At 63.7% G+C, this 56,486-nt stretch carries 52 protein-coding genes and 1 pseudogene (1 of these 53 only partly in view); 26 read left to right on the forward strand and 27 right to left on the reverse strand.

Annotated features, from left to right (window positions below; translation table 11 throughout):
* The 3 genes from ACVWZA_RS12430 to ACVWZA_RS12440 form a co-directional block, all read right to left on the reverse strand.
* A protein-coding gene (locus tag ACVWZA_RS12430; protein ID WP_457311535.1) for a class I SAM-dependent methyltransferase crosses the window boundary here: on the reverse strand, nt 1-415 show its 5' portion. Its footprint begins 194 nt before the window's first position; the window shows 415 of its 609 coding nt (coding positions 1-415); the start codon lies at nt 413-415; its stop codon lies off the left edge, out of view.
* A 100-nt stretch (nt 416-515) separates the two neighbouring features.
* The gene (locus ACVWZA_RS12435) at nt 516-776 is read right to left on the reverse strand and encodes a hypothetical protein (protein WP_457311536.1); all 261 of its coding nucleotides are present in this window, start codon (nt 774-776) and stop codon (nt 516-518) included.
* 128 nt (nt 777-904) lie between these two features.
* On the reverse strand, nt 905-1,048 hold the full coding sequence (locus ACVWZA_RS12440) for a hypothetical protein (protein WP_457311537.1): 144 nt from the start codon (nt 1,046-1,048) through the stop codon (nt 905-907).
* Between the two features lie 382 nt (nt 1,049-1,430).
* On the opposite strand from ACVWZA_RS12440, the gene ACVWZA_RS12445 reads away from it, so the two are divergent.
* Complete coding sequence (locus ACVWZA_RS12445; RefSeq protein ID WP_457311538.1) at nt 1,431-1,994, forward strand: hypothetical protein; 564 nt, start codon at nt 1,431-1,433, stop codon at nt 1,992-1,994.
* A gap of 114 nt (nt 1,995-2,108) precedes the next feature.
* Here the strand turns inward: ACVWZA_RS12445 and ACVWZA_RS12450 are convergent, their stop codons facing one another.
* On the reverse strand, nt 2,109-2,792 hold the full coding sequence (locus tag ACVWZA_RS12450; RefSeq protein WP_457311539.1) for a PilZ domain-containing protein: 684 nt from the start codon (nt 2,790-2,792) through the stop codon (nt 2,109-2,111).
* A 240-nt stretch (nt 2,793-3,032) separates the two neighbouring features.
* Between ACVWZA_RS12450 and ACVWZA_RS12455 the strand changes: the two genes are divergently transcribed.
* The 5 genes and pseudogenes from ACVWZA_RS12455 (at nt 3,033) to ACVWZA_RS12475 (ending at nt 10,484) form a co-directional block, all read left to right on the forward strand.
* Complete coding sequence (locus ACVWZA_RS12455) at nt 3,033-3,932, forward strand: HNH endonuclease (RefSeq protein WP_457311540.1); 900 nt, start codon at nt 3,033-3,035, stop codon at nt 3,930-3,932.
* Nucleotides 3,933-4,045: 113 nt separating this feature from the next.
* Nucleotides 4,046-4,453: pseudogene (locus ACVWZA_RS12460) on the forward strand (ATPase domain-containing protein); the annotation flags it as partial.
* Nucleotides 4,454-4,495: 42 nt separating this feature from the next.
* On the forward strand, nt 4,496-5,236 hold the full coding sequence (locus tag ACVWZA_RS12465) for a PAS domain-containing protein (RefSeq protein ID WP_457311541.1): 741 nt from the start codon (nt 4,496-4,498) through the stop codon (nt 5,234-5,236).
* Nucleotides 5,233-7,233, forward strand: a complete 2,001-nt coding sequence (locus tag ACVWZA_RS12470; RefSeq protein ID WP_457311542.1) for an ATP-binding protein — start codon at nt 5,233-5,235, stop codon at nt 7,231-7,233. The genes ACVWZA_RS12465 and ACVWZA_RS12470 overlap by 4 nt, the downstream gene beginning before the upstream one ends.
* Nucleotides 7,234-7,454: 221 nt before the next feature.
* Nucleotides 7,455-10,484: a TonB-dependent receptor domain-containing protein gene (locus ACVWZA_RS12475; protein WP_457311543.1), complete on the forward strand. Its 3,030-nt coding sequence runs from the start codon at nt 7,455-7,457 to the stop codon at nt 10,482-10,484.
* Between the two features lie 122 nt (nt 10,485-10,606).
* On the opposite strand, the gene ACVWZA_RS12480 is transcribed toward ACVWZA_RS12475, so the two are convergent.
* The 4 genes from ACVWZA_RS12480 to ACVWZA_RS12495 all read right to left on the reverse strand — a co-directional run bounded on the left by ACVWZA_RS12480 (nt 10,607) and on the right by ACVWZA_RS12495 (nt 13,676).
* Nucleotides 10,607-11,422, reverse strand: coding sequence for a LytR/AlgR family response regulator transcription factor (locus ACVWZA_RS12480; RefSeq protein ID WP_457311544.1), 816 nt, complete (start codon nt 11,420-11,422; stop codon nt 10,607-10,609).
* Complete coding sequence (locus ACVWZA_RS12485) at nt 11,419-12,594, reverse strand: sensor histidine kinase (RefSeq protein ID WP_457311546.1); 1,176 nt, start codon at nt 12,592-12,594, stop codon at nt 11,419-11,421. Before ACVWZA_RS12485 ends, ACVWZA_RS12480 begins: the two co-directional genes overlap by 4 nt.
* Before the next feature lie 150 nt (nt 12,595-12,744).
* Nucleotides 12,745-13,212, reverse strand: coding sequence for a hypothetical protein (locus tag ACVWZA_RS12490; protein ID WP_457311547.1), 468 nt, complete (start codon nt 13,210-13,212; stop codon nt 12,745-12,747).
* Entirely contained in the window at nt 13,209-13,676 is a 468-nt protein-coding gene (locus tag ACVWZA_RS12495; protein ID WP_457311548.1) for a helix-turn-helix domain-containing protein, read from the reverse strand. Before ACVWZA_RS12495 ends, ACVWZA_RS12490 begins: the two co-directional genes overlap by 4 nt.
* A 340-nt stretch (nt 13,677-14,016) precedes the next feature.
* Here ACVWZA_RS12495 and ACVWZA_RS12500 point away from each other — a divergent pair, with 340 nt between their 5' ends.
* From ACVWZA_RS12500 to ACVWZA_RS12515, 4 genes are all read left to right on the forward strand, one after another.
* Entirely contained in the window at nt 14,017-14,631 is a 615-nt protein-coding gene (locus ACVWZA_RS12500) for an Ig-like domain-containing protein (protein ID WP_457311549.1), read from the forward strand.
* 330 nt (nt 14,632-14,961) lie between these two features.
* Nucleotides 14,962-16,473, forward strand: a complete 1,512-nt coding sequence (locus tag ACVWZA_RS12505) for a hypothetical protein (protein WP_457311550.1) — start codon at nt 14,962-14,964, stop codon at nt 16,471-16,473.
* On the forward strand, nt 16,470-19,070 hold the full coding sequence (locus tag ACVWZA_RS12510; protein ID WP_457311551.1) for an RHS repeat-associated core domain-containing protein: 2,601 nt from the start codon (nt 16,470-16,472) through the stop codon (nt 19,068-19,070). The genes ACVWZA_RS12505 and ACVWZA_RS12510 overlap by 4 nt, the downstream gene beginning before the upstream one ends.
* Nucleotides 19,067-19,648 carry a hypothetical protein gene (locus tag ACVWZA_RS12515; protein ID WP_457311553.1) on the forward strand — a complete coding sequence of 194 codons (582 nt, stop codon included), beginning with the start codon at nt 19,067-19,069 and terminating at the stop codon, nt 19,646-19,648. The genes ACVWZA_RS12510 and ACVWZA_RS12515 overlap by 4 nt, the downstream gene beginning before the upstream one ends.
* A 339-nt stretch (nt 19,649-19,987) precedes the next feature.
* Here ACVWZA_RS12515 and ACVWZA_RS12520 read toward each other — a convergent pair whose 3' ends face one another.
* Together ACVWZA_RS12520 and ACVWZA_RS12525 are read right to left on the reverse strand one after the other, a co-directional pair.
* On the reverse strand, nt 19,988-20,710 hold the full coding sequence (locus tag ACVWZA_RS12520) for a carbonic anhydrase (RefSeq protein WP_457311554.1): 723 nt from the start codon (nt 20,708-20,710) through the stop codon (nt 19,988-19,990).
* A 205-nt stretch (nt 20,711-20,915) separates the two neighbouring features.
* Entirely contained in the window at nt 20,916-21,188 is a 273-nt protein-coding gene (locus ACVWZA_RS12525; protein ID WP_457311555.1) for a hypothetical protein, read from the reverse strand.
* A 229-nt stretch (nt 21,189-21,417) separates the two neighbouring features.
* Between ACVWZA_RS12525 and ACVWZA_RS12530 the strand changes: the two genes are divergently transcribed.
* The 3 genes from ACVWZA_RS12530 (at nt 21,418) to ACVWZA_RS12540 (ending at nt 24,722) form a co-directional block, all read left to right on the forward strand.
* Complete coding sequence (locus ACVWZA_RS12530) at nt 21,418-21,699, forward strand: hypothetical protein (protein ID WP_457311556.1); 282 nt, start codon at nt 21,418-21,420, stop codon at nt 21,697-21,699.
* Nucleotides 21,700-21,781: 82 nt separating this feature from the next.
* Entirely contained in the window at nt 21,782-24,043 is a 2,262-nt protein-coding gene (locus ACVWZA_RS12535; RefSeq protein ID WP_457311558.1) for an NADP-dependent malic enzyme, read from the forward strand.
* A 61-nt stretch (nt 24,044-24,104) separates the two neighbouring features.
* Nucleotides 24,105-24,722, forward strand: coding sequence for a retropepsin-like aspartic protease family protein (locus ACVWZA_RS12540; protein ID WP_457311559.1), 618 nt, complete (start codon nt 24,105-24,107; stop codon nt 24,720-24,722).
* A 33-nt stretch (nt 24,723-24,755) separates the two neighbouring features.
* Here the strand turns inward: ACVWZA_RS12540 and ACVWZA_RS12545 are convergent, their stop codons facing one another.
* Nucleotides 24,756-25,544, reverse strand: a complete 789-nt coding sequence (locus ACVWZA_RS12545) for an SDR family oxidoreductase (protein WP_457311560.1) — start codon at nt 25,542-25,544, stop codon at nt 24,756-24,758.
* A 110-nt stretch (nt 25,545-25,654) separates the two neighbouring features.
* Nucleotides 25,655-26,800 carry an acyl-CoA dehydrogenase family protein gene (locus ACVWZA_RS12550; RefSeq protein WP_457311658.1) on the reverse strand — a complete coding sequence of 382 codons (1,146 nt, stop codon included), beginning with the start codon at nt 26,798-26,800 and terminating at the stop codon, nt 25,655-25,657.
* Nucleotides 26,801-27,033: 233 nt separating this feature from the next.
* Between ACVWZA_RS12550 and ACVWZA_RS12555 the strand changes: the two genes are divergently transcribed.
* Together ACVWZA_RS12555 and ACVWZA_RS12560 are read left to right on the forward strand one after the other, a co-directional pair.
* The gene (locus tag ACVWZA_RS12555) at nt 27,034-27,864 is read left to right on the forward strand and encodes an SDR family NAD(P)-dependent oxidoreductase (RefSeq protein ID WP_457311561.1); all 831 of its coding nucleotides are present in this window, start codon (nt 27,034-27,036) and stop codon (nt 27,862-27,864) included.
* Nucleotides 27,861-29,336 carry an MFS transporter gene (locus ACVWZA_RS12560; protein WP_457311562.1) on the forward strand — a complete coding sequence of 492 codons (1,476 nt, stop codon included), beginning with the start codon at nt 27,861-27,863 and terminating at the stop codon, nt 29,334-29,336. Before ACVWZA_RS12555 ends, ACVWZA_RS12560 begins: the two co-directional genes overlap by 4 nt.
* A 43-nt stretch (nt 29,337-29,379) precedes the next feature.
* On the opposite strand, the gene ACVWZA_RS12565 is transcribed toward ACVWZA_RS12560, so the two are convergent.
* The 4 genes from ACVWZA_RS12565 to ACVWZA_RS12580 all read right to left on the reverse strand — a co-directional run bounded on the left by ACVWZA_RS12565 (nt 29,380) and on the right by ACVWZA_RS12580 (nt 33,855).
* On the reverse strand, nt 29,380-29,826 hold the full coding sequence (locus ACVWZA_RS12565; protein WP_457311563.1) for a hypothetical protein: 447 nt from the start codon (nt 29,824-29,826) through the stop codon (nt 29,380-29,382).
* A gap of 144 nt (nt 29,827-29,970) precedes the next feature.
* Nucleotides 29,971-31,164: a tetratricopeptide repeat protein gene (locus ACVWZA_RS12570; protein WP_457311564.1), complete on the reverse strand. Its 1,194-nt coding sequence runs from the start codon at nt 31,162-31,164 to the stop codon at nt 29,971-29,973.
* Nucleotides 31,165-31,387: 223 nt separating this feature from the next.
* Nucleotides 31,388-33,166, reverse strand: a complete 1,779-nt coding sequence (locus ACVWZA_RS12575; protein ID WP_457311565.1) for a vWA domain-containing protein — start codon at nt 33,164-33,166, stop codon at nt 31,388-31,390.
* A 149-nt stretch (nt 33,167-33,315) separates the two neighbouring features.
* A complete protein-coding gene (locus tag ACVWZA_RS12580; protein ID WP_457311566.1) occupies nt 33,316-33,855 on the reverse strand; it encodes an RNA polymerase sigma factor in 540 nt (179 codons plus the stop codon).
* Nucleotides 33,856-34,265: 410 nt separating this feature from the next.
* On the opposite strand from ACVWZA_RS12580, the gene rpiA reads away from it, so the two are divergent.
* The 6 genes from rpiA to ACVWZA_RS12610 all read left to right on the forward strand — a co-directional run bounded on the left by rpiA (nt 34,266) and on the right by ACVWZA_RS12610 (nt 40,919).
* Nucleotides 34,266-34,940, forward strand: a complete 675-nt coding sequence (gene rpiA, locus ACVWZA_RS12585; RefSeq protein WP_457311567.1) for a ribose-5-phosphate isomerase RpiA — start codon at nt 34,266-34,268, stop codon at nt 34,938-34,940.
* 82 nt (nt 34,941-35,022) lie between these two features.
* Entirely contained in the window at nt 35,023-37,122 is a 2,100-nt protein-coding gene (gene tkt / locus ACVWZA_RS12590) for a transketolase (protein ID WP_457311568.1), read from the forward strand.
* Nucleotides 37,122-38,237: a transaldolase gene (gene tal, locus ACVWZA_RS12595; RefSeq protein ID WP_457311569.1), complete on the forward strand. Its 1,116-nt coding sequence runs from the start codon at nt 37,122-37,124 to the stop codon at nt 38,235-38,237. Before tkt ends, tal begins: the two co-directional genes overlap by 1 nt.
* A gap of 83 nt (nt 38,238-38,320) precedes the next feature.
* Complete coding sequence (gene gnd, locus ACVWZA_RS12600) at nt 38,321-39,307, forward strand: phosphogluconate dehydrogenase (NAD(+)-dependent, decarboxylating) (RefSeq protein WP_457311570.1); 987 nt, start codon at nt 38,321-38,323, stop codon at nt 39,305-39,307.
* Between the two features lie 74 nt (nt 39,308-39,381).
* Complete coding sequence (locus ACVWZA_RS12605) at nt 39,382-40,179, forward strand: Cof-type HAD-IIB family hydrolase (RefSeq protein WP_457311572.1); 798 nt, start codon at nt 39,382-39,384, stop codon at nt 40,177-40,179.
* Nucleotides 40,176-40,919 carry an HAD-IIB family hydrolase gene (locus tag ACVWZA_RS12610; protein WP_457311573.1) on the forward strand — a complete coding sequence of 248 codons (744 nt, stop codon included), beginning with the start codon at nt 40,176-40,178 and terminating at the stop codon, nt 40,917-40,919. The genes ACVWZA_RS12605 and ACVWZA_RS12610 overlap by 4 nt, the downstream gene beginning before the upstream one ends.
* Nucleotides 40,920-41,073: 154 nt before the next feature.
* On the opposite strand, the gene ACVWZA_RS12615 is transcribed toward ACVWZA_RS12610, so the two are convergent.
* The 3 genes from ACVWZA_RS12615 to ACVWZA_RS12625 form a co-directional block, all read right to left on the reverse strand.
* Nucleotides 41,074-42,381 (reverse strand): PQQ-dependent sugar dehydrogenase, encoded by a 1,308-nt coding sequence (locus tag ACVWZA_RS12615; protein WP_457311574.1) that lies wholly within the window; start codon nt 42,379-42,381, stop codon nt 41,074-41,076.
* Nucleotides 42,381-42,839, reverse strand: coding sequence for a DUF2231 domain-containing protein (locus tag ACVWZA_RS12620; RefSeq protein WP_457311575.1), 459 nt, complete (start codon nt 42,837-42,839; stop codon nt 42,381-42,383). The genes ACVWZA_RS12615 and ACVWZA_RS12620 overlap by 1 nt, the downstream gene beginning before the upstream one ends.
* Nucleotides 42,840-42,924: 85 nt before the next feature.
* Nucleotides 42,925-43,404, reverse strand: a complete 480-nt coding sequence (locus ACVWZA_RS12625; RefSeq protein ID WP_457311576.1) for a hypothetical protein — start codon at nt 43,402-43,404, stop codon at nt 42,925-42,927.
* A 142-nt stretch (nt 43,405-43,546) separates the two neighbouring features.
* On the opposite strand from ACVWZA_RS12625, the gene ACVWZA_RS12630 reads away from it, so the two are divergent.
* Nucleotides 43,547-45,475 carry a M1 family metallopeptidase gene (locus ACVWZA_RS12630; RefSeq protein ID WP_457311577.1) on the forward strand — a complete coding sequence of 643 codons (1,929 nt, stop codon included), beginning with the start codon at nt 43,547-43,549 and terminating at the stop codon, nt 45,473-45,475.
* A gap of 138 nt (nt 45,476-45,613) precedes the next feature.
* Nucleotides 45,614-46,186: a CHAP domain-containing protein gene (locus ACVWZA_RS12635; RefSeq protein ID WP_457311578.1), complete on the forward strand. Its 573-nt coding sequence runs from the start codon at nt 45,614-45,616 to the stop codon at nt 46,184-46,186.
* Between the two features lie 114 nt (nt 46,187-46,300).
* On the opposite strand, the gene msrB is transcribed toward ACVWZA_RS12635, so the two are convergent.
* Nucleotides 46,301-46,795 (reverse strand): peptide-methionine (R)-S-oxide reductase MsrB, encoded by a 495-nt coding sequence (gene msrB, locus ACVWZA_RS12640; protein ID WP_457311579.1) that lies wholly within the window; start codon nt 46,793-46,795, stop codon nt 46,301-46,303.
* A 119-nt stretch (nt 46,796-46,914) separates the two neighbouring features.
* On the opposite strand from msrB, the gene ACVWZA_RS12645 reads away from it, so the two are divergent.
* Nucleotides 46,915-47,196, forward strand: a complete 282-nt coding sequence (locus tag ACVWZA_RS12645; RefSeq protein WP_457311580.1) for a hypothetical protein — start codon at nt 46,915-46,917, stop codon at nt 47,194-47,196.
* Nucleotides 47,197-47,363: 167 nt separating this feature from the next.
* On the opposite strand, the gene ACVWZA_RS12650 is transcribed toward ACVWZA_RS12645, so the two are convergent.
* The 3 genes from ACVWZA_RS12650 to ACVWZA_RS12660 form a co-directional block, all read right to left on the reverse strand.
* On the reverse strand, nt 47,364-48,605 hold the full coding sequence (locus ACVWZA_RS12650) for a cytochrome P450 (RefSeq protein ID WP_457311581.1): 1,242 nt from the start codon (nt 48,603-48,605) through the stop codon (nt 47,364-47,366).
* Between the two features lie 244 nt (nt 48,606-48,849).
* Entirely contained in the window at nt 48,850-50,094 is a 1,245-nt protein-coding gene (locus ACVWZA_RS12655) for an ABC transporter permease (RefSeq protein WP_457311582.1), read from the reverse strand.
* Nucleotides 50,091-51,041, reverse strand: a complete 951-nt coding sequence (locus ACVWZA_RS12660) for an ABC transporter ATP-binding protein (RefSeq protein WP_457311583.1) — start codon at nt 51,039-51,041, stop codon at nt 50,091-50,093. The genes ACVWZA_RS12655 and ACVWZA_RS12660 overlap by 4 nt, the downstream gene beginning before the upstream one ends.
* A 219-nt stretch (nt 51,042-51,260) precedes the next feature.
* Between ACVWZA_RS12660 and queG the strand changes: the two genes are divergently transcribed.
* A complete protein-coding gene (queG, locus tag ACVWZA_RS12665; protein WP_457311584.1) occupies nt 51,261-52,409 on the forward strand; it encodes a tRNA epoxyqueuosine(34) reductase QueG in 1,149 nt (382 codons plus the stop codon).
* A gap of 185 nt (nt 52,410-52,594) precedes the next feature.
* Here the strand turns inward: queG and ACVWZA_RS12670 are convergent, their stop codons facing one another.
* On the reverse strand, nt 52,595-53,011 hold the full coding sequence (locus ACVWZA_RS12670; RefSeq protein ID WP_457311585.1) for a hypothetical protein: 417 nt from the start codon (nt 53,009-53,011) through the stop codon (nt 52,595-52,597).
* Between the two features lie 184 nt (nt 53,012-53,195).
* The gene (locus ACVWZA_RS12675) at nt 53,196-53,894 is read right to left on the reverse strand and encodes a TetR/AcrR family transcriptional regulator (protein WP_457311586.1); all 699 of its coding nucleotides are present in this window, start codon (nt 53,892-53,894) and stop codon (nt 53,196-53,198) included.
* A gap of 215 nt (nt 53,895-54,109) precedes the next feature.
* Here ACVWZA_RS12675 and ACVWZA_RS12680 point away from each other — a divergent pair, with 215 nt between their 5' ends.
* Complete coding sequence (locus tag ACVWZA_RS12680; RefSeq protein ID WP_457311587.1) at nt 54,110-55,210, forward strand: hypothetical protein; 1,101 nt, start codon at nt 54,110-54,112, stop codon at nt 55,208-55,210.
* A gap of 93 nt (nt 55,211-55,303) precedes the next feature.
* Here ACVWZA_RS12680 and ACVWZA_RS12685 read toward each other — a convergent pair whose 3' ends face one another.
* The gene (locus tag ACVWZA_RS12685; RefSeq protein ID WP_457311588.1) at nt 55,304-55,678 is read right to left on the reverse strand and encodes a hypothetical protein; all 375 of its coding nucleotides are present in this window, start codon (nt 55,676-55,678) and stop codon (nt 55,304-55,306) included.
* On the reverse strand, nt 55,675-56,397 hold the full coding sequence (locus ACVWZA_RS12690; protein WP_457311589.1) for an EI24 domain-containing protein: 723 nt from the start codon (nt 56,395-56,397) through the stop codon (nt 55,675-55,677). The genes ACVWZA_RS12685 and ACVWZA_RS12690 overlap by 4 nt, the downstream gene beginning before the upstream one ends.
* Between the last annotated feature and the right edge of the window lie 89 nt (nt 56,398-56,486).

Below are 56,486 nucleotides of genomic sequence, written 5' to 3' on the forward strand. Positions count from 1 at the left end.
CGACCGCTGCGTTCTTCAAATATCCGTGATACGGCGTGCTGATCACCAATGTCCCATGCGGTTCAAGCGCATCGAAACAGTATCGGACCAATTGCTGCGGCGAATACAGATGCTCGACCACTTCGGTCGACACGACGAAGTCATATTGCCGATCGGGCGCATTTTCGAACCGGCCGACGTCGAAAGATAATTCGGGGTATTTGCGCCGCGCTACCTCGATACCGCCTTCGTCGCCGTCCATCCCGGACACCGAAAACCCGGCCCGCGCCAAGTCGGCGACCAGCGTTCCATTGCCGCATCCGACATCCAGTATCGACTGCGCGTTGGCCTTTCTCGCCGCTTCGAGCACGGTCCGGTTGATATAGGAATTGCAGTGCGAAACCGCATCCGTCCAACCATAGTCTTCAGTCTTCACGCGCAAAATCCCCTCTCGCGGAAGTTGCCATCTCCGTTCCTGCGATTCAAGTCCGCCCGCACCATCGCGTTCGACTTTTCAAGTGCCGCTACCGGCGGGATCACGTTCGGTTAAATCGAGATAAGGGCGACCCGGTGTCGCGCGCGGATCCACGCGCCCATCTTTGCATGAGCCGGTTCATCCGGTTGTCGGTCAGCCATGCCAGCGCGATCAGCGCGACTGTGCCGATCAGCAACCCGCGCAGCGAAAACGCCAGGCCGGTCTGCAACAGGATCGGGTAATGCAGGACATAGACGCCATAGGAAATCGACGCGGCCCATTTTGCCGGCCGCGCCACCCCGGCAAAGGCCAGCACGGCCATCGCCAGCGCCGATCACATGACGTAGTTGCACGGGATAATAGCCCAGGCCCCGCGCCCCGACGATCTACGCCAGGATCGCGGCAGTTCCGGCAAGCGCCGCCGCGGGTCGTCCAAACCGGAACTGGAGTCTAGCGCTTGCGCTCGTCGCGCCTGCCGAATTCATACCGGAACGACCGCTCCCGCCGCGACGACCAGGCGCGCGCGCCGAACGAGGCGGCCGCCAGCGCCACCAGCAACAGGATCAAAATCAAATAGCCCAACTCAGTACGCATACGAAACCTCCGATGGCATCGGGAAGATTGCGTGAGCGCATATAGGCGGGAATGCTGGTGATGCTGACGTCATGCGCCGACCGGCCCGCACAGCGGGGCCGGTCGAAGCCGCGCTGCGGCGGCCTGAGTACCGGGCGCGATCGACCGGGCCGAGCCGCCGGCGGAAGGCCGGCAGACTCGGCCCGCACGGGTCACCGCTTGGCGGCGGCCGGTGTCGGCGCGGGCGCCGTGGCGATCGGCGCGAAGCGATTGCGACTATGCCAGCAGTGCAGCCGATCTCTTCATCGAGTTTGCTAGTTATAAAGAGCCCCCGACCGCACTTGACTTGTCGTCCGCGATCGGCTCAGCACGAATTTGAAACGAATCCGGGGGGATAACTGAAATGAGAATCGTTCTTGCTGCTGCTTTTGCGGCTATGACCGTCGTGCCATCTGCCATGGCTCAGGAGGTTACTCCTGCGGTGGCTACGAGGCCGGCAGGAATCGTGGCTGTCGCACGACCTGAGGTCACCGTAGCTGGGGCGATGCTCCCGCCGAATAGCGAAATTGTGCTGCGGCTCGATCAGGAATTGACGTCCAAGCGCGCCAGGGAAGGCGATACGTTCAACCTTTCGGTGGCGCAGGATGTGATGATCGGCAACTTCATCGTTATCCCTCGGGGCACGCCGGCGCGCGGGATTGTAGCGTATCGAACTGGCAAAGGCGCGTTCGGCAAGTCGGCCAAGATGGAAATCGACCTGACCTCCGTGGAGATGAAGGGGGTTAGCGTCCCGGTTACGGGCCATTATCGCCAAGAGGGTGAAGGCAACACCGGCGCGACTGTTGGCGCGGCGGTAGCCGCTGGCCCATTTGCGGCATTCGTAACTGGCCGGAGTGCAGTCTTTCCGCAGGGGCGCGAGATGAAAGCCTTCACTCGAGCTGCTCTGCCGGTAGCGATGCCTGACTAAGCCCAGATTCAATAACGGGCTTCCGTTGGGGTCGCGGTGACGTCACGTATTTAATGTAACGATCTCCTGCTCGGGTGCGGAGGCGCCTTGGTGCTTCGGGGCAGGAGAACCAAGCTAGAAAATAGCCCCGCGCAGCAGCCGTGCGCGCAAATCCTGCAGGGCGACCGCATCCACCGCCGCGCCCGGGTCGGGCGCCGCCAGGATCGCCGCAAGATGCCCGAGAATCTGGCAAGCCAGGTCGAAATCCTGCAGCGATCTGGAATGTTTCTGCACGATCAGGCCGTCATCCGTCAGCGTGTCGCCGACCGCTTCCAGCAAGCGTTTGACATAGGCCAGCTCCTGCGCGAGCCGGGCGGTTAGGTCCGACCCGTCCACCTTCGCTGCCGGCGCGGGCCGCTGCTGCGTGTCGGGAAAAGCGATGCCGGCACGCACCGCGGCCTGGACCCGATCGACATAATGCTGGTCGCGCGCCTGGCTGCCCGGCTCGGTCGATTTGCCCGCGACCCAGTCGGCAACCGTGGCGACCCCGTCCAGCCTGACGCCACAGCGCGACCCGGCGCGCCAGACAATTGTCGCCGTGATGCTCAACTCGGCGCGGCGCAGCGTGAAGGTCTCGCCGATACCCGGAAACACCGCGCCCTCCAGCATCGCACCGCTCTCTGACAGATTGCGGATGCGTACCGGCGCGTGCAGGCCCGGCGCGTCGATCGTCGCGGCCAGCAACAGGTTGCGGCGCGGTGCACGGACCGGTGGCGCTTGTTCGGCGTCGGGGTTGGTTGGCGCGTCTCCGCCTGGCATTTCGTCCACTAATCCTTGACCGGGCAGGTTGGGGGAGCGGCAGATCCGCTTACCTCCCCACCATCGCCCAACGCAACGCACGAAGACAGAGGATTGTGCCGATTCGGTCTTTATTATCGACGCGCCGTGTCGATCTTGCGAAATCCGGTCTGGCGAATGTCGCCACGGCAACGCAGAAAACGCTTCCACATCGCGCCACCGACGATATCACCGGGACCAGTTGGTCAGGAGTTCGATCCCTTGTCGCTAGGCGTCTTTGTCCACCGCGAAGACTCGATTTATGCCGACAGTCCGGCCGAACAATATCAATTCCCCGCGCCTTATCTCGGCCGCGCAGAATCATGTGCTGGTAATTGGATCCTCTATTACGAGCCCGTGAAGGTAAAGGCCTCTCGCGGCTATTTCGCGATGGCGCGCGTGCAGCGGATCATCCCCGATCCGATGATTCCGAAAATGTACATCGCGGTGATCGAGCCCGGCAGCTATCTGGAGTTCGCCAATCCGGTGGCCTTCAAAGGTCCGGACGGTCACCATGAATTAGGGCTGCTCAACGCCGAACAGCGGCTTTCCGGCCGGGCTCAAGCGGCGGTGCGACCGATTTCACCCCAGGACTTCAACCGCATCATCGATCTCGGTTTTGCCGATGGGCACGAACTGCTGCCCCGGATCGATGCGCCTGACGCATCGTCGTTACGGGAGGAGCGTGCGTCGTTCAGCTATGATGATCAGGAGCGCGAACGCGTCGCATTCTACAGCACCCGGGTCGTCCGCGACCGCGTGTTCCGAAAAATCGTGCTGCGTGCCTATGGTGAGCGTTGCGCGATCACCGGCCTGCGTCTGATCAATGGCGGTGGCCGCGCTGAGGCGGAGGCAGCGCATATTCGCCCGGTCGAGGCCAACGGCCCCGACATCGTCAGCAACGGCCTGGCGCTATCGGGTACCGTGCACTGGATGTTCGATCGCGGCCTGATCAGCTTGTCCGACGATCTCGATATCCTCGTCTCGCGCCAGACCAATGATGCAGACAGCGTGCGCGCGATGATCAACCGCACCGGCCGCGCGCTCCCGCCGCTCCGAGCGATGGATCGTCCGCATCCGCACTTTCTGCAATGGCATCGCGACCATTGTTTCAAACACTGACCTGAAACGCCGGCGCAACGGGACGCTCGCCGCGCTGGATCATGCCATTTCGCACGGAGATGTGTTTTCATGCGGCCGGGCCGGGTTGACGCGCATCAATGGGAACCACTGGCATGCGCAACTGTGTCGAAAAGAATTGGGCGCGCACCGTCATGATCGACAACCTCAACGGGTATCAGGCGGCGATGCCGGAGGACCATGCGCTGTCCCTGCACATGCACGAATTGCTGCGATATCTGAAGCGTCAGGGCGTGATGACTTTCCTGGCGGTCGCACAGCATGGCCTGGTCAGCGACATGAAATCGCCGGCCGATGTGACCGATCTCGCCGACACGTCGCGCTACTGAGATAATTCGAGGCAATGGGACGCGCCCGAATGGCAATCTCGGTCGTTAAGATGCGGACCGCGTTCCACCAAGGACAGGATCCGCGCGTTCATGATCGGCGCCGACGGCATCACCCGGGGTGAGCCATTGGCGCAATTTCAGGGCGTGTTTCGGACGTTCTCGAACCGGTGGTAGGCGGCGCAGGGTTGTTGAACGCAACAAAGGCTTGATCGCGCGTTGAATTGTACTTTTGCAGAATGCGCGATCATCCTCGCGCCACGGGGTCGCAATGACGGCGCGGCCTGTGCGATGCTCAGCGAGGCCGGGTTGGCCGCACAGGCGGTGACCGATTTGCCGGCGCTGGTCGCGGGATTGCGCGGCGGTGCGGGGCTCGCGATCGTGACCGAAGAGGCATTGCGCGGTGCCGATCTGCACGACCTTGCCGGTTTCCTGGCGGAACAGGCTGAATGGTCCGACTTCCCCTTCATCCTGCTCACCGAACGTGGTGGCAGGCTCGAACACAATCCGGGTGCGGAACGCTTCCTCGACACGCTCGGTAACGTCATTTTCCTCGAACGGCCCTTCCATCCCACGACGCTGATCAGCCTCGCGCGCTCGGCGCTGCGCGCGCGGCTGCGTCAATATGAGGCACGCGCCCGGCTCGACGATATCCGCGCCGGGCGCGAGGGGCTGGAAATGGCGCTCGCCGCCGGCGGGCTCGGCGCGTGGACGATCGACGTGCCGACCCTTACGTTGATCCCGGATGACCATTGCAAGACGCATTTCGGCCGCGGTGCCGATGACGCGTTCAGCTATGAGGATCTGCTCGCCAGCATCCATGACGACGACCGCGCTGGAATGCGGCGCGCGGTGCAGCACTCGCTCGATATCGGCAAGGACTATGATGTCGAATATCGCTGCCGCTGGCCGGACGAAAGGCGGCTTTGCTCGCGCTTGGCGACGGGCTGCGCCAGATGACCGACGCGGCGGACATGTCGATGCTCGCCGCGCGCATTCTCGGCGAGACGCTGGGCGTCGATCGTGCCGGCTATGGCGTGATCGATCCGCTGCGAGAGACGATCACGATCGATCGCGATTGGAACCGGCCGGGCGTCATAAGCCTCGCGGGGGTTCTCTCGTTCCGCGACTATGGGTCGTATATCGAGGATCTGAAGCGCGGTGACACGGTGACGATCGCCGACGCGCGACAGGATCCGCGCACGCGTGACGGCGCCGCCGCGCTAGAGGCGATCACCGCCCGCGCCGTGCTCAACATGCCGATCGTAGACAAGGGCGCCCTGGTTGCGTTGCTCTTCCTCAACCATGGTCAGGTGCATGACTGGCCGGCCGACGACCTCGCCTTTGTGCGCGACGTGGCATATCGCACCCAGGCCGAGATCGAGCGCCGCCATGCCGAACAATCGCTCGCCGATCTCGCCGCGACGCTCGAACGCCAGGTGGAGGAGCGCACCCGCGAACGCGATCGCACCTGGCAGAATTCGCAGGACCTGCTCGCCGTGGTCGCCGATGGCCGGATCATCGCGGCGAACCCTGCCTGGACGACGATCCTCGGCTGGCAGCCGGACGAGGTCGTCGGGCGCGATCGCCTCGCCTTCAGCCATCCCGACGATCAGGTCTCGGGCGATGCGGCTTATCGCCGTGCGCAAGCCGGCATGCTGCGTCAGTACGAGAATCGCGTGCGCCACAAGGACGGGTCGTATCGCTGGGTTTCCTGGGTCGCCTCGTCCGGAGAGGGGCGGGTCTATGCCAGTGGCCGGCACATCTCCGCGGAAAAGGAGGCGCAGATCCAGCTCGAAGGCACGCAGGAACAGCTCCGCCAGGCGCAGAAGATGGAGGCGGTCGGCCAGCTTACCGGTGGGATAGCACACGACTTCAATAATCTGCTCACCGCCATTTCGGGCAGCCTCGAACTGATGCAGGTGCGCGTCGCGCAGGGGCGCTCGTCCGAAATTCCACGCTATGTCGATGTCGCGCAACAGGCCGCGCGCCGCGCGGCCGCGCTGACTCACCGGCTGCTCGCCTTTTCGCGCCGCCAGACGCTCGATCCACGGCCGATCTCGATCAACCGTCTGATCGCCGGGATGGACGATCTGCTGCGCCGTTCGGTCGGCCCGACGATCGAGCTCGAAACGGTTGGCGCGGGCGGCCTGTGGACGACCCTGCTCGATCCCAACCAGCTTGAAAACGCGCTGCTCAACCTGTGCATCAACGCGCGCGACGCGATGGCGGGGGAAGGGCGCATCACGATTGAGACGGCGAACACATGGCTCGATCGCAAATCGGCGCAGGACAGGGATCTGCCGCCCGGCCAATATGTCACGCTGTGCGTCACCGACACGGGATCGGGCATGGACGCGGCGACGATCGAGCGCGCCTTCGATCCGTTCTTCACCACAAAACCGCTGGGTGAGGGGACGGGGCTCGGCCTGTCGATGATCTATGGTTTCGTGCGCCAGTCGGGTGGCCAGGTGCGGATCTATTCCGAACTGGGGCAGGGTACGACGATGTGCCTGTATTTCCCGCGCGCAAATGGGCCAGACGACGGCGCTGAAGCCGAAACGGCCAGCACGGAACGGCTGCCCACCGCCAGCGGCGAAACCGTGCTGGTGGTCGACGACGAAGCCGCGGTGCGCATGCTGATCACCGATGTGCTGGCCGAACATGGTTATCACGCGCTGGAGGCGGGCGATGGCCCGGCCGGCCTCGCCATTCTTGAATCGTCCGCGCGCATCGATCTGCTGATCACCGATGTCGGCCTGCCCAAGGGCATGAACGGGCGCCAGCTTGCCGACGCCGCGCGCATCCACCGGCCCGACCTCAAGATCCTGTTCATCACCGGTTATGCCGAAAATGCGGTGATCGGCAACGGCCATCTCGATCCTGGAATGCACATCCTGACCAAGCCATTCGCGATGGATGCGCTAGGCGGGCGGATTCGCGAACTGATCGGATAAAGGGCCGCATCGCCTGGACTGGCGTTCGACCGATATAGAACGACGTTCGGCCCGCTCTGGCGACCCATGGTTTTCGTAAACGGCATTATCCGACCGCCCGATGTCGATCGTGACACGCCGAAACACTCGGCGGCTAATTCGCGGCGCTGGGCCGCGCCGGCATTGGATCGCGCGCGCCGCGCCCCACTCAGTCGCCCCATAACCAAAAAAAGGGGCACTTCATGACTATCAGTATCCGTGCGCGATTGCTTGCCACCACATTGCTTTTGATGGGTGCCGCCACCCCGGCGCTCGCCCAGGATGCGGCCCAGGGCGCCGCAGTCCCGGATCAGGCCGCTCCGGCAGCCGAGCCCACGCCACCGGAGGAAGCCGCATCCGACACCGGTCCCGACATCATCGTGACGGGCTCGATCCTGCGCCAGACCAGCACCCAGACACCATCCCCGGTAACGGTCTTGTCAGCCGAAACGCTCGACCAGCGCGGTATCAACACGGTGCAGGAGGCAATCCAGCAGCTCGCGTCGAACAATGGCCCGGCGCTGACCAATTCGTTCACCGCCAATGGCGCTTTCGCCGGCGGCGCATCGGCCGTCTCGCTGCGCGGCCTGTCGACCAGCTCAACCCTGGTCCTGTTTGATGGGCTGCGCGCCGCCTATTTCCCGCTGTCGGATGACGGCACGCGCAATTTCGTCGATCTCAATACGATTCCCGACGACATCGTCGAACGGATCGAAGTGCTGCGCGACGGCGCCTCGTCGAGCTATGGCGCGGACGCCATCGCCGGCGTCGTCAACATCATCACCAAGCGTCAGTTCAATGGCGTCGGCGGCCGCGTCGAAGCCGGTGTGTCGGAAAACGGCAATGCGGCCAACCAGCGCCTGACGCTCACCGCCGGTATCGGCGATCTCGATGAGAAAGGCTTCAACGCCTATATCAGCGGCTTCTATGTGCGCAGCGAGGCGGTCTATAATCGCGACCTGCCGGCACCGTTCAATTCGGACGATCAGCGCGGGATCTGTATGGGCACGGTATGCGGCCCTAACAATATCCTCAACGGGCCAAACGCAGCCGGTGTGTTTCCCGCCCGGATCGGGGCCACCAGCGACTTTTTTGTCCAGCCTTTTAACTCGACCGACCCGACGACGGCGCTGGGGCGGGCGCAGATTCTCAATCCCGCGCGCGGGTGCCTTTATGGACCGTCCCATACCCTGACCGCTGCGGAGCTGGCGGCGAACGCCAATAACCCGCTGATCGCCTGCCAGGAGGATCAGAACAATCTTTATGGCCAGGTCACCCCGAGCCTCGAACGGTTCGGCGGATCGGCGCGCTTTACCGCCAAGGTCGGCGACAGCGCCGAAGCCTATATCCTGTTCAATTTCCAGCAGAGCTCGAGCGCCTTCACCAACCTGCCGGGAACGATCCGCGCCAACGCGCCACCCGGGATTCGCTACCCGCGCTTCTCGACCTCGGGAAACAGCCCCGCCAACGCGGCGGGCTCGGGCATCCTCACCTTGCCGATCTATGTTTGCGCGGCGCGGGTAAATTGCACTGCGGCGAACGGCCGGCTCAACCCCAACAATCCGTTCGCTGCGCTCGGCCAGGTCGCGCAGCTCAGCGGGCGCCTGGGCGATGACATCGAAAACAACAAGACGCGCAGCCGTGTGTATCGTGTCGCCGCCGGCATCACGGGCAGGGTTTTCGGAGACTGGGATTACAAGGTCGATGCCACTGCGATGCACACCGACTTCCGCCGTACGACCGACGGCTATGTCTATATCCAGAATCTGCTCGACGTGATCGCCGATGGCAGCTTCAACTTCGTCAACCCACAGCTCAACAGCCAGGCGATTCGCGATTACCTGACGCCTGTGAACATCACCGACGCCACATCGGATATGTATCAGGCACAATTCACGCTCGGCAAGTCGCTGTTCGATCTGCCGGGCGGACCGCTGCAGCTCGGCCTCGGCGCCTCGATCCGCTACGAGGCGATCGACGCGCCCAGCGCCAATCCCGACTATAATGGGCCAACGCAACGCTACTTCAGGCTCAATGCGTTCGGTACGTCGGGCAACCGCACCGTGTCCTCGGTGTTTGGCGAATTGAACGCGCCGATCGTCGACCAGTTCGAGGTCAATTTGTCGGGTCGCTACGATAAATATTCGAGCGGTCAGAGCGCCTTCTCGCCAAAGATCGGCGCGAAATTCACGCCGGTCAAACAACTCGCACTTCGTGCCACCTATTCGCGCGGCTTCCGCATTCCGAGTTTCGCTGAGGCCAACGCGCTGCCGACCACCGGTTTCGTCCCCGTCTCGATCGCCGGGCTGCCCAACTCGTTCCTGGCACCTTATGGCTGCACCAATGCGACGCCGACCGATTGCCCGGCCTATCTCAGGGCCGCGAGCGTCGGTCTCACCACCTTGGCGAGTCCTGACCTGAAGCCGGAAAAGTCGCGCAGCTTCACTGGCGGCGTGGTCTTCGAACCGATCCGCAACTTCAGCATCATAGTCGATTATTACAACATCAAGAAGACCGGTGCGATCACCACGCCGGCCAACGCGGACGCGATTGCCGCCTATTATCTCGGTCAGCCGATTCCGGGCAACTTCACGATCATCCCCGATGCGCCATTGCCTGGCGTTAACGGAATCCCGCGCATCGCCTTCGTTCAGTCGCAGCTCATCAATTCGGATACGATCCGCTCCGAGGGCATCGACGTCGCGATCAACGGGTCGTTCAAATTTGGCGAGAATTTCCGCCTGACCAGCTCGCTGGAGGCAAGTTACATCATCGATCTCAGCACGACCTTCCCGGACGGGTCCACCGAATCCTATGAAGGCACGCTCGGCAACTTCAACCTGACCGCCGGTTCGGGTACCCCACGCTGGCACGGCAGCTGGCGGAACACGCTTCAGGCCGATCCCTTCACCGTGTCGGCAACGGTGAATTATTTCGGTGGATATAACCTGTCCGCCGAAGACCAGAACGGCGCCGGCACTTCGGGCAGTTGCGACTTCGCGCCTAACCCGCGTTATGTGCCGTGCGACGTTGCCCGCTACATCACGATCGATGCGGTCGGCAGCATCAAGGTCAACGACAAGTTCACATTCTACGTAAACGTCATGAACCTGCTTGGCGATCTGCCACCGCTCGACGTCGTGACCTATGGCGCGTCGCTCTATAATGCGGTGCAGGGCGGCAACGGTGTCCTCGGGCGCCAGTTCCGCGCCGGCGCGAAGTTCAACTTCTGACCGGAACGCCCGGTGCGGCGCTGCCGTACCGGGCGACAATCGACATGACGTGAAAAAGGGGTGGGCGTCGCAGGACGCCCGCCCCTTTTTTCATCGATCGCCATGTGGGCCAGCGCCCAGTTTTAGCCGATGTCGGACAGCACAGGATCGTCGCGCTCGAGCAAATATACGCGCAACCGCTTTGCATAGACCCGGCCGGTGGCGATGCGCGTCCCGTCGATCAGGACCACGTCGCGCCGTCCCGTCGGGGTGCGCCGGATCTCGGCGATGCGCGACACGCGGACCAGCGCTGCGCGGTGCACGCGCACGAACTGCGCGGGATCGACCCGCGCCTCGAACGCGCGGATCGACAGGCGCAAAAGGTGCGATGTCGTGCCGGTGTGCAGCCGGACATAATCGTCCTCGCTGCTCACCCAGTCGATCAGGTCGAGCGAGACCCGCATCAAATTGCCGGTCACCCCGCGGATCCACAATTCGGTTTCATAGGGCGACCGAGCCTTGTCGTGGAACTCGGCGCGCAGGTCGCTGATGATCGCGCGCATTTCCTGCACCTGGCCGACCGAAGTATCGGCGAGCAACCGCGCTCGGGCGCGCCCGATCGCTTCGGCAAGGCGCGCCGGGTCGATCGGTTTCAGGACATAATCGACCGCCGACACCTCAAACGCGCGGATCGCGAAATGGTCGAACGCGGTGATGAAGATCACCGCCGGCGTCACGTCCTTCGGCAAGCGGTCGAGGATGTCGAACCCGGTGCCGTCGCGCAGGCGGATATCCAGCAGCACGATGTCCGGTCGCCGCTCCGCGATCAGCGCGACCGCCGCGTCGCAGCTGCCGGCTGACCCGATCAACCGTGCACCGGGCACGCCGCGCAGCACGATCTCCAGCCGGCGCAGCGCAAGCGGCTCGTCATCGACCGTGACGATGCCGAACTCGGTCATCGGACGAAGCCGATCGGCATGACGATCGTCACCTCGAACCGGTCGGTGCCGGGCGAGACGGTCAGGCTCTGCGCCGTGCCATAATGTTCGGCCAGGCGCTCGCGTACATTGGCAAGGCCGATGCCATGGCTCTGCGCCTCCGCCAGCACGCCATCGAACCGCCCGTCATCGAAACCTAGGGCATTGACGCTGCCGCTATTGGCGACGCTGATCGCGAGGCCGTCACCCTCGCGCCGCGCGACGATACGGATCGCGGTCGGCGGCGAGGACCGCGCGACGCCATGCTTGATCGCGTTCTCGACCAGCGGTTGCAGGATCAGCGCAGGGACCGCGGCGGCTGCGAGATCGTCGGGCAGGATGAAAGTCACCGCCAGGTCGGGATAACGCATCTGTTCGATCGCGAGATAACGGCGGTGCAGGTCGAATTCCTGCGCCAGCGCGACATCGATCAGCGGATCGATCGACAGGGTCGAACGGAAAAAGGTCGCCAGGCCGGTCAGCATGCGTTCGGCATCCGCGCTCTTGCCGTCGAGGATCAGCGATGAGATCGAATTGAGGCTGTTGAACAGGAAGTGCGGGTTGATCTGGTTGGACAGCGCGCGCAGCTTGGCATTGTGCGCCAGGTTGCGCAGCTCGGCCGATCGCTGCGCCTCGTCCCTGGCATCGAAGCTGTATTCGATCGCCAGGTACAGGCCGGTCCAGGCGATAAAGAACCAGGTCCATAACTGCAGCGTGGAAAAGGCGCTGGTCCAGTCGGCGATGGCGAGGTGGAAAGTCTTGCCGCGCAACATGGTGAAGCAGAAATAGGTGAACCAGGCATAGCTTTCCGCGGTCACCGCGGCGGTCAGCGAAAGGATCAGCGCGCGGGTACGGAACGGGCGGTGCGCCAGACGCCGCAACAAACGGTGCAGGCCATAACATAATGCGACCCCGACCAGCACGACGAACGCGCGCACCCCGGCATAGGCGATCGGCCGTGATCCGCCATCGAGCACGCTGCCGATGGTGACGATGGCAAAACTCGCGCCCCACATCGCCAGTGTCAGGCTGATCTTGGCGCGGATCTCCGGCGCGGTCTGGACGCGGCCGCGCTGTAAGGTCGATTCCTCGACATAGAAGGGCTCACGCCCATGATCCGGGTTCAGCCCATCCATCGCGCCCGTGTGTCGCAAATCAGCGCCTTTGTGTCGACCGACGCTCACCCGCAGCAAAGCGACGTTGGGCGCGATGCTTGCTCAGGGTATGTTTGGAAATGCGTCTGCATGCGCACTTGGCGGTACCGCCTCTGAAATTCGCTCTTTCGCGAATTTTCAAAAGCGCTCTCAGCGGCGATCGCTCGCCCTGAGATAACGCAGCGTGACCAGCGCCATCGGAATGCCGACGCACACGATGTGCGCGAACAACGCGGTGCCGATCGGCCATGGCGCGATGCGCGGGAAATTGCCCCAGCGCAGCGGGATCACGATCCAGTACATCACGCCATAGAGCAACAGGCCATAAAGGATGCCGGCCAGCACGGGTCTTGCGCGAATCGGGCTGAACCGGCTTGCCGCAAGGACGAACACGGCAACCATCACCGCCATGATCGCGAAATGGACCAGCAGGCCGATCGCCGCGCCGGTCAGGCCGGCATCGCGCATGGCATTGCCGAACGGCCCCGACGCGACGCTGTGCAGCACTTGCACCGGCGTGGTACCCTTGATCCCGGCGAACACGAACGCGCTGAGGATGTCGAGCGTCCCGCACGCCAGCGTTGCCGCTACCACCGCGCGTGACCGTCCGTGCGTCATGACTCCATTCCCCCCATGATCATTCTCCCCGTGCTCATCTCCATCGCCATATCGCCCGACCCGCCGATCCATAACGATGTCGATCCCCTGGCATCGGGCTCGACCCGCAGTCGCAACCCCCAGCCGCGCAATACCTCGATCGGATCGGGCGCGCCGGCGGCGGCGAACTTGCGCCGGATGCGGAAGATATTGACCGACAGACAAGCGGCATTGGCGCCGACCCCGTGGAGCAGTGCGGCAATCTCCGCTTGCGCCGCGCGGCCGCGCCGCACCAGCAGCGCGATCAACGCCGCCTCGGTCGGCGACAGGGTCAGCAGCACGCCGTGACGCAGGATCTCGATCGGGTCGCCCATCATGGTCAGCGCACCGCGCCGCGCGATCGCCATGGGACGGTCGAACACCGGCCGCCAGCGCCCAACCGCGCGTTCATCCGCCCGCTCCCCGAAAAACGCCGATGATGCCAAGGGACCCCTCCAAAGCCGATGCGCCGCCACAAGGCTTCGCGCCGGTGAAGAGTCCAAGGTCATAGCGGCCCAATGCCGCCACGCGGCGGGCCAAGCTGCGCGGTTTTGGGTGAACGGCTGTTTGCTGCGGGTGAGTGGGTTATGTGGACGGCCTGTTTCCTGCGCTGAAACCGGCGCGACGGCGGAGAGTCAGGGGCGGGTCGGCGTCGGTAAGCGAGGAGGAAGACCGTAATACATTCAGTTAGGATGCGATTTACGCAGAACATGGGTGGCGCCATCGCCGCATGGCCATATATTGGCCCCTGCCAGTGGAGCCGATCCAGTGGGGCGGGGGTCCTGAATGCAGCGGAAATACAAGCTATTGGCGGGCATTGCCGGCCTGACTCTGGTCGGCGGCGCGGTCGGCGCGCTGGCGCAGGAAACGACGACCTATAGCTATGACGAACTCGGTCGGCTGACCGGCAGCACGATCAGCGGCGGCACGAACAATGGTCGGCAGACGGCGACATGTTTCGACCCGGCGGGCAACCGGGTGCGCTACGACGTTGCGACATCGGTGCCGGCCCTATGCCCTGGCGCGACACCAACACCAACACCAACACCAACACCAACACCAACGCCGACCCCGACCCCAACTCCGACCAACGTCGCTCCAGTAGCAGTCTCGGACACCACATCATTCCATTGCTCACTGATACGAACCGTGGATTTGCTAGCCAATGACTATGATCCCGACAACAATGTTCCGCTCTCTCTTGTAAGCGCGACAAGCAATGATCCGAATGTGGTCTGGATTTATTCAGTCAACTCTACATCCATGCAGATTGCGGCATCTCAAGCTGGAAGTTTTTCATTCAATTACGTCGTTTCGGACAGCTTGGGTGCTACATCCATCGGTGCTCTGGCGGTAACGGTGACCGGTAATACCAATTGTAGGGAACCGCCGCTGGAATGATTTCGGGTCAGTTTCCTTATGCACATCTTATAGGTACGCTGTGATACATAACGCCAAGAAATTTGTGACAATGTTTGTGGCCGGCATGGTCGCGAATACCAGTCTGGCGAGCGCTCAGGATGTGATTCCTCCCAAGCAATACACTATGACTCCGGGGGGAGTCTCACTTGCTGATGGTTCTTTCACATTTTCGGATAGTGACCTGTCAATCGGCGGCCTGACCCTCGAGCGATTTCATATTGGCGGACGTCGTGATCCCAATACGCCGCTGTTCGGGCCGCGGATGAGCCATAATTTCGATATTTATATCTCTCCAAATCACCGGACCGATTGCAGTGGCGGCCCCGGAACATGCCAGACTTACAACAAACCAATCATTCATCTGGGACTGAGCGCCAGCGGGACATTTTACGAATCACTGCCGCCTTACGTTGTGATCTGGCATCAAATGACGACAGTCTTTCCGGAGAGCTGGAGCGCGACGCGTCCGGTGCCTATGTCTATACTGATCGGGCGGGGGCGGCTTATACATTTAGTACGACGGTGCCGGCTGCCGGGGCAGGAAATGCGAAACGGGTTGCGAATATCGTGTTCGCCGACGGTCGACGTCAGGACTTCCTCTATAATGGCTCCAACCAGCTCAAGGCGGTGATCGATAGCTCCGGTTATGGGATCGTCTTCGATTATGGGGCGAACGGCTACACATCCGCGGCGTGTGGATATAATCTTGCTGTCAGCTATGTGTCGGTCTCGTCGTCTTGCAGCGGCGCCGCGCTCAAGGTCAGCTATGGTTATTCAGGCTCGCCAGCGAAGCTGACAACTGTGACAGACGCGCGCCTCAACCTCACCACCTATAGTTATGACCGCAACGAGATTTCGTGCGTCCAGCCGCCTGGCTATAGCAGTTGCAAGATTGCCAACACCTATGGCAGCCCGCTCCATGCATGGCAGGTAACCCGGCAAACGCTGGCTGACGGCGCTGTCTGGCAATTCACTTATTCCGGCGACTATCTGAAAGCGCGTGATCCCGAGGCATATGCCGAGGTGGAGCCTGGGACATCGGCGACGGTGACCGATCCTGCGTTGAAGGTGAGCCAATATAGTTTCGCACAGAGCTCGCCCTTTTCTGCCATCGACGCAAACGGCAAGGTCACCGAATATCGATTCAGCGGCGGGGCGGACTATAGCACCCAGCCGGGCTGGAGTACGAGCTTCGGGACATCCTTGATGGAAGCCACGCTGCCGGAAGGAAACAAATACTCTGCGGAATATGGCTTGCGCAGGGCCGTCACCCGGCAGACGCTTCACGCCAAGCCGGGATCACCGTTGCCGGACATCGTGACCGAATTCGGATATGTTTATAATTGTGATCCGCCCTATAGTCGGCAATCTTGCGCAAAACCGATTTTCAAAAAAGACGCGAAGGGCAATCAGACCGATTATAGCTACGCGACCCATGGGGGGCTGATCAGCGAGTTGCAGCCGGCACCGTCGGTCGGCGCGGCGCGGCCGCTAAAGCTTGCTACTTACGTTCAAAAATACGCCTATGTGAAAACCGCGGGCGGGACGCTGGTGACGAATGCGACACCGATCTGGCTGCCCAATTCGGAGACCTTGTGTCAGACTAGCGCGGGCAGCAGTTCGCCGGTGTGCGACGCCGCCGCGCCGCAGATTGTGACAACCTATGAATATGGCGCGAATGGCACGGCGGACAATCTGTTGTTGCGCGGCAAGGTGGTAACGGCAGCGGGCGTGTCGCTGCGCAGCTGTTACGGTTATGATGCACGGGGCAGGAAGATCAGCGAGACCAGTCCGCGCGCCGGCTTGGCGACCTGCTCATGAACCGGTGGAACACGCGTGTGCTGGCTGCCGGGCTGGCCGCGCTGTTCGGCATCGGCCTGCCCTCGGTTGCAATGGCGCAGGCCACCGCATCGCCGTTCACATCGGCGACACGCTATGATGTCGACAATCGGGTGACGGGCACGATCGCGCCAGACCCGGATGCGGACGGGGCGATCAAGTTTGCAGCGGTACGCAACAGCTACGACACCAACGGGCGGCTGACCAAGGTCGAGAAGGGCGAGCTTGCAGCCTGGCAGTCGGAGGCGGTGACGCCCATGGACTGGGAACTGAACACCAGCTTCCAGATCTTTCAGACGATCGACACGACCTATGACCTGCTCGACCGCAAGACGAGTGAGAAGCTGTCATCGGGCGGCACGGCTTATTCGCTGACGCAGTACAGCTATGATCTATCCGGCCGCGTGGAATGCACCGCGGTGCGGATGAACCCCGCCGCCTATGCCGGCCTGCCGCCGAGTGCCTGCACGCTGGGCACGACGGGTGCGCAGGGCGCCGACCGGATCACGAAGAACGTCTACGACGATGCCGGGCAGTTGCTGAAAGTACAAAAGGCGTTCGCGACGCCGCGCCAGCAGGATTATGCCAGCTATGATTATAGCCCGAACGGCAAACAGACATGGATGATCGACGCCAACGGGAACAAGGCGACGATGACCTATGATGGGCATGACCGTCAGATACAGTGGAACCTCCCCGACAAGACGATTCCCGGCACGGCCAGCGCGACCGATTACGAGGCGTACGGCTATGACGCGAACGGCAACCGCACGAGCCTGAGAAAGCGCGACACGAGCGTCATCAACTACAGCTATGACGCGCTGAACCGGATGACGCTGAAGGATATTCCCGGCGCCACGGCGACCGATGTCTATAATGGCTATGACGCACGTGGTCAGCAGACCTTTGCGCGGTTCGGGTCGGCGACGGGGCAGGGGCTCAGCAACGCCTATGACGGGTTCGGGCGGCTGACCTCGATCACGACCGATCAGGGCGGGACGGCGCGCACGCTTGCCTATCAGTACAATGCCGATGGCGGGCGGATACGGGTGACGCACCCGGATGCGACTTACTTCACCTATGACTATGACGGGCTCGACCGGGCGACCATCATCAAGGAGAACGGCACGACGACGGTCGCGACGATCGCCTATGACAATCAGGGCCGGCGCGTCGGAAGCGGCCGGGCCGGGGTGGCAACGACCTATGGTTATGACCCGGTATCGCGTCTGGCGAGCATCGCTGACGATCTGGCGGGAACGGCAAGCGATGTGACCTCGACGTTCGGTTACTCGCCGGCGAGCCAGATGATAAGCAAGGCGCGTGGAAACACCGCCTATGCGTTCAACGGCTACCCGGTCGTCCCGATCAGCCGCAATTATGCGGTCAACGGGCTCAACCAATATATGTCGGGCGGCGCAGCGACGTTCGGTTACGATGCGAACGGCAACCTGACCTCGGACGGAGCCGGCAATGTCTTTGGTTATGACGTCGAGAACCGGCTGATCACCAGGAGCGGCGGCGTCGCGCTCGTCTGGGATCCGATGGGCCGGTTGTACAAGGTGTCGAGCACGACGACCGACACGCGGTTAGTCTATGACGGCGACGAACTGGTCGCTGAATACAACGCCGACGGTGCGTTGCTCCGGCGCTATGTCCATGGCCCGGCCGAGGACGATCCGCTGCTCTGGTACGAGGGCGCGACGCTCACCGACCGGCGCTCATTGCAGAGCGATCATCAGGGCTCGATCGTATCAACCGCCAACGCCGCCGGCACGCTGATCGCGATCAACGCCTATGACGAATATGGCATCCCCAACGGTTACACGACAGCGGCACCGGGGCTGTTCGGGCGATTCCAATATACCGGTCAGGCCTGGCTGCAAGAGCTAGGCATGTACCATTATAAAGCGCGGATCTACTCGCCCACCTTAGGGCGGTTCCTGCAGACCGATCCGATCGGCTATGACGATCAGAACAATCTTTATGCTTATGTCGCAAACGATCCCGTTAATGGACGGGATCCGACTGGGACCGAAGGCGTCGTTGATGATGTGGTCAACTGGGGCAAGATGGTCGCCAATGATATCGTGGACCTGGGGAAAGGTCTTGCACGCGGCGACATTGGGTGGGCGCTTGGAGGAATGCCGCCCACTCTGGGTGGCGGACTCGTTGGATTAGAAGCTGCATCTGCGCGAGCTGTGGCCAGCGAGGTAAGCGCATCGACGCGAGCTGCCCAAGTCCACTCTGTTCTCGACCCAGTAGCGCAGACTAGGCGGACGACAGCCGTGCTCGATACGGCCAAAGGCAGAATTGTTGCGGGTGGTGGTCGGGACTTGACCCCAGCTCAGCGTGCCGCGCTGAGACCTGGCGAGACAGCAGCGCGTGCCCCGGGTGCACACGCAGAAGCGACAGCTCTAAGGCAAGCCGCGGCATCTGGGGCTACGCCGCGTTCACTTGCTGCAAGCCGACCGATTTGCTCGTCTTGCGCAGCTGAGATACGAAGCAACGGTGGTCGCCTTACATCGCCAACCACCGCTACGTTCCAAAACTCAAAACCTTGGTGGCACATCTGGTGACCGAATATCTTAAGTTCGACGAGGTGGCCCTGCGCACTCGCCTTTCATTGCTTCCGGCTAACTCGGCAACGGCATTCGCGTTTCTCTGTGCGACAAGATTGGTGCGCACAGTAAAAGAGTCGAGGTCCGTTCCGGACTCCACACGGACTGTGCTTATGGAAGCAGAAACTGCTCTGCGGGAATTTCTAGCGGCGGGAAATCAAGTGCCTAATTTGCTTGATGAACGGTTGCTAGACGCCTCGCCTGACGAAGAGGAAGATCCAAGTTTCGAGGGTGCTGCATTGGAAGATGCCTGTGCCGCACTCGTGTATGCACTTAGAACAATAAGTTCTGACCCGGCTGAGAATGCTGCCTTTGCAGCTCGTCGTGTATACGAATCAGCTGATCGCTACGCTAGTCGCGCTATAAACGAAGGCGAATACAGTGAGATCACAGAATCTTTAATCATGAATAGTGACGTGGTTCAATGCGAACTGAAAAGGCAATATCGTGATTACGCAGCGATCGTCGATGGAGCAAACGTGATTGATCTAACCTCAATTACAGGAGGAGAGAGGGTGTTCGATCCATTCAACTAGGCGAGCAGCTCCAGAGTCCCTTTTCTTGAGCCTGCGCCGAAGCCATCGAGGCCGGTTCTCGGCCCGGGAATTACGGTGACACGTGCAATAACCCCTTTACTAAGGGCAGGCGCATGGCGGTGTCAATTTTGAAGTGCAACATTCTGGGCTACGGCGACACCGCGCACCGCGCAGCCGTAACAGCGATCGCGTCAAAGGCCGCGATTGCATGTGTGGACGGGAAGACGTTACACTTGAAGGTACTCAAACGACTAACTCCACCTGCTGCCCTCCGGCGGGATGGGGATCCCGATGGACGCAATCGCAAGGGGCAAGGCTGATCCTGAACAAAACCGGGTTTCAATCGAGGAAGTCGACACGCCCGGTGCCAAGCCGGTAGAGTCCGCCGTGAATTGCCAGGCGACCTTGATCCACCAGCGCCGAGATGATCAGGCTGGAGCGGCTTAGCCTTTCTGCGGTGAGACGAACGTTGGCCGCGGTGGTGTTTGCTAGAAGATCCCCTTTCTCCTGCTGCGCGTCCTCCACGGCGGGCCGCAGCGCCTCGACGAGGCCAGGGAGGTGCCCGGGAAGGGTTTCATCCGTTGTCACGGACTTGATAGCGGCACCGACCGCGCCGCAGGCCTCGTGCCCAAGCACCAAGATCAGCGGCGTACCGAGATTGGCAACCGCATATTCCAGGCTCGCCAAGCCCTCGTCTGACACGATGTTGCCGGCCACTCGCACCACAAAAAGATCGCCACGAGAACTGTCGAAGGCGAATTCGGGAGCGATACGCGAGTCCGCACAGCCAAGGATGGCCGCATAAGGGTTCTGACCAATTGATAGCGCTTGGCGTTCGCCCGCGAAGTCATGGCGCCTCGTCGTTCCCTCGACATATCGCTTGTTGCCCGCTCGCAGCAAGTCGAGCGCGCCGTTCGGCGTGACGACATTCTGCGGCTTGGGCGGGGCGGACTGAGCAGAAAGCACAGGCCCGTCGAGTGCAAGCGCACCCCACCCGATTGCTGACATGCCCAAGAAGCGTCGCCGAGACGCCAAGGTATGTTGGCCGAAGCGCTGCGACATCGCATTCTCCGTCATGATCGACCGACTGCTCGGGAATCATGCTACCGCAAGTACGTCTGTTTCATCAAGCCTAACACTGCTTTGGCAGATTGCTGTTGCGGGAAAGGCGAGCCGCTCATGGCAATGAAGCCAGCGCGTCGGTGGACGCGGTGCCAGTGTTGAAGTGCAACATTTTGGGATACGCCGACATCGCCCGCCTCCCCCGTCACGAACGCGGCGGTTTCTTGCCCATCTGCGCCCATCGCCCGCCATGCGCGAGGTTCAGCGCATCCATCGGCGCGACCGCGTGGTGGCCCTCTTCCTTCCACACGACGCGCAGGCCCGGCGGCACCGCGTACCAGTCCCCGCCGCGTTGCCGGATGAGATCGCGCGAACACCGCTCGCACCGCGTGAAATACAGGCCCTCGTTGAGCACCGGCGCGCCGCCCTGGTGCCCGAAGACCCGGCAGCGAAATGTCGTGGCGAATGGTTTGAACATGCGGCGACATGCTTAGCAGCGGATTAGCTACCAACAAGTTTTCGCCGCAGGGTAAGCTTGGGCAATGTCACGATAATTGCGCCGTTTCGGCACGATTCACATCAGTCTCCGGTGTCGCCATGCTTGCTCTACCCGTTGCGCGCTTCGCGTGTCCCGGGGTGAAGCCCATTCGACCGACCATTTTGAATCGACCAGCCCTGCGATCGATCGAACCCCGATTGGAAAGCCCATGACTCCCGCCGCCGCCAGTTCCCGATTTTCCCGCAAAGCGCTTCGAAAATTCCCGTGCCGCACCGCCGATTTTCCCGCAGTTTTTCCCGCAGCTTCCCGCAGAACCCCCAAAAAAAGCATTTCCCCGCAGGATATCCCGCAGCGACGGGAATTCCACAGCGGACGGATCGATCGGACCGACCGGATTTCACGCGAACACCCTGCCCGATTCAACCCGATCGCGACGCCCGCGGGCGGCTCGGTCCTGCGACCCGCCACGATCGTGCGGAAAACCGCATGACGATCCATTGCCGCACCCGCACCAACCCGGTTTGCATATCCCCGCGTCCCTCCTAAAGACGGGGCAAGATCGAGAGGCCAAGATGTCAGAAGACAGTAACGTCCAGTTTTCCGAGCGCGAGGCGCTGTTGTTCCATTCCGAGGGACGGCCGGGCAAGATCGAGATCATCGCGTCCAAGCCGATGGCGACGCAGCGCGACCTCGCGCTCGCCTATTCGCCCGGCGTCGCGGTGCCGGTGCGCGCGATCTATGAGGATCCCGCCACCGCCTATGATTACACCGCCAAGGGCAATCTGGTCGCGGTTATCTCCAACGGCACCGCCATTCTCGGCATGGGCAATCTCGGCGCGCTCGCGTCGAAGCCGGTGATGGAGGGCAAGGCGGTGCTGTTCAAACGCTTCGCCGATGTCGACGCGATCGATATCGAGCTGAAGACGGAGGATGTCGACCGCTTCATCGACGCGGTCGAACTGATGGAGCCGAGCTTCGGCGGCATCAACCTGGAGGACATCAAGGCCCCGGAATGCTTCATCATCGAACAGACCCTGCGCGAACGCATGAACATCCCGGTGTTCCATGATGACCAGCACGGCACCGCGATCATCACCGCGGCCGGGCTGATCAATGCCTGCCTGCTGACCGGGCGCCACATGAGTGAGATCAAGATCGTGGTCAACGGCGCGGGCGCGGCGGCGATCGCCTGCACCGAACTGATCAAGGCGATGGGCGTGCGCGGCGACAATGTCATCATGTGCGACCGCTCCGGCGTGATCTATCAGGGCCGGACCGAGGGCATGGATCAGTGGAAGTCGGCGCATGCCGCCAACACCACCACGCGCACTTTGACCGAGGCGCTGGTCGGCGCGGATGTGTTCCTCGGCCTGTCGGCGGCGGGCGCGCTGAAACCCGAAATGGTCAAGGACATGGCGGCGCGCCCGATCATCTTCGCGATGGCCAATCCCGATCCGGAGATCACCCCGCCCGAGGCGATGGCCGCGCGGCCCGACGCGATCGTCGCGACCGGCCGCTCGGATTATCCCAACCAGGTCAACAACGTGCTCGGCTTCCCGTTCATCTTCCGCGGCGCGCTCGACGTGCGCGCTACGGGCATCAACGACGCGATGAAGATCGCCGCCGCCAATGCGATCGCCGAACTGGCGCGCGAACGCGTGCCGGAGGAGGTCGCCGCGGCCTATGGCGTGCAGCACAGCTTCGGCCCGGCCTATATCATCCCCGCGCCGTTCGATCCGCGGCTGATGGAGAATGTACCGGTCGCCGTCGCCAAGGCGGCGATGGATTCGGGCGTCGCGACCAAGCCGATCCTCGATATGGAGGCCTATCGCCAGACGCTGCGCGGGCGGTTGAACCCGACCACGTCGGTGCTGACGCTCGCTTATGAAGGCGCGCGCGCGCATCCCAAGCGCGTGCTGTTCGCGGAAGGCGAGGAGGAGGTCGTACTGCGCGCGGCGATCGCGTTCCGCGAGGGCGGTTACGGCACGCCGGTGCTGGTCGGGCGCGACGACGTGCCCGAACGGCTCAAGGCGCTCGGCGTGGCGGATCCCGACAGTTACGAACTGCACAACAGCCGCAATTCGCCGCTGGTGCCGCGCATGGTCGATTTCCTCTACGACCGGCTGCAGCGGCGCGGTTATCTGCGCCGCGATTGCGAACGGATGATCAATCAGGATCGCAACATCTTCGGCGCGGTGCTGCTGCAGCTGGGTGAGGCCGACGCGATGATCACCGGCATCACGCGGACTTATGCGCACACCATGCGCGAAGTGCGCAAGGTGATCGACCCGGAGGTCGGGCGCACGCCGTTCGGCATCCATCTGATGGTCGGGCAAAGCCATACCGTGTTCATGGCCGACACCACGATCAACGAGCGGCCGAGCGCCGAGGAACTGGCCGACATCGCGGAGGGCACGGCGATGGTCGCCAAGCGCATGGGCCATGAACCGCGCGTCGCGTTCCTCAGCTATTCGACCTTCGGCAACCCCGAGGGGCGCTGGCTGGAGAATATCCGTGCCGCAGTCGCGGCGCTCGACCGGCGCCAGGTGAGCTTCGAATATGAAGGCGACATGGCGCCCGACGTGGCGTTGAACCCGAAACAGCTGGCGAATTATCCCTTCGCGCGGCTCTCCGGGCCGGCCAATGTGCTGATCATGCCGGGGCTGCAGAGCGCCAATATCTCGGCCAAGCTGCTGCGCGAACTGGGCGGGGATTCGGTGATCGGGCCAATGCTGGTCGGCATGGAGAAATCGGTGCAGATCGCGCCGATGACCAGCACGGCAAGCGAACTGGTGACGCTGGCGGTGCTCGCCGCGGGTGGGATCGCGCGCTGACCGGCGGCGGCATCGGTCGCTTGTCAGCATTGGTACAGCTCGACTGTCGTAAGGGCGCGCGATGAGCGAACTCCCTGGCGGCACTGTGCTGCTTTACCTGGTCGCGGGCGCGGTGCTGATCCTGCTCGCGCGGCGCTTTCGTATCGTCGGCGCCTTGCTGACGCTCGGCCTGCTGGGTGCGGCGGCGATGCTCTTCACGCAGCGCGCCCCGATCAATCCGGCGCTCGATCCGGCACTCGACAGGATCGCGCGGATGTTCGGTGCCGACCGGGGCGGACAGCAAGTCGTCGGCAAGGTCATGCGCGTGCCGATGGCGCGCGACGGCCATTTCTGGGTGCAGGTGCGGATCGGCAACAGCCGGCGGCGCATGCTGGTCGATAGCGGCGCGACCGTGACGGCGCTGTCGAGCGACACCGCCGCCGCCGCCCGCCTCAAGGTCGAAACGCCGCTCTTTCCTATGGTGTTGCAGACCGCCAACGGATCGATCGAGGCACAGACCGCCACCGCGCCCGAACTGCGCATCGGCAATATCGTCGCGCGCGACCTGCCGGTGGTGGTGTCACCGGCGTTCGGCGACATGAACGTGATCGGGATGAATTTCCTGTCGCGGCTGAAATCGTGGCGCGTGGAGGGCCGGACCCTGATCCTCGAGCCGCACCACCCGCAGGCGGTCAAGTGAAGCAATCCTCCCCGTGCCAGGGAGGAATAGGCGTCAAGCGTCGATGCTGGTCCCGACCGCCGCGTGCACCAGCCCGCCATCGACGGTGATGGTGTCACCGATGACGTAATCGCCGGCACGGCTGGCGAGGTAGATCGCGGCGCCGGCCATGTCTTCGGCGACGCCGATGCGTTTCGCCGGAATGCCCTTGGCGATCTCCGTGCCATGGTCGCGCGCGGCCTTGTTCATCTCACTGGCAAAGGCGCCCGGCGCGATCGAGGTGACGTTGATCGAATCCGTCACCAGCCGCGCGGCCATGCGCTTGGTCAGATAGATCAGCGCCGATTTCGACGCGTGATAGCTGTACGTCTCCCACGGGTTGAGCCGCTGGCCGTCGATCGAGGTGATGTTGATCACCTTTGACGGGCGGTCGGGGCGGGCGGCGTTCTTCAGCGCCTGGTGCAGTGCCTGGGTCAGGAAGAAAGGCGATTTGACGTTGAGGTCCATCACCTTGTCCCAGCCTTTTTCCGGGAAGTCCTCGAACGGCTCACCCCAGGCCGCACCGGCATTGTTGACCAGGATGTCGAGGCTGTCGGTGTGTTCGGCGAGCTGGGCCGCGAGCGCCTTGCAGCCGGCGACGGTCGACACGTCCTGCGGCAGGGCGATGCACTTCTCGCCCAGCTCCTTCGCGGTTTCGAAACAGGCATCGGCCTTGCGCGCTGAGATATAGACGGTCGCGCCCTGCGCGATGAAGCCCGCCGCGATCATCTTGCCGATGCCGCGCGACCCGCCGGTGACGAGCGCGGTGCGGCCGTCGAGGCGGAAGAGGTTGGTCGTGTCCATTATTTGTCTCCCAGGTCCGTCACCCAGCAAAGGCTGGGGTCTTGCTGTTGTCGGGCGTGCCGCGCGCCACCATGAGACCCCAGCCTTTGCTGGGGTGACGGCAAAGGGCGTCAACCCCCGCGTTTGATCGTCTCTCTCGCGATGATCAGCTGCTGGATCTGGCTAGTCCCTTCGTAGATGCGGAACAGGCGCACGTCGCGGTACAGGCGTTCGATGCCGTAATCCGCGATGTACCCGGCGCCGCCGAAGATCTGCACCGCGCGGTCGGCGACGCGGCCGACCATTTCGCTGGCGAAATATTTGGCGGCGGCCGATTCCATCACCACGTCCTTGCCGGCGTCCTTGGCCGCGGCGGTTTCCAGCACCAGCGCGCGGGCGGCGAGGACCTCAGTCTTGGAATCGGCGATCATCGCCTGGATCAGCTGGTGTTCGGATATCGCTTTGCCGAACTGCTTGCGCTCGGTCGCATAGGCGACGCTGTCCGCGATCAGCCGTTCGGCGACGCCCACGCATACCGCCGAGATGTGCAGCCGGCCGCGATCGAGCACGCGCATCGCGATCTTGAAGCCTTCGCCTTCCGCGCCGAGCCGATTTGCGGCGGGCACCGCGACATCGTCGAAGATCACATCGGCGACCTTCGCGCCTTTCTGGCCCATTTTCTTTTCGGGCTCGCCGATCGACAGGCCGGGCAGGTCGCGCGGCACGAGGAAGGCGGAGACGCCCCGCCCGCCGGCTTCCTCGCCGGTGCGCGCCATGACGGTGAACAGGTCGGCCTTGTCGGCATTGGTGATGTAGCGCTTGGTGCCCGACAGGCGGTAAACGTCGCCGTCTTTGATCGCGCGGGTCTTCACCGCGCCCGAATCGCTGCCGACATCGGGTTCGGTCAGCGCGAAGCTGGTGATGATCTCGCCGCTGGCGATGCGCGGCAGCCAGGCGTTCTTTTGTTCGTCATTACCGGCCATCACCAGCCCCTGGCTGCCGATGCCGACATTGGTGCCGAAGCTGGAGCGGAACGCAGGCGTGGTGCGGCCGAGCTCGATCGCGACGCGCACTTCCTCCGCCATGGTCAGGCCGAGGCCGCCATATTCCTCCGCGATGGACAGGCCATACAAGCCCATCTCGCGCATCTCGCGCAGCACGTCGGCCGGGATCGCATCGGCCTCCTCGACCGCGCCCTCGAGCGGGCGGAGCCGCTCCGCGACGAAGCGCCGCACGGTGTCGATCAACGCGTCGAAGGTTTCGGGGTCGAGTGCCACGCCATGCTCCTGTTCGTCATGCCGGACTTGTTCCGGCATCCACTGGTCCGCAAAATCTCACCTCGAGATGGGTGCGGCTCGGTGGACCCCGGACCAAGTCCGGGGTGACGGTTGGTAGAGATGGCTCGCGCGTGCCGCAAGCGCTTCTGCAAACCCAAAATTCCAAAAGTGCGCGATTGACCGCACCGAACCCCATACTATGCTACCCAAAAATACCCTCCCAGGAGAATGTGATGCGTTTTACCGGCAAAATTGCCGTCGTTACCGGCGGCGCTTCGGGTATTGGTCGCGCGACCGCGCTGCGACTCGCCGAAGAGGGTGCCGAGGTGTGGATCGGCGATATCGACGAGGCCGGCGGGCAGGAAATTGCCGCGACATCGAACGGCAAGATCCATTTCCAGCGCACCGATGTGATGCAAGCCGGAGACATCGAGGCATTGATGCGCACGGCGGACGCGGCGGGCGGCCTCGATGTGGTGTTCAATAATGCCGGCGCGGGCGGATCGCGCGATCCGATCGACACGATCAGCCCGGAGGATTGGGACCGGACCCAGGCATTGCTGCTGCGTTCGGTCGCGCTCGGCATCCGTTATGCGGCACCATTGATGACCGCGCGCGGCGGCGGGGCGATCGTCAACACCGCGTCGATCGCGGCCTTGCAGACCGGCGCGGCGCCGACCGCCTATTCGGTCGCCAAGGCGGGCGTGCTGCACCTGACGACGATGGCCGCCGCCGATCTCGCGCGGTACAATATCCGGGTCAACGCGGTCTGCCCCGGCTTCATCATCACCAACATCTTCACCTCGGCGCTGGGCATCGACGGCGACAAACGCGCCCAGGCCAATGCCGCGATCGGCGCGATCGCAGGCAAGGCGCAGCCATTGCAGCGCGCCGGCCGGCCGGAGGATATCGCCGCGGCGGTCGCCTATCTCGCCAGCGACGATGCCGGGTTCGTCACCGGCACGCATATCACGGTCGATGGCGGCATGACGATCGGGCCACGGCATAGCTGGGACGCCAATGCGCCATCGATGTTCGCCGCGCTCGAGGCGTTTACGGCATGACCAGCGCGGTCACGCAATCGCCGGTCCACGGCACGGCACCCGAAGCGCGTCGGCTCGCCCCGCGCACCATGCTCAGCTATGGCTTCGGCGCGATCGCGTACGGCGTGAAGGACAATGGCTTCGGCACCTTCCTGCTGCTGTTCTACAATCAGGTGCTGGGATTGCCGGCGGCGACCGTCGGGCTGGTCATCATGACCGCGCTGGTCGCCGACGCGGTGGTCGACATTTCGATCGGCTTCTTCTCCGACCGCACGCGCAGCCGCTTCGGCCGGCGCCACCCCTGGATGTACGGCTCGGCGATCCCGATCGCGGTCGGCTGGCTGCTGATCTGGAATCCGCCCGCGCTGAGCGAGCCGATGACCCTTTTGTGGTTGTTCGTCAGCGCGATCCTCGTGCGCAGCGCGGTCTCCGCCTATGAGGTGCCGTCACAGGCGCTGACCTCCGAACTGACGTCGGACTATGACGAACGTACGCGGATCACCGCCTATCGTTATCTGTTCGGCTGGGCCGGCGGCCTCGGCATCCTACTCGCCGCCTATACCGTATTCCTGCCGACCGATGCCGCGCATCCCAAGGGATTACTCGAGCGCGCGGGCTATACGCAGATGGCTTGGGTCGCGGCGCTGGTGATGTTCGTGGCCATCCTGACCTCGGCGATCGGGACGCATCCGGAGATCAAGCGGCTGCCCAAATCGCCTGCCAACGGCACGCTGGGCGCGAGTTTCGGGGAGCTTGGCACGACGATCAAGAATCGCGGTTTCCTGGTGCTGATGGGCGCCGGCCTGATGGTCTATACCAATCAGGGGATCAGCTTCGCGCTGGCCAATTATCTCTACACCTATGTCTGGCAGTTCGAGAAACTGGCGTTCGTGTTCCTGATCTTCGCGCTGTTCGCCGGGGCAAGCATGGCGTTCGTCCTGGCGCCGCGGATCGGACGGCGTTTCGGCAAACCCAATGCGGCGATGGGCGCGGCACTCGGGGCCGTGTTCCTGCTCACCTTGCCGTATTGGCTGCGGCTGGCGGGCTGGTTCCCGACCCCGAACGATACGCGGATGGTGCCGCTGCTGCTGACCATCTTCGCTTTTAACACTGCGTGCAGCGTGTCGGCGATGATCCTCGGCGCGTCGATGATGGCCGATGTGGTCGAGGATTCGGAGGCCCGGACCGGGCGGCGGTCGGAAGGCGTGTTCTTTGCCGGCGGCTTCTTCATCCAGAAATGCACCAGCGGCTTCGGCATCGCGCTGGCCGGCATGATCCTCGCCATCGCGCGCTTCCCCGAAGCCGCCAAACCGGGCCAGGTGCCGATCGAGACGGTCGACCGGCTGACCATCGTGTTCATCCTGGTCTATATCGCGCTCGGTGTGATCGGCGCATTCCTCTACAGCCGCTTTCCCTTCGGACGGGTCGAACATAATGCGCGGCTTGCGGTGCTGGCGGCGGCGGAGCGGGAAGGGGCGACGCATACGCCGTGAGTGCCCCAATCTTGAGCGACTGCTATCGCCCCACACGCGGACATTACCGGCTGCCGATAGCAAGGTCTTTTATCGAGACGGCAAGCGGGCCTGATGGAGCTTGCCTTGGATCGAGGTGCTCGATCGAAAGTCCGTTATCATTGCCGCCACGCCAGACGGTGCGGCATCGTGAGCCTGAAAACCATTTGGAAACAATTGCCTTGGCGTCAGGAGTTACACAGATTTCGTTGCTCTCGATGATCCATCGGCCAGAAAACTCGATCGGACCCCGCGAATAGTAAGTACCGATCCATTTTCCATCCGAATAGAAGACTTCGCTGATGCCGGCGTCTGCCCAGCCTGGCGGAGAATAGCTGATCATCTTATCAGTCAGCGCTGTCCGAATTTCGGGCGAACTTAATGAGCGCGGTCGTTCTGCCGCACCGCAGGGGTTAGCTGTTCCACTGAGAAGCGTCGCCACTAGAATATGGGTTGTCATCAAGCGCGACATGTCGATGCCTTCGGTTAAGTATCAGAGCAGATTTAGGCTCCGCTGATTAATGACGGCTTTCCATCCAATTGCGGAAAGAGCCCGGCCAGTTGGTTCGCACATATGGGTTCCTGAGTGGGGGGTGCCGCCTACACGCTCCGCGCCCTATCGCACCACCGCCTGATAACGCAGGTCGAGGCTGACGGCGCGGTCCTCGTCGGCGGTGGCGCGGCGGGTGTCGCCGCGTTGGCGCAGCAGCACGCTGCGATTGTAATAACCGCGCGCGGACCCGCCGGCGTATTTCACCGCGCGGTCGAGATCGGCGATCGCGCGGTCGAGATCGCCGCTCCGCTGATAGGCGAGGCCGCGGTTGAGATAAGCGAATGACTGGCGCGGCGCGATCGCGATCGCCTGGTCGAAAGCGGTGATCGCGCCGTCGAGATCGCCCTGCCAGGCCTGGGACAGGCCGTCGGCAAGACGTGCCGCCGCGCGGCCCGCCGGCCCTTTGGCGCCGGGATCGACCAGCTTGCGGCATGCGGTCAGGCTGCGGCTCGGGTCGTTCACCGTGCACGCGTTCCAGTCGCCGCGCCCGATCGATCGCGCTGGTGCCGCTCTGCGCATGCCGGTCACGACGATCTCATTCGCGCCGCTTTCTGCGGCGATATCCGCTGGCGGTGGCGGTGGCGGTGGCGCCGGCGCCACCCCGCCCGGTGGCGATGCGAAACGGCTTTCGGCAAGTCGCGGCTTGGCGCTGCCCTCCGCGCGATAGGCCAGTTCCGACCGGCTTGTCTGTGCCGCTGGCGGCGTCGCATCGTCGCGCGCCGCTTTCATGGCAGGCGCGGCGACAGGCGGCGCACTCGCCACGGCATCGGCATTGCTTTCGGCCAGCGGGTCGGGCGTCCGGACAGCAGGAATTTCTGCCAGCGTCGGCGGGGCGACGGGCTTGGGCGCGACGGGTGGAGGCGGCGCGATCATGGTCGAGGGGCCGGCGATCGACCCGGCCGATTTCGGCGCGGGCGCGTCGACGGCGGCGGGCCGCGGCACGCTCATCGGGCCATAAGGATCGTTGAGCGAGACCATCGCGACTGGCACGCCGATCAGCGCGATCAATGCGACGGACACCAACGCGCCAAGTTGCGGGCGGCCCAGTCGAGTCCACCAGGGGGGCTCCGACGCGCCGCCGGATCGAGTGGGGCCGGATCGAGTGGGGCCGGCCCGGGGGACGGGGCGTTCATCGACCCCATCGAAACGCCGCATTGCCGCATCGATCGCCGTCTGACGCCGGGCCGGGTTCGGCGGCGGCGGTTCGGGCAGTGCCCCATCCGGGAGCGGCCCGGCATTATCGTCGTCGATCGCCATTTCAGCCTTCTCCACCGGCCCGCGCGACGGTCGAGCGATCTCCGCAGGGCGGCAGCGATCCGGCGCGGCAGGGGGACAAGAAAGGCATCGGCCAACCTTATAGCGGCAATTGCGCCGGGGTCGAAATCATCATCGCAACGGCCCCTTTCACGGGTCTGTCCTCCCATAGCCGCCGTTGCCATGCTGCGGGCAACGGCGGCCACTCGGACTCAGCGCCGGAGTCTCACCGCTCCAGCTGCGCCAGCGACCCCGCGCCCTTGGCGGCGCGGACCATCTGGACGAAGCCCGAGCGATATCCGAAGCTGTCCTGCCCACGCGACGCCAGCGCGATCCTCAGCACATCGTCATACCCCATCGCGCCGCTGTAACGGCCACCACGCAGCAGGTCGGCGAACACCGCGACACTGGTCGCGAAGCGCGCATCCTGCGGCGCATCCTCGAAGCGGCGCACTTCCCTGCTGCGGTCGATCGGCGTCGAGATCAGCCGGCTGGTGTCCGATTTGGGCAGCTTGTAGCGGATCTTCACAAAGCCGAGCTCGCCGCCCAGCGTTCCACCGGGTACGCGCCGCGATATGGCGATGGGCGACGGCGTGTCGTAACGCAGGTCGCCGATCGCGCGCGGGCCGCCGACCGGCACGACCTCATACAATGCGGTGACCGTCTGGCCCGACCCGACATCGCCCGCATCGACCTTGTCATTGTCGAAATCCTCGCGGTTGAGCATGCGCGTCTCGTACCCGATCAGGCGATATTCGGCGACCGTCGCCGGGTTGAACTCGACCTGGATCTTCACGTCCTTGGCGATCGGGAACAGGGTCGAACTCGCTTCGTCGACCAAAGTCTTCCGTGCTTCGGTGATCGTGTCGATATAGGCGGCGGCGCCATTGCCGTTCTGCGCCAGCGCCTGCATCAGCGCGTCGTTGTAATTGCCCATGCCGAAGCCGAGCACCGACAGGAACACGCCCTTGCCGCGTTCGCGCTCGACATAGGCTTTCAGCTCGTCCTGGTTGGTGATGCCGATGTTGAAATCGCCATCGGTCGCCAGGATGACGCGGTTGACGCCGCGCGGGTCGAGATTCTGTTCGGCGAGATTATAGGCCTGGCGGATGCCTTCGCCGCCGGCGGTGCCGCCGCCCGCGCCAAGACCGTCGATCACCGCCAGGATTTTGCTTTTCTGGCTCGCCGCGGTTGGTTCGAGCGCGGTGCCGGCGGTCCCGGCATAGGTGACGATCGCGACGCGGTCGTCGCCGTCGAGCTGGTCGAGCAGCATGGCCAGCGACTGTTTGACCAAAGGCAGTTTGTTGGGCTCGTTCATCGACCCCGAGGTATCGATCAGGAAGACCAGATTGGCGCGCGGGCGCGTCGCGCGCTGCACCGCATAGCCCTTGATGCCGATCCGCACGAGCTTGCGCCCGACCGACCAGGGGCTGGGGAATACCGCGACATTGGTGTTGAACGGTTCCGCCGCGCTGCGCGGCGCGGCGTAATCATAGGGGAAATAATTGACCAGCTCCTCGGTCCGCACCGCCGCCGGCTGGGGCAGGGTGTTGCGGTTGAGCGAAGCGCGGACAAAGGCATAGGACGCGGTGTCGACATCGATCGAAAAGGTCGAGACGGGCTCGCCGCGCACCAGCTTGAACGGGTTTTGCGACGTGGCGGTGAATTTGTCGCGGCCGACATCGTGATAGGGCGGCGGCATATAGCTGCGCATCTCGTTCATCGGGGCATAGACGCGCGATGTCATCATCCTCGGCGACGCGACCGATGAGGGCGGCGGCGGGGGCGGCGAGATGGCGGCATATTGCGCCATGTCCTCGGCGCTCTCCGCCTGTGTGGTGGGTGCGCCATCCCGGCGCGTGCCGGTCACGACGATTTCCTCCGCCTTACCGGCGTTGGCGGCGTCGGACGGCGATGCCGGGGTGTCGTCGACGCCCGAGCGAGTACAGGACACGACGAGCATGACGGCCAGCCCGGTGGCGATCGCATGGTGCAGGCGGGGCATGGAAATTCTCCCTGAAGGCTGCGGGCACAATCGTCCGCATATTACTGGGACGCGCCTTCGCGGGAGATCCTTGGGTGCGGTCGCAAATTTATTTTTTGCGGCTGGAGCACGGCTTGCGACAAATACGGGAGAAAGCCGGGCTGGAAACGTTACCCCTCGCCCTGTGCGGTGAGCATCCGCCGCACCTCGTGCATGCGCCAGGAGATGGTCGCTTCGGCCACGCCCAGTATCTCGGCCGCCTCGCCGTGCGAGAGTTGCTGGCCGGCGACGAGCACCGCCGTATCGCGATAAACGGGTTTGAGTTTGGCGATTGCGCTTTTCACCCACACCGCATCGTACAGGTCGCGGCCGTCGGGTGCGCGCGCCAGCCCGGCGAGCACCGCCAGCTTTTCGGTAAAACCGCCGAACGAACGGCGGCGACGGCGCAGGTCGCGGCAGGCGTTGAATATGATGCCGCACAGCCAGGTGGTGAATTTTGCCTCCCCGCGGAAAGTCGCGATCTTCTCGACCAGGGTGCAGCACACGTCCTGCGCGATATCGTCGGCGTCGCTGCGCGACCCGGTCAGCTGCCAGGCCAGGCCGTGGATGCGATTATAATGACGCTGCAGCAGCGTGCCGAACGCGTCGCGGTCACCGGCGATGGCGGCGGCGACCAGGTCGTTATCGAGCAGGCCCGCGCTATCCGCCATGCGTCAGCAAGGGCCGCGATACGCTGCGCGATCGGAAAGCGCCGTCACGATCGCGCGACCATGCATCATCATTGACCAGCCCGACCCTATCCCTCCGACAGACCATCTAGTGCATCATTCGCACGCGCGACACCATCACCGCTGCGCGTTGGCCTAGTCGGCCAGATTTCCCTCTCCCCTTGTGGGAGAGGGAGGGAGGAGCGAAGTGACGGAAGGGTGAGGGGGAGTTGGGTGCGTAACGCTAGCGTCCCCCTCACCCTTCCCATCGCTTTGCGATGGGCCCCTTCCCTCTCCCACAAGGGGAGAGGGAGAAGAATCCACGCAGCATTCCCGATCGAATAGCCTGCGCCCGGTTCGTGTCGGGCGCCCGCACGCTTGTTATCGGGTCTCGATCGCGGCATCGTGCCGGCATGCGCGATGGAGACAAGGAAGTCGCGGCGCTCGCCGCTTTGGCGGAGGTCGTCGCCGGCATGACGGTCGGGCTGGGCACGGGATCGACCGCCGCGTTCTTCATCGCGCATCTGGGAGAGCGGGTCCGTGCGGGCCTGTCGATCGGCGGCGCCGTGGCGACCTCGCTCGCCACGGAACAGGCGGCGCGGGCCGCCGGCATTCCGGTCGTCGCGTTCGAGGACATTGCCACGGTCGATCTCACCGTTGATGGCGCCGATGAATTCGACCATCGCCTGTTCGCGATCAAGGGCGCAGGCGGAGCGATGCTGCGCGAGAAGATCGTTGCGGCGGCGTCGCGGCGGATGATCGTGATCACCGATGGATTGAAGCAAAGCGCGGCGATCGGGCGAGCGCCGGTACCGGTCGAAATCCTGCCCTTTGCGCGCGAATTCGTGCTGGCCGAACTGCGCGCGCTGGGCGCCGGGCCGGTGCTGCGCATGGCCGATGGCGTCCATTATCGCAGCGACCAGGGCAATCTGATCGTCGATTGCGCCTTCGCCCCGCTGGCCGATCCGGTGGCGACCGCAGCGGCCCTGTCGGCGATTCCCGGAATTCTCGGCCATGGGTTGTTCCTGACCGAAGTGGATACGATCTATAGTGCTGATGGCGGTGTGGTGACTCGTCTCGACCGTTGAACCTGCCAAATCGGCGTGATCGGACGATCGCAGTGCAACCACGATGCCTGCGTCGCGTTGGGCCGGCTATAAAGGAACGAGCATGAGCGACAGCGAAGTCAGCGAGCGGCCGGGCAGCGATGGCCTCCATGAGGATGGATCGATCGAGCGGCTGACGATCGACACGATCCGCACGCTGTCGATGGACGCGGTGCAAAAGGCCAATTCCGGGCATCCCGGCACGCCGATGGCACTCGCGCCGGTCGGTTATACGCTGTGGTCGCAATTCCTGCGCACCGATCCGGCGGTGCCCGACTGGCCCAATCGCGACCGGTTCATACTGTCGGTCGGCCATGCGTCGATGCTGCTGTATTCACTGCTCCATCTCGCCGGGGTCGAGGAGATCGACGCGCACGGCAAACCGACCGGCAAGCCCGCGATCAGCCTGAACGATATCGAGAATTTCCGGCAGCTCGATTCGAAGACGCCGGGCCATCCCGAATATCGCATGACCACCGGGGTCGAGACGACCACCGGGCCATTGGGTCAGGGTTGCGGCAATTCGGTCGGCATGGCGATCGCCGAGCGGCATCTTGCGGCGCATTTCAACCGTGATGGCTTCGACCTGTTCGATCACGACATCTATGCGCTGTGCGGCGATGGCGACATGATGGAGGGCGTGTCGGGCGAGGCGGCGTCGCTCGCCGGGCATCTGAAACTCTCCAACCTGTGCTGGATCTACGACAGCAACACGATCAGCATCGAGGGGCATACCGACCTCGCCTTTATCGAGGATACCGGCAAGCGTTTCGAAGGCTATGGCTGGAATGTGCTGCATGTCGACGACGCCAACGACACGGCGTCGATCGGCGCCGCGCTCGACACGTTTCGCGCGACCGATGACAGACCGACCTTCATCATCGTCCATTCGATCATCGGCTGGGGCTCCCCGCGCGCCAACAGCGAAAAAGCGCATGGCGAGCCGCTTGGCGAGGATAATGTCCGCGCGACCAAGAAAGCCTATGGCTGGCCCGAGGACGCGCAGTTCCTCGTACCCGATGGCGTGGCCGAGCATTTCCACGGTGCGATCGCCGCGCGCGGCAAACCGTTGCGCGAAGCATGGGAAGCCTTGTTCGCAAAATATCGCGCGGCGCATGGCGATCTTGCGACCGAGCTCGACCTCGCACGCGAGGGCAAGCTGCCCGATGGCTGGGATGCGGATGTGCCGGTGTTCCCGGCCGACGCCAAGGGGATCGCGTCGCGGGAGGCCAATGGCAAGGCGCTGAACGCGATCGCGCAGCGCGTGCCGTTGCTGATGGGCGGTGCCGCCGATCTGTCACCCTCGACCAAGACCAATTTGACTTTCGACGGCGCGGGATCGTTCGAGGCGGGCGATTATGCCGGGCGCAACATGCATTTCGGCGTGCGTGAACACGCCATGGGGTCGATCGCCAACGGCATGGCGCTGTCCTATCTGCGGTCATACACCGGCACGTTCTTGGTCTTTGCCGATTATATGCGTGCGCCGATCCGGCTCGCCGCGATCATGGAATTGCCCGTCGTGTTCGTCTTCACCCACGATTCGATCGGCGTCGGCGAAGACGGGCCGACGCATCAGCCGATCGAACATCTTGCGACGCTGCGCGCGATTCCGGGGCTCGACACGATCCGCCCCGGCGACGCCAATGAGGCGGCGGAAGCGTGGAAGGTCGCGCTGACTCACACGCACGAGCCGAGCGTGCTGGTCTTTTCGCGCCAGGCGATCCCGACGCTCGACCGCACCAGATATGCACCGGCATCGGGGCTGGCCAAGGGCGCCTATGTGCTGGCCGATGCCGAGGGCGGCGATCCCGAGATCATCCTGATCGGCACGGGCAGCGAAGTGCCGATGGTCGTCGCCGCGCACGAAAAACTGGTCGACGCGGGGGTCAGGTCACGCGTCGTATCGATGCCAAGCTGGTACCTGTTCGAAAAGCAGGACAAGGCCTATCGCGATTCGGTGTTTCCGCGCAGCGTCACCGCACGGCTCGCGGTGGAGCAGGCGGGCGAGCTTGGCTGGGACCGTTATGTCGGGCTCGACGGGCGCACGATCACAATGTCGACGTTCGGCGCGTCCGCGCCGATCGCCAAATTGCAGGATAAATTCGGGTTCACCGTCGATAATGTCGTCAAGGTGGCCCGCGAGATGCTGGAGACGAAGTAATGGGACATTTGAACGACCTCGAAGCGCAGGGTCAGGCCGTCTGGCTTGATTTCGTCGATCGCAAATTCCTCGCCGAGGGCGGCTTGCAAAAGCTGGTCGATGAGGACGGGCTGACTGGTGTCACGTCCAATCCATCGATCTTCGAAAAGGCGATGGGGCATGGCGACGCCTATGACGCGGCGCTCGCCGACTATGATGCGGCCAGCCCCGATGCCTCGACCATGGCGCGGTACGAACATCTCGCGATCCAGGATATCCAGAATGCGGCTGACACGCTGCGTCCGGTTTATGACCGGCTCGACGCGAAGGATGGTTATGTCAGCCTGGAAGTGTCGCCCTATCTCGCCAACGATACCGACGCGACGATCGCCGAGGCGGCCAGGCTGTGGGGCGAGGTCGACCGGCCCAATCTGATGATCAAGATCCCCGGCACGCCGGCCGGCGTGCCCGCGATCGCCGCGACGATCGACGCCGGGATCAACGTCAATGTGACGCTGCTGTTCTCGATCGAGGCATATAAAGCGGTCGCACTGGCGTTCGTCGCGGGGCTGGAGAAGCGCGCCGAACGGGGTGAGCCGATCGACCGGATCGCCAGCGTGGCAAGCTTCTTCGTCAGCCGGATCGACACCAAGATCGACGACGCGATCGATGCCGGCAGCGGCGGCGAAGCGGGCAAGGCGGTGCGCGGCAAGGTCGCGATCGCCAATGCCAAGCTCGCTTATGCCTGGTATCAGGACTTCATCGCCTCCGACCGTTGGCAGGCGCTCGCCGCCAGGGGCGCGATGCCGCAGCGGCTGCTGTGGGCATCGACCGGCACCAAGAACCCCGATTATCCCGATACCCTGTATCTCGATACGTTGATCGGCCGTGACACGGTCAACACCGTCCCGCCCAAGACGATGGATGCGTTCCGCGACCATGGCATGGTGGCCCCGACCTTGGGTGCCGATGTCGATGGCGCGCGCACTGTGCTGGCGGAGACCGAGCGGCTCGGGCTCGACTTGGACGGCGTGACCGCGACGTTGGTCGAAGAGGGTGTGCACAGCTTTGCCAAGGCGTTCGACGATCTGCTCGGCGCGATTGCCGCCAAGCATCCGGCCAAGGCAAACGCCTGACTTTCTTTTCGTTTTGCTTCCCCGGCTTTCGCCGCGGAAAGTCTGAAAGAATCCACGATCCTTTTCGAAAGGTATAGGCACCCATGAAGATCGGTATCATCGGCCTTGGCCGGATGGGCGGCAATATCGCGCGCCGGCTGATGCGGGCAGGGCATGAGACGGTGGTGTTCGACCGCGACGCCAAGGCAATCGAGGTGCTGGTCAAGGACGGCGCCGTCGCCGCCGACTCGCTTGAGGACATGAAGGGCAAGCTCGACAGCCCGGCGATCTTCTGGGTGATGCTGCCGGCGGGCGATCCGACCGAACAGACCATCGCGACGATCGGCGGCTTTTGCGGCGACGGCGATATCGTCATCGATGGCGGCAATAGTTTCTACAAGGACGATATCCGGCGCGCGAAGGAGCTTGCCGAAAAGAACACGCGTTATGTCGATGTCGGCACCTCGGGCGGGGTGTGGGGCCTGGAGCGCGGATATTGCATGATGGTTGGCGGCAACAAGGAAGCGGTCGACCATATAGACCCGATCCTGGCCGCGCTCGCGCCGGGCATCGGCACGATCCCGCGCACGCCCAACCGCATGGAAAATGAGGGCGAGGATCCGCGCGCGGAGCACGGTTACATCCATGCCGGGCCGGCGGGCGCGGGGCATTTCGTCAAGATGGTCCATAACGGCATCGAATACGGACTGATGCAGGCCTATGCCGAAGGCTTCGACATCCTGAAGGGCAAGTCATCGGACAAGTTGCCCGAGGATCAGCGCTTCGACCTGAACCTGACCGACATCGCCGAAGTCTGGCGGCGCGGAAGCGTGATTTCCTCCTGGCTGCTCGACCTGTCGGCGGCGGCGCTGGCCGAGGACCAGAAGCTGGAGAAATTCTCCGGCAACGTCGCGGATTCGGGCGAGGGGCATTGGACGATCGAAGCGGCAATGGAGGAGGCTGTGCCGGTCAACGTGCTCTCCGCCGCCCTGTTCGCGCGTTATCGCAGCCGGGTCGAGCATACGTTCGGTGACAAATTGCTCTCGGCGATGCGCTTCGGCTTCGGCGGTCATGTCGAGATTCCGCAATGAATTCAGGGCCGGGGAGCTCAGGGCCGGGGAGCTCAGGGTCGGGGAGTCCAGCCTCACATGAGCCAATCAGGCTGGTGGTCTCCGATGTCGACGGCACGCTGGTCGACAAGCAGAAGAAACTGGCGCCGTCGACGGTCGATGCGGTCGCAAGGCTGCGCGCGGCTGGTATCGGCTTCACCATCATCAGCGCGCGGCCGCGATCGGGCATGATGCCGATCGCCGATACACTCGGCATCGACGATGCGATGGGCGCGTTCAACGGCGGCACCGTGTTCCGCCGCGACGGCACGGTGATCTGCCAGCACCGCATCGATCCCGACGTGGTGCGGGCGATGTTCGAGCTGGTCGGTGATGCGCCCGTGGATCGCTGGGTATTCGCCGACGACCTTTGGTACGCCAGCACCGATCTCGGCGCCCATGTCGGCAGCGAGCGCATCGCGTCGAACCAGGCGCCGATCGTCACCCATGATTTCTCGCCGCTTTACGATCGCGCCGACAAGGTGACCTTCATCAGCGACGACCATGCGCTGCTCGACGATCTTCAGTTGCGCGCCGCGACCCTGGGGTCGCGCGCGACGATCGTGAAATCGCAGAATTACTATCTCGACGTGACCGCGCTCGCCGCGAACAAGGGTGATGGCGTGGCCGCGCTGGCCGAGGCGCTCGATACGCCGCTGGCGGCGGTCGCGGTGATCGGCGACCAGGCCAATGACGTGCCGATGTTCGCGCGCGCCGGCCTGTCGATCGCAATGGGGCAGGGGCCGGAAGAGGTGCGCGCGCTGGCCGGCCATGTCACCAGCGGCAATGATGCCGATGGCGTCGCGCGCGCGATCGCCGAGATGATCCTTCCGCTTGCCGTGGAGTCGATATGAAAAAACTCGTCGCGTTCGATCTCGATGGCACGCTGGCGGAGAGCAAGCAGCCGCTGCAGGAGCCGATGGGCGGGGCGCTGGCCGACCTGCTCGGCGTGGCGGATGTCGCGGTGATCTCGGGCGGGGACTGGCCACAGTTCGAGAAGCAGGTGGCAAGCCGATTGCCGCCCCGTGCCGATCGCACCCGGCTGTGGCTGATGCCGACCACCGGGACCAAGCTCTATCGTTTCGATGGCGCATGGCGCGCGGTCTATGCCGAGCTGTTCGACGACGCGCAGAAACAGGCGATCTTTACCGCGTTCGATTCCGCCCTGGAGGCGACCGGCTTCGTGCCGGAAAAGACCTGGGGCGAACGGGTCGAGGATCGCGGCAGCCAGATCACCTTTTCCGCGCTCGGCCAGCAGGCGCCGCTCGACGCCAAGGAACATTGGGATCCCGACTTCGCCAAGCGCAAGGTGATCCAGGCCGATCTGCGCAAGCGGCTGCCCGGCCTGTCGATCAACATGGGCGGGGCGACCTCGATCGACGTTACGCGTGAGGGGGTCGACAAGGCGTACGGCCTGAAGAAATTGCGCGACGCGAGCGGGATCGCGCTGGATGCGATGATGTTTATCGGCGATGCGATCTTTCCCGGGGGGAATGATTATCCGGCGAAGGAACTGGGACTAGACACGGTGCGCGTGCGCGATCCGCAGGAGACATTATCGGTCATCGCCGCGATCGTGGCGTGCCAGAAATAGCCTGACCGCCGCTTGCGTGACGTTCGTCGCGTATCGGGGATGATCGTCGCCATGCCGTTGGTCGATCCGCCATTTCGTTCATATCCGGTTGTGTCCGGCGAGGTGGCCCCACTGCCTCGCCGGCGCTAGATACGGCGATAACTCTTGCGTACTACTATCTGGCGCCGGTGACCCGCCACACCGTGTCGCCCAGATCGTCGGCGATCAGCAATCCGCCAGCGCGATCCACTGCGAGGCCGACCGGTCGGCCTTGCGCATTGTTGTCGCCATCGAGGAATCCGGTGACCACATCCTGCGCCCTGCCGCTCGGACGGCCGCCGCTGAACGGCACGAATACCACCTTGTATCCGTTGAGCGCGCCGCGATCCCAGCTGCCGTGCTCGCCGACGAACGCACCGCCACTATATTGCGCGGGCAGGTTGCCGGCGGTGTAGAAGGCGAGGCCAAGCGGCGCGACGTGCGAGCTGAGGCTGTAATCCGGCACGATCGCTCTGGCGACGAGATCGTCGCGCCGCGGCATCACGCGCGGGTCCACATTCTTTCCCCAATAGCTGTACGGCCAGCCATAGAAACCGCCGTCGCGTACCGACGTCATATAGTCCGGCACGAGGTTCGGGCCGAGTTCGTCGCGCTCGTTGACCACCGCCCAGAGCGCACCACTTTGCGGGTTCCAGGACAGGCCGTTCGGGTTGCGCAGCCCGCTGGCGAAGATCCTCGACGCGCCTGTCGCCACGTCGACTTCCCAGATCGCGGCGCGTCCCAGTTCGGCGCCGATGCCGTTCTCCACGATATTGCTGTTCGATCCGACCCCGACATACAGCTTCGTGCCGTCAGGGCTGGCGACCAGGCTCTTGGTCCAGTGATGGTCGATCGGCCCGCCCGGCAGGTCGAGCAATTTGACGCCGGGCGCGGTAATCCTGGTCTGGCCGGTCACATAAGGATAGCGCATGATCGCATCGGTATTGGCGATGTAGAGATTGCCGCCGATCAGCGCGATGCCGAACGGGGAGAAGAGGTGATCGAGCAACACTGAGCGGAGTTCGGGCTTGCCGTCGCCATCGGCGTCGCGCAGCAAGGTGACACGGTTGCCGCCCTTCGCCCCAGCGCCGGCATAACCCTGCACCCAGCCCATGATGAGCTCCTTTGGCCGCTTGACCGATTCGAGGCCGGGACCATTGGATTCGACCACCAATATGTCGCCATTGGGCAGGACATAGGGCTGGCGCGGATGCATCAGGCCGGTCGCCAGCGGGGCGATGTGCAGGCCCGGCGCGACGGTCGGCGTTTCGCCCGCCTTCCACTTGTCGACCGGCGCGACATGCATCGGCGGGATGAGATACTGGTTCGGCGCGGGCAGCGGCGGGTTGGCGCCGATCTGCGTACTGGCGGGCGCGGCATTTTCGCTGCACGCGCCAAGCGCGAGCATGGCTGCACCGGTCGCGATGATGGCTAGCTGACGCATCAGGCGACGCCCACACGGTGACGATAGACGAGCAAGGCACCGAGCCAGCTTGTGACGATCACCAGGACAGTAACGATGCCCGACAGAATGATCCCCGTCGGCACGACCGAGGTCCACCCGTCACGGCTGTGCACGAAAGCGTTGAACAGCGAGAGGATCAGCACCAGCGCGTTACCAACCGAATGCGGCCAGGCAGGGCGGGCACGGCGAATACGCTTGCTGGCGATGAAATCGATCAGCCCGGCGATGCCCGCGAATACACCCATGATCAGCCCGCCGGTGATCAGCCAGATCGAGAAATTGGCCCACATCATCTCGGCGGTGTTGGCATAGATGATGTCGGTGACGAACGCGCCGGTGAAGAAGGCGAGCGGGAAAGCGGCCAGCAGGCTGTGTATCGGATTGCCGCCCACACTTGCGGTAACCGGAGGATTTGGGGGAGGATTGTCGCTCGCCATGATCGTACCGCCCGATGATTACCTGTCGGACTCCACTACGAATGCAAGGTGGCGATGTTCCGCCTGGTCAGACCGTGCGGAAGACTCAGCTCGCGGTCAGCCGTACGAACGCACTCGACACCCAACCGCTGGTGCACGGGCCGGCATAATTGCGCGGCGATCCCACCGGTGCGAGCACGCCGCAATCGGCGTCGGGCGCGTCGGCGGGGGGTACGACCACGCCTTGCCAGCGCTGATCGATCGAGCGGGTGCAGACATAGATACGCCGGTCGTTGGTCAGGCGGGTGACTTCATCGGCCTCGACAAAGGGCGCGGCGCGAACCGCCAGATCGGTCTCGCCCGAGGCTGACAGATTGACCACGCGGCCGATGTTCGCACAGGCGTTGAAGGCGGGGCCGCCCTCGCCGATCCGGACCGCGCGAATGCCGGGCGACATTGCCGCGCCGTTGTCGGTGCCGAACAGGCCGGTGTTGTTACCGACCCCCCGGCTGTCGGAACAGGCGATCGGTGACAGGCACAATGTCAGGGACAGGATCAGGCGCGGGGCCAGGAAGGTCGATTTCATGCGTCCATATTAGAGGCCGGCAAAGGGCTTGGCGAGGGGTTGGAGCGAGAGGGTTGGGGCGACAGGCTGACAGGTCCGGGCTTCATTCCGGGTTCACCCTGTTCTAGCAAGGTCGCCGACCATGTTCACAAAGGCAAAACCCATGCGCATCGCCACACTTCCGCTGCTCGCACTCGTTGCCGCACTTGCCGGCTGCACCGCCGCGAAAACCGGCACAGCGAAGGCGATCGACGATGCACCCGCCGTCGCGCAGGTGCTGCTGACCCCCGATGCCAAGGACATCCACAGCTATGCCAACCCGGCCGAAGCGCGGGTGACGCATGTCGCGATCGACCTGACCACCGATTTCGCCGCGCACATTTTGTCGGGCAGTGCGACGCTCGATGTCGAGGCTGCGGCCAATGCGAAGCAGGTCATCCTCGATACGCGTGGCCTGACCATCGCATCGGTGACCGACGAGGCGGGCAAGGCGCTGCCCTTTCAACTCGGCACTGCCGACCCGATCCATGGCGCGCCGCTGACCGTCATCTTGGGGACCGCACGGAAGATAAAAATCAGCTATACGACGTCGCCCGATGCCGGTGCGCTGCAATGGCTGACCCCGGCGCAAACCGCGGGCAAGAAACTGCCCTATCTGTTCAGTCAGGGCGAGGCGATCCTCAACCGCAGTTGGATTCCGACCCAGGATTCGCCCGGCATCCGCCAGACCTGGGAAGCGAAGATCACCGTGCCCGAGGGCCTGACCGCGGTGATGAGCGGCGAGGCGAAATCCGCGCTGGGCGAGGCCGCACCGAACGATATGCGCACCTTCACCTACGTCATGGACAAGCCGGTCGCGCCGTATCTGATCGCGCTGGCGGTCGGCGATCTGCGCTTCCAGGCGACCGGGCCGCGCACCGGCATCTGGACCGAGCCGTCGATGCTGGAAAAATCCGCCAGGGAATTCGGTGAGCTGGAGAAGTTCGTCGATGCCGCCGAGAGCCTGTACGGCCCGTATCGATGGGGCCGTTACGACCTGCTCGTGCTGCCGCCGAGCTTTCCGTTCGGTGGCATGGAGAATCCGCGCCTGACCTTTGCCACGCCGACCGCGATCGCCGGCGACCGCAGCCTGGTCAGCCTGATCGCGCATGAACTGGCGCATAGCTGGTCGGGCAATCTCGTGACCAATGCGACGTGGAACGATTTCTGGCTGAACGAGGGTTTCACCAGCTATTTCGAGAACCGGATCATGGAGAAACTCTATGGCCCGAAACGCGCCGCGATGGAGGCCGACCTGTCATGGAGCGACATGGAAGCCGCGGTGAAGGAAGCTGGCGGCCCGACCTCGAAGGATACGCAGCTTCACCTCGACCTGGCTGCGAACCGCTCGCCCGACGACGGCGCGACGCAGATCGCCTATGACAAGGGCGCGACGTTCCTGCGCACGATCGAGGCGGCGGTCGGGCGCGATAAATGGGACGCCTATCTGCGCGCCTATTTCGATCGCCACGCCTTTCAGCCGCAGACCACGGCGGGGTTCCTCAAGGATTTGCGCGAGAATCTGATCAAGGGCGACAAGGGCCTCGAAGCGAAGATCGGCATCGACCAATGGGCCTATCAGCCCGGCATCCCGGCCAATGCGGTGCATGTGAAATCGGATGCCTTCCCGGCGATCGACGCGGCGGCCAAGGCGTTCGCCGATGGTGGCGCGGTGGCGGCGGTGCCGGGCGGGGTGACGACGCAGGAGACAATGCGCTTCATCGCGCAATTGCCGCGCAAGCTGTCGGCGGAGCGGATCAAGGCGCTCGACGATCGCTTCGCCTGGTCGGACACGGGCAATAGCGAGATTCGCTTCGTATGGCTGCAACTCGTGCTACCGAACCGTTATGCGCGGGGCGAGAAATCAGCCGAGCAATTCCTGCTGGCACAGGGGCGGCGCAAGTTCGTCGCGCCCCTGTTCACCACCATGATGGCCGATGGCGCGCATGGTCAGGCAGTGGCAAAACGAATCTATGGCGAGGCGCGCGCGGGGTATCACCCGGTAACAACCGGCACTGTCGACAAGATTGTAGGTTGGAAACCAGCCGCATAGCATCGTTCATCTGGCAGTCATCGCGCGGTCAACTCGTTTCATCGGAAAAGGTTCCATCGGGTGTGGCCATGGGGTTCCCACCATCGCCGCGACCTGCTTTGGACGATCCAACGAATGGTCGCGACCTTAGGGGGTCACATGAAATTCCGGGCTTTGGCAGCGCGTTTTGCGCTGGTGGTAACGTGCGCGCTGATGACAGCGACCCCGGCAGCTGCCCAGTTCTGGCAGTGCGCGCCCTACGCTCGTGAAATCTCCGGCATCAATATCCATGGCAATGCCAACACCTGGTGGGGCCAGGCCGCCGGCCGCTACGCACGTGGCCATGCGCCCAAGGCTGGCGCCGTCCTCTCCTTCGCCTCTAACGGCCGCATGCGCCTTGGCCATGTCGCGATGGTTTCGAGCATCGTCAGCGATCGCGAAGTCCTGCTGACCCATGCCAATTGGTCGCGCCGTGGCGGGATCGAGCGCAATGTCCGCGCGGTCGATGTATCGGCGGCGGGCGACTGGAGCCTGGTCAAGGTCTGGTTCGCCGGCAATGGCGGGCTCGGCACGACGGCCTATGTCGCCAACGGCTTCATCTATTCCGGCGATGCGCCGAAGGGCGGGGAGACCCCCGAAACGCTCCCACCGGTCACGCTTGCGTCGAATGGCGTTGGCAACACCGACGGCACGATCGGTGTACTGTCGCTGGTCGATCGGGTCGCTTTTTAAGCTGTTTCGCTAGGCCGGCCGCGTTCCGGCCTTCGCCGGGGAAGTCGCTGGTCAGGCTGGTGACTCGGCGCGCGGGGGATGCTGGAACTGGTCCGGTATGACGGCGGGTTTGGCCTAAGCCTTGCCCGCCTGGAAAGTCATCGCGACACCATTCATGCAATAACGCTTCCCGGTCGGCTTCGGCCCGTCGTCGAACACATGGCCAAGGTGCCCGCCACATCGGCGGCAATGGACTTCGGTCCGGCTGAAGCCGAGCGTGCTGTCGCGCCGGTTGCGCACGGCGTTGACGAGTGGCGCCCAGAAGCTCGGCCAGCCGGTGCCGCTGTCGAACTTGGTCTTCGATGAATAAAGCGGCAGCGCGCAGCCGGCACAGGCGAAAATTCCCGCGCGATGTTCATTGTTGAGCGGGCTGGAGCCGGGGGTTTCGGTGCTTTCATGGCGCAGCGTCTGATAGGCGGCGGGGGACAGTTTCGCTTTCCACTGTGCATCGGTCAGCCTGTATTCGAACGTCTCAACCGCGCCAGCGGTGGCGCGGCGGCAGCCGAACAGCGCGAAAGCGGCAGCGCCGCCGCCGGCGATGGTCAGGAAGGTGCGTCGATTGTGGGTCATACCGTTCTCATTCGTCTCGAGTGCGGATTTAGTTACGGCGCTCCGCGATTAAGAGATGCATGACGCTCGGGAACTCTCGCCGGTTCCGCGCGCTTAGCGCTTGAAACCGGAGCGACGTGATGTCTTTTCAACAACTTGACCCGCCACTGCCCGTCCATGTGCTCGATAAGGGCGCGGGCTTTGCCTTTGCCGTGATCGATTATGGACAGGAGCATAATTTGATCTGGGTCACAGCGATCAACGACACCGGAGAGATATGGTGCGCCCCCAACCCGCGCGTGCGCTTGCAGGCGAACTGGACGATGGGCCGCAAGAAACCGCCCGCCGTGGTGGCGCGGGAAAATGGCGATTGTTCGGGTGAGGGCGAGGCGGTGCAGGCCGAATTGGTCAAGCCGAACTAACCCGCTCAGCCCCTACCTTTCAAGGGAGAGGTTTGGGGGGTGCGCGCGTCCGCGCGCTCACAAAGAATCATTTCCTCAAGGTCCGTAGCGCCGCAACGGGCATAGAGCCCGTTCCGCAGCTGCCGCACCCCAAACCGCTTCCCTGAACGGGAGGGGCTGAAGACGGTTCAGTATTTGCTGATCTGCACCGGCAGCTTGCGATACCCGTGTACGAAACACGCCGCGACTCGCTCCGGTTCGCCAACCACATTCACCCGCATGCGCCGCTTGGCCATTTCCTCCAGCAGCATCGCGATCTGCAACTCCGCCAGGCGTGCGCCGACGCAGCGGTGGATGCCGTGGCCAAAGGCAAGGTGGCGCCGCGCATTGGGGCGATCGACGATGATCTTGTCGGCATTCTCGAACACGCTCTCGTCGCGATTGGCCGAGAGATACCAGAGCGCGAGCTTGTCGCCCTGCTTGATCTGCTGCCCTTCCAGCACCGTGTCCTGCGTCGCGGTGCGGCGCATATGGGCAAGCGGCGTCTGCCAGCGAATGATTTCCTGCACACTGTTGTGGATCAGCGACGGATCGCCCTCCAGCTTTTCGCGCTGGTCGGGGAACAGGTCGAGGCCATAAGCCGCGGCGGTCATCGAATTGCGCGTCGTGTCGTTGCCGCCGACGATCAGCAGGATCAAATTGCCGAGGAATTCCATCTGATCCATTTCGCGCATCGCGTCGGAATGCATCATCATCGAGATCAGGTCGGGCGTCGGCGGCTTGCCCAGCTTGCTGTCCCACAGTTTCTGGAAATAACCGCCGCATTCATACATATATTGTAGTCGTTGCAGCCGCAGTTCCTCGTTCTTGACCAGTTCGATATCGCCCGCCCAGTCGGACCAGAAGGTCAGCTTGCGCCGGTCCTCCCACGGGAAGTCGAACAGGATAGCGAGCATCTGCGTGGTCAGTTCGATCGAGACGGTATCGACCCAATCGAATTCCTCGCCCCACGGCAAGGCGTCGAGAATCTCTGCGGTGCGCATGCGGATATTGTCGGTCATCCGCACCATCTCGCTCGGCGTGAAGGCGGGGGCGACGGTGCGGCGCTGGCCGGTATGTTTGGGCCGGTCCATCGCGATGAACATCGGCATGCGCACATCGCTCCGTTCCTCGATAAAGTCGGCGATGGTGATGCCGCCGGCTTCGGAGGAATAGATATCGGGGAGCGATTCGACTTCGACGATCGGCTTGTAGGTCGACACCGACCAGAATGGGCCGAAGTCGCTATGTTCGACCTTGTGTACCGGCGATTCGGCGCGCAGCCGGCGGAACGGTTCGTGCCACGTGTCGTCGCGGTACAGCTCGGCGCGGCTCACATCGAGCGGATCGACCGCCTGGGGTGCCAATTGTTCGCTCGCCAGCGTGGCCATCATCGCTCTCCTTTTTTTCGAAGAAGAGCTTTAACTGACAAGACTGTCAATAGTATCCAATAGCGTTTTGCAACCTTTTGCGACGGGGCGAGAGGGAAGGGCGGCGCTTGCTCGCCCCTCTCCCATCGGGAGAAGGAGGGGCCCGCCGCGAAGCGGTGGGAGGGCGAGGGTGATGAGTCGCGCTACACTCGCCCTCACCCTTCCGCGCTTCGCGCTCCCCCCTCTCCCGATGGGAGAGGGAAAGTCACCTTCGTCGGAGCATCGCCTTGAGATTCATCTTGCCGCTGCCCGACTGCAGCACGCCGCGGCGGAAGGCGCGGGCACCGATCGTGATGACGATCGCGACCCACAAGGCCTGCCATAGCAAGGCGGCGATGTGCGGCCAGATCTCCGGCTGGTTGGCCGCCCGCGCCGCCATCGCGAAAGGTGAGGAGAGCGGGAAAATCTCGGCGAAGGTGGCGAGCGGCGTGCCCGGCCGGGACGCCGCGGTCGCCGCCAGCCCGAACATCGCGACCTGCACAATGGTGATCGGCAACGACAGCATCTGAATCTCGCGCATGGTCGATGCCTGTGCGCCGACGCTGAGGAACACCGCGCCGAGCAGCATATAGGCCATGGTGAAATAGGCGAAGAACAGGATGACATAGACCGGCATGCCGACCGCCGGGCCAATCTCCTGAATGGTGCCGGCCAGGCCGGGCGCGATCGCGCTGATCTGGCTGACCAATGTCCCCCAAAAGGCGACGAACAGGATCGCGACACCGAACATGCCGAGCAATTTGCCGAGGAACACCGATTCGAGCGGCACCGCGGCGGCGAGCACCTCGATCACCTTGTTGCTGCGTTCCTCGGCCATCGTGCCGACCGCCTGGCCGGCGAGCAACAGGGTCAGGAAGAAGATGCCGAACACGGTGAAGAACGCGGCCTGATTCTGTCCGCCAAGCGAAGCGCGCGCCCGCACCATCGCGGTTTTGGTCGGCGTGCTGAGCGGGGCGGTGCCACCGCTGCGTGCGGCGCGCAAACTGTCCTCGGCCAGTTGGGCGAGGTAATCGGCGGAGCGCGGACCGTCCGCGCCATACAGGATCACCGGCTTGTCGAGCGGGCCGTAGAGCACCGCCTTGGCATCGAAATCCTTTGTTTCGAACAGCGCGCGAGCCTGTGCTGCCGGGTCGGCGGACGGCATTTCGACCAGCAGTTCCGGCGGTTTTTCGGATGTGCGGAACACCCGCCGCAACTGCTGGTCGAGATCGGCCATCACCGTCCCCTGGTCCGGTGCGGCGATCGCGACGATCCGGTTCTTGCTCTCGCTCCCTTGCGCGACGCTCATCGCGCCCAGGCCGCCGATCGCGCCGAACGATCCCATGATCAGCGGCGCGAACAGGAAGATCAGGAAGGTCGGGGTGAACACCGTGGCGATGAAATCGCGCCGCGCGATCGTCATGGTCTGGCGGATCAGGCGGCGGGTGTTGCCGATACGGGGGCTGCTCATGCCGCCTGCTCCAGCGTTTCGTTGCCGGGCTGGTCGTTCAGCGCTTCCGGGCCAACGATGCGCACGAACGCATCGTGCAGGCTCGGCCGTTCGATCGAGAGGCCGGAAATGCCGAACCCGGCATCGATCAGTTTGACCAGCAACGCCTCGATTCCTTCGTTCGGCACGGTGAAGCGCCACCCGTCGCTGCTGCGCGAAGCACCGGCGGGAAGCAGCGCGGCGATGCCGTCACCGTCATGATGGGGCACGTAATGCGCCTGCATCGGCAAGGTGCCGCGCGCTTCGTTGACGGTGCCCTCGAAGCGTCGCTTGCCGCCGGCGATGATCGCCAGCCGGTCGCACAGCCGCTCGGCATGCGCCATGACATGCGTCGAGAAGAGGATCGTCGCGCCGCGGTCGCGTTCGGCGAGGATCAGGGCTTCGAGCCGTTCCTGATTGACCGGGTCGAGGCCGGAAAAGGGTTCGTCGAGCACCAGCAGTTCGGGTTGATGCACGACCGAGCCGAGCAGCTGGACGAGCTGCGCCATGCCCTTGGACAGTTTGCGGATCTTGGTGTCGATCGCATGGCCGAGGCCCGCCGCTTCGAGCAGCGCGACCGCGCGCTTGCGCCCGGTGTTCCGGTCGAGCCCACGCAATGCGCCGAGAAAGGCGATCGCGTCCCTGGCTTTCATCGCCGGATACAGGCCGCGTTCCTCGGGCAGATAACCGACCTGGTCGCTCGCCTCGCGCGGGCGGTCATGGCCGAGGAGCGAGCGGCTGCCGCCATCGGGCTCGATGATGCCGAGCAGCATGCGCAATGTCGTCGTCTTGCCCGCGCCATTAGGGCCGAGCACGCCATAGATCACACCGCGCGGCACCGCGATGTCGATGCCATCGACCACGCGGCGGCCACCGAAATTCTTGATCAGCCCGGTTGCGCTGATCGCGAGGTTCTTGTCGGTCGTCACGCTACCTCATTCCGTTCGGTTCAAGCTCGGGATTTTAGTCGAAGTCGAGAATTCTTATCTAGCGGAGATTAACTCTCCCCCACGAGTGACCCGTGCGAACGGTATCTCGACGTCGCTCGACACGAATGGGGCTCCATACGAATGAGGCTCCATACGAATGGGGCTCCATACGAACGGGGGAGGGTAACGATCCTTGCCCGACCGTGGTAGCTGGTGCGCGTGCGCGAAGACAAGTCATTCAAGGATCGCCCGGCGGCGAACGGGCAATTCACCGATCGCCTGAAGGCTAAGGCGGCCGAATTCGGTTTTGCCGCGTGTGGCGTCGCGCGCGCCGATGCCGCGCCGCGCACCGCCGAGCGGTTGCGCCAATGGCTCGCCGAGGGCGCGCATGGCGAGATGATCTGGATGGAGGCGCGCGCGCATCACCGCGAAAGCCCCGCCGCGCTATGGCCGGAGGTGAAGAGCGTGATTGCGCTCGGCATGAGTTACGCGCCGGCGAGCGACCCACTCGCGCTGGCGGAGCAGGGTGATGTCGGGCGAATCTCGATCTATGCGCAGGGCGGCGATTATCACGATGTGGTGAAGCGCGCGTTGAAGGCGCTGGCGCGCTGGCTGGTCGGCGAACTCAAGGACGCGGACGTCAAGGTGTTCGTCGATACCGCGCCGGTGATGGAAAAACCGCTGGCCGAGGCGGCCGGCCTGGGCTGGCAGGGCAAGCACACCAATCTGGTCAGCCGCGACCATGGCAGCTGGCTGTTCCTCGGCGCGATCTACACCACCGCCGATCTTGCCACCGATCGCGGCGGCAGCGACACGTGCGGCTCGTGCGACGCGTGCCAGCAAGCCTGTCCGACAGATGCGTTCCCCGCGCCGTACCGATTGGATGCGCGACGCTGCATATCCTATCTGACGATCGAACATGCCGGGCCGATCCCGCTCGAATTCCGCGCCGCGATGGGCAACCGCATCTATGGCTGCGACGATTGCCTGGCGGTGTGCCCGTGGAACAAGTTCGCCGCGGCGGCCCATGCGAACATGGCGTTCGCGCCGCGCGCCGAGCTGGCGGTGACCTATCTCGCCGACCTGCTGGCGCTCGACGATGCTGGGTTCCGCCAGGTATTCGCGGGGTCGCCGATCAAGCGCATCGGTCGCGACCGGATGGTGCGCAACGCGCTGATCGCGGCGGGCAATAGCAGGAAGGCTGATCTGGTCGGTGTTGTGGCGGGCCTGATGGATGATCCGTCGGCGGTGGTGCGCGGCGCGGCGGTCTGGGCGCTCTCGCGGCTCGATCCGGCGCGCTGGTCGGCTGAGCGGGACGAGCGGCTTGTTGCCGAGGCCGATGAGAACGTCCTGGCGGAGTGGGCGTGATTCCAAACGCTTTTGGGCTTAGCTCACGGAAAGAGGTGATTCCGTTCCACCCATAAGCGCTCTGGTTTGAACCGTCGCGTGACGGTATCCGCTTTCGACCATTTCGCCGCTCGCGGACGAGCGAGCCTTCAGGACGGCAGCGTGTCGAGTGATGCACCCGGCACGGTAGGCCGGTAATCGAGATATTATCGCGAGTCCGGTTTCCGACCCGGATATCCGAACCGGCTGCTTTCGAACGACACTGTGGCCGCCGCGCTATCGCCAAGGGGAATTTCAGCCGTGCCATAGACGCTGCGCGTGCCATGCGTGCCGATCATGACGCCCATCTCGCCATGGATGCCCCGCCCGGCGCGCTCCGATCCCGCCATTTCACCGCGGGCGGCAGCGGCGCTTTCCTCGGTGTTGCTGTTCAGTATCGCCCAGCGCTGCTCGTCGGTCAGGCGAATCGTGTCGTCGGTCGAGGACAGCGCGGGCTGTGTCGTTGCGGGTGCCGGTGTCGGTGCCGATTGCGCCAATGACGCGGTCGACCAGCAGCAAGCTCCAGCGACAAGGGCAATCGCGATCGGAAGGGCACGAGAGTGCGGTGGCATCAAACGGGTCATCTCCGCCTTATAGGCTGGATAAGCCTGACCGCAAAATGAACGGAACGGGCAATTATATGCGCCTTCCACATGGCTTGTGGAAGCGGAGAGCCACCTCAACCATTGCCTCGATTTGTCCCGCGTTCGGCGATGTCCGCAAATATCGCCCTGGTTCCGCGAAGCGGCAGCACAACGGCGGCCATTGTCACGAAGCGCTCCCTGTATCGGGCGTGGTGCCCGCCGCCGGCGAAGCGGAACGTGTCGTGTCTGCTGCCGCCCTGAGATAGGCTCTCGACAGCAGGCAAGCCTCTTCACGAAGCCTGGCCAAGACATCCGGTCCCGAAACCAGGCTCCCGAAGCTTCCCCGCGACACTCCGGCCAAGGCGGAAAGGAGTGTGAATGCCACCCTTTCGACATCATCGAAGGATGCATCGGAGGCATTTTCCAGCACCTTGACCACAGCGGTTTCCAGTCTTTGGTACACGCCGGCGGACAACCTGAACTGATCAATCGCTCCCGCGACGCGGTACAACGCCGTCGTCGCATCGGGACGAGCGATCTTCACGGAAACATAGGCGTCGGCAATGCTGTCAGCCAGACTGCACAGCGGTTGTCGAAGGCTGCCGATGCCGAGGCATTCGATTGCCTCCGCCATTTCTTCGAAATGACGCAGCAGGATGGCAAAGAGCAAAGCCTCCTTGTTGGGAAAATACTGATAGAGTGTGCCGACTGAAACGCCGGCGCGCTCGGCCACGCGAGTGGTCGTGAGCCGGGCCAGGCCGTCCGCAAGCAAAACCTGAATAGTCGCCTCATAGATGGCTTCGACCGTCGCTTCCGATCGTGTCTGGATCGGCGTTTTCCTTGGCTTCAGGCGCTGCGGAACAGTTGAAACGACGCTTTCCAAGATGCGAATACCTTACTGAAGGATTGTTCAGGTATAGTTTTGAACTGACCCATTGGTCAAATGAGAGTCCGCGTGGAGGCCATGGCCCCCGCATCAGTTTTGAACGGGAACGTCGGGCAGCACCGTGGATCGAGGGTGGCCGGAAGCTCCCGTACGAGAAGCGCCGCCGCGTATGTTCACGCTATCCCGCCACCAGCAAGCGAGAGAATATCGAGATGATTGAAGACGGCAAAAAATCCGCTGGAAACACCATCAGCCGCAGGGTGTTTCTGGCCTCCGCGACCGGCGCGGTCGCATCCGCGTCGTTGCTGCCGAAAGCCGTTGCGCAAGTGACGACATCGTCATCTCGTCGCATCCTCAAATATAGCGACCATGAACCGTTGGGTGGGATGCGCACCCGGTTCCTCAAAGACGTCCTCTTTCCAGCCATCGAGAGGGAATCGCAGGGGCGTTTGAAAATCGAGGATCATTGGGGTGGCGAAATTGCAGCCGCCTATGACGCCTTGGGTGCGGTCGGCAAGCCGGGCGTTGCAGACATGGCGAGTGTCGTGCCGGAATATACGGCGAAAGAACTGCCGCTGCACCAGATTTTCAAAAGCTTTCCGACCGGCCCGACCGGCGACAGGCAAATCGATTTCTTCCGCCGCGTCTATGCGGAGGTTCCGGCATTTCCGGCGGAGCTAGAGAGAAATAACATCGTTCAGCTGTTCTTCGGGACCGGATATCCAGTGGCGTTCTTCAGTATCGCGCCGCTGGCCAATCTGGATGCGCTGAGCGGCGGTAAGTGGCGCTCCGCCAGTTTCTGGCATCAGGATTTTCTGCGCAATGCCGGCGCGACTCCGGTCACCATGCATTGGGGGCCGGAAATCTATGACGCGTTGAAGGCGCGCGCGCTGGATGGTCTCATGGTGAATGTTGACAGCGGGTACATGCTAAAAGTCCACGAGGCTGCGCCAAGCGTGCTGGTTTCGAAGGATATGTGGTTGGGGCACGTCTATCTTGTGGCGATGAACAAGGACGTCTGGGGCGGACTTGCGCAACAGGACAAGGACGCCATCCAACGCGCCGGCGACACATCCTACCGGACCTTGGGTTCAGTGATGGATAGCAGCTTCGACACGCAGCTGGACGAATTGAGGAAAGCAGGCGCGAGCGTGCGGATCCTCAATCCCGCCGAATCCAGGCATTGGGAAACCGTCACCAAATATCGCGAAGTACAATTCGCCTGGGCAAAAGACCAGGAAACCAAGGGGGTTGCAGATTGCCGCGCCGCCCTGGCAAAGGTTACATCGATAATGGGCGATATGGCGGTGTGAGTTCGCCGTAAACGGCCAGCTGCCGAACGCTCCAGATGTTTGACTATCCGCGTCTGTAGCTCAGTATAACCGCCTGACCCGGTCAGGCCGCGCTCACTTCCCCTGCGCCTTCATCGATAGCGCCGCAACGCAGCTTGCGCGGTCGACCGGGCTGCCGTCGCTTTGCCGCGTGTCGATATAGGTGACGACCGGTTCCGCCTTGCCTTTGGGATAGAGATAGGCGTCGAGCACGCAGGTGCCGCTCTCGAATTGCAGCTTGCGTGCATCGCCCTCCAGCAGGTCGGCGCCGGGTCGGCCGAACATCGCGACCAGGCCGCGGGCATTCTGGCCGATCACATGGCCCAGGCCGACGGTGTTGGTCGGGATCGGCACGAACGGCGGGCGGATATGCCCCGGGGCAGGAGTGCCGGTGGTCGCGCAGCCGGCGAGAAGGAGGCCGAGCGAGGCGGCGACTGCGAATTGTTTCATGTCTTGCGTCCTTGATGGAACCCCGATTTTTGATGGAACCTCGATTTTTGATGAAACCAGTGCGTCGCCATCGCCGCGCCGATGATCGGCGCGAGGATCGCGACGATCGGCACGACGAACAGGGCGGTGCCGATCAGGCCAAGCGCATAACGGCTCGCCCAGGTCGATCCGCGCCATTCCGTCATCGCCTCGGCCGGCATGTGCCGCGCCGCGACCATATCACCCAGATCGCGGCCGAGCAGCCAGCCATTGACCGCGAAGAACAGGATCGGCGTGCCGACCCCGGTAACGATCAGCAACAGATAGGCGGGCGACAGAATCGCGTTGTAGAGCAGGGTGCGCCCGGCCGAGCCGAACCCAATCGCGATCGAGCGACCAAGCGGCACGTCCCTGGCTTGCGCCAATGCTTCGGGATAATGTTTCTGCTCGACCGCGAGGACGACCTCGTCGGCGAAGATGCCGATCACCGCGATGGCAATGGCGCGGAACAGCAGCCACGCGGCGAGCACCGCGCCGATCGCTGCGGCAAACCCCGCCAGGCCCGCCGCACCGGCACTGGCGCCGAGCCAGGCGAACAGCGATTGCGCGCCGAACCACAGCCCCGCGCCGATCGCGGCGAGGATCACGCCGGTCAGCGCGAGCGACTTCAGGAACACCAGGATGATGCGCTTGTCGCCGAGCTGGCCGACCGACAGGAAAAAGGCGCGGATCATCCGCATGTGGTGCGTCGTACCGGGCCCCACGTCAACGGCGGTTGCGCCGGGGCCATGCGCAAATTAGGGCGAACGCTTCTTCGTTCGGGCCGAGC

The sequence above is a fragment of the Sphingomonas sp. UYAg733 genome (genome assembly GCF_054057355.1).

What these genes read in the sequence shown, in the direction of transcription:
- ACVWZA_RS12435 (WP_457311536.1), bottom strand. Translation starts at nt 776, where the DNA reads ATGGCCGTGCTGGCCTTTGCCGGGGTGGCGCGGCCGGCAAAATGGGCC.
- ACVWZA_RS12440 (WP_457311537.1), bottom strand. Translation starts at nt 1,048, where the DNA reads ATGCGTACTGAGTTGGGCTATTTGATTTTGATCCTGTTGCTGGTGGCG.
- ACVWZA_RS12445 (WP_457311538.1), top strand. Translation starts at nt 1,431, where the DNA reads ATGAGAATCGTTCTTGCTGCTGCTTTTGCGGCTATGACCGTCGTGCCA.
- ACVWZA_RS12450 (WP_457311539.1), bottom strand. Translation starts at nt 2,792, where the DNA reads ATGCCAGGCGGAGACGCGCCAACCAACCCCGACGCCGAACAAGCGCCA.
- ACVWZA_RS12470 (WP_457311542.1), top strand. Translation starts at nt 5,233, where the DNA reads ATGACCGACGCGGCGGACATGTCGATGCTCGCCGCGCGCATTCTCGGC.
- ACVWZA_RS12475 (WP_457311543.1), top strand. Translation starts at nt 7,455, where the DNA reads ATGACTATCAGTATCCGTGCGCGATTGCTTGCCACCACATTGCTTTTG.
- ACVWZA_RS12480 (WP_457311544.1), bottom strand. Translation starts at nt 11,422, where the DNA reads ATGACCGAGTTCGGCATCGTCACGGTCGATGACGAGCCGCTTGCGCTG.
- ACVWZA_RS12490 (WP_457311547.1), bottom strand. Translation starts at nt 13,212, where the DNA reads ATGACGCACGGACGGTCACGCGCGGTGGTAGCGGCAACGCTGGCGTGC.
- ACVWZA_RS12500 (WP_457311549.1), top strand. Translation starts at nt 14,017, where the DNA reads ATGCAGCGGAAATACAAGCTATTGGCGGGCATTGCCGGCCTGACTCTG.
- ACVWZA_RS12510 (WP_457311551.1), top strand. Translation starts at nt 16,470, where the DNA reads ATGAACCGGTGGAACACGCGTGTGCTGGCTGCCGGGCTGGCCGCGCTG.
- ACVWZA_RS12520 (WP_457311554.1), bottom strand. Translation starts at nt 20,710, where the DNA reads ATGTCGCAGCGCTTCGGCCAACATACCTTGGCGTCTCGGCGACGCTTC.
- ACVWZA_RS12525 (WP_457311555.1), bottom strand. Translation starts at nt 21,188, where the DNA reads ATGTTCAAACCATTCGCCACGACATTTCGCTGCCGGGTCTTCGGGCAC.
- ACVWZA_RS12530 (WP_457311556.1), top strand. Translation starts at nt 21,418, where the DNA reads ATGACTCCCGCCGCCGCCAGTTCCCGATTTTCCCGCAAAGCGCTTCGA.
- ACVWZA_RS12535 (WP_457311558.1), top strand. Translation starts at nt 21,782, where the DNA reads ATGTCAGAAGACAGTAACGTCCAGTTTTCCGAGCGCGAGGCGCTGTTG.
- ACVWZA_RS12540 (WP_457311559.1), top strand. Translation starts at nt 24,105, where the DNA reads ATGAGCGAACTCCCTGGCGGCACTGTGCTGCTTTACCTGGTCGCGGGC.
- ACVWZA_RS12545 (WP_457311560.1), bottom strand. Translation starts at nt 25,544, where the DNA reads ATGGACACGACCAACCTCTTCCGCCTCGACGGCCGCACCGCGCTCGTC.
- ACVWZA_RS12555 (WP_457311561.1), top strand. Translation starts at nt 27,034, where the DNA reads ATGCGTTTTACCGGCAAAATTGCCGTCGTTACCGGCGGCGCTTCGGGT.
- ACVWZA_RS12560 (WP_457311562.1), top strand. Translation starts at nt 27,861, where the DNA reads ATGACCAGCGCGGTCACGCAATCGCCGGTCCACGGCACGGCACCCGAA.
- ACVWZA_RS12565 (WP_457311563.1), bottom strand. Translation starts at nt 29,826, where the DNA reads ATGTCGCGCTTGATGACAACCCATATTCTAGTGGCGACGCTTCTCAGT.
- ACVWZA_RS12570 (WP_457311564.1), bottom strand. Translation starts at nt 31,164, where the DNA reads ATGGCGATCGACGACGATAATGCCGGGCCGCTCCCGGATGGGGCACTG.
- ACVWZA_RS12575 (WP_457311565.1), bottom strand. Translation starts at nt 33,166, where the DNA reads ATGCCCCGCCTGCACCATGCGATCGCCACCGGGCTGGCCGTCATGCTC.
- ACVWZA_RS12580 (WP_457311566.1), bottom strand. Translation starts at nt 33,855, where the DNA reads ATGGCGGATAGCGCGGGCCTGCTCGATAACGACCTGGTCGCCGCCGCC.
- rpiA (WP_457311567.1), top strand. Translation starts at nt 34,266, where the DNA reads ATGCGCGATGGAGACAAGGAAGTCGCGGCGCTCGCCGCTTTGGCGGAG.
- tkt (WP_457311568.1), top strand. Translation starts at nt 35,023, where the DNA reads ATGAGCGACAGCGAAGTCAGCGAGCGGCCGGGCAGCGATGGCCTCCAT.
- tal (WP_457311569.1), top strand. Translation starts at nt 37,122, where the DNA reads ATGGGACATTTGAACGACCTCGAAGCGCAGGGTCAGGCCGTCTGGCTT.
- gnd (WP_457311570.1), top strand. Translation starts at nt 38,321, where the DNA reads ATGAAGATCGGTATCATCGGCCTTGGCCGGATGGGCGGCAATATCGCG.
- ACVWZA_RS12610 (WP_457311573.1), top strand. Translation starts at nt 40,176, where the DNA reads ATGAAAAAACTCGTCGCGTTCGATCTCGATGGCACGCTGGCGGAGAGC.
- ACVWZA_RS12615 (WP_457311574.1), bottom strand. Translation starts at nt 42,381, where the DNA reads ATGCGTCAGCTAGCCATCATCGCGACCGGTGCAGCCATGCTCGCGCTT.
- ACVWZA_RS12620 (WP_457311575.1), bottom strand. Translation starts at nt 42,839, where the DNA reads ATGGCGAGCGACAATCCTCCCCCAAATCCTCCGGTTACCGCAAGTGTG.
- ACVWZA_RS12625 (WP_457311576.1), bottom strand. Translation starts at nt 43,404, where the DNA reads ATGAAATCGACCTTCCTGGCCCCGCGCCTGATCCTGTCCCTGACATTG.
- ACVWZA_RS12630 (WP_457311577.1), top strand. Translation starts at nt 43,547, where the DNA reads ATGCGCATCGCCACACTTCCGCTGCTCGCACTCGTTGCCGCACTTGCC.
- ACVWZA_RS12635 (WP_457311578.1), top strand. Translation starts at nt 45,614, where the DNA reads ATGAAATTCCGGGCTTTGGCAGCGCGTTTTGCGCTGGTGGTAACGTGC.
- msrB (WP_457311579.1), bottom strand. Translation starts at nt 46,795, where the DNA reads ATGACCCACAATCGACGCACCTTCCTGACCATCGCCGGCGGCGGCGCT.
- ACVWZA_RS12645 (WP_457311580.1), top strand. Translation starts at nt 46,915, where the DNA reads ATGTCTTTTCAACAACTTGACCCGCCACTGCCCGTCCATGTGCTCGAT.
- ACVWZA_RS12650 (WP_457311581.1), bottom strand. Translation starts at nt 48,605, where the DNA reads ATGGCCACGCTGGCGAGCGAACAATTGGCACCCCAGGCGGTCGATCCG.
- ACVWZA_RS12655 (WP_457311582.1), bottom strand. Translation starts at nt 50,094, where the DNA reads ATGAGCAGCCCCCGTATCGGCAACACCCGCCGCCTGATCCGCCAGACC.
- ACVWZA_RS12670 (WP_457311585.1), bottom strand. Translation starts at nt 53,011, where the DNA reads ATGACCCGTTTGATGCCACCGCACTCTCGTGCCCTTCCGATCGCGATT.
- ACVWZA_RS12680 (WP_457311587.1), top strand. Translation starts at nt 54,110, where the DNA reads ATGATTGAAGACGGCAAAAAATCCGCTGGAAACACCATCAGCCGCAGG.
- ACVWZA_RS12685 (WP_457311588.1), bottom strand. Translation starts at nt 55,678, where the DNA reads ATGAAACAATTCGCAGTCGCCGCCTCGCTCGGCCTCCTTCTCGCCGGC.
- ACVWZA_RS12690 (WP_457311589.1), bottom strand. Translation starts at nt 56,397, where the DNA reads ATGCGGATGATCCGCGCCTTTTTCCTGTCGGTCGGCCAGCTCGGCGAC.